This is a genomic window from Micrococcus sp. HOU01 (genome assembly GCF_035609305.1).
In the GTDB taxonomy this organism is placed as follows: domain Bacteria; phylum Actinomycetota; class Actinomycetes; order Actinomycetales; family Micrococcaceae; genus Micrococcus; species Micrococcus luteus.
The window spans coordinates 1301306-1357868 of the sequence record NZ_CP141211.1 but is presented as its reverse complement, the minus strand read 5'-3'; the positions used below and the strand labels follow the sequence as shown (position 1 = coordinate 1357868).

Annotated in this window: 52 protein-coding genes (2 of these 52 cut by a window edge); 12 read left to right on the top strand and 40 right to left on the bottom strand. The window is 74.4% G+C overall.

The window, feature by feature from the left end; translation table 11 throughout:
• The 26 genes from SOY78_RS06210 to SOY78_RS06085 all read right to left on the bottom strand — a co-directional run.
• Nucleotides 1-146 carry the start of a primosomal protein N' gene (locus SOY78_RS06210; RefSeq protein ID WP_044659809.1) on the bottom strand. The gene continues 1906 nt to the left of window position 1, outside the view, so only the first 146 of its 2052 coding nucleotides appear in the window; the start codon lies at nt 144-146; its stop codon lies off the left edge, out of view.
• A gap of 124 nt (nt 147-270) precedes the next feature.
• Nucleotides 271-1533, bottom strand: a complete 1263-nt coding sequence (metK, locus tag SOY78_RS06205) for a methionine adenosyltransferase (protein ID WP_010078605.1) — start codon at nt 1531-1533, stop codon at nt 271-273.
• A gap of 15 nt (nt 1534-1548) precedes the next feature.
• Nucleotides 1549-2835 (bottom strand): bifunctional phosphopantothenoylcysteine decarboxylase/phosphopantothenate--cysteine ligase CoaBC, encoded by a 1287-nt coding sequence (gene coaBC / locus SOY78_RS06200; protein ID WP_061867306.1) that lies wholly within the window; start codon nt 2833-2835, stop codon nt 1549-1551.
• A 7-nt stretch (nt 2836-2842) separates the two neighbouring features.
• Complete coding sequence (gene rpoZ, locus SOY78_RS06195) at nt 2843-3283, bottom strand: DNA-directed RNA polymerase subunit omega (RefSeq protein WP_010078603.1); 441 nt, start codon at nt 3281-3283, stop codon at nt 2843-2845.
• A gap of 66 nt (nt 3284-3349) precedes the next feature.
• Nucleotides 3350-4000, bottom strand: coding sequence for a guanylate kinase (gmk, locus tag SOY78_RS06190; protein ID WP_010078602.1), 651 nt, complete (start codon nt 3998-4000; stop codon nt 3350-3352).
• 71 nt (nt 4001-4071) lie between these two features.
• A complete protein-coding gene (gene mihF / locus SOY78_RS06185) occupies nt 4072-4386 on the bottom strand; it encodes an integration host factor, actinobacterial type (protein ID WP_010078601.1) in 315 nt (104 codons plus the stop codon).
• Between the two features lie 138 nt (nt 4387-4524).
• A complete protein-coding gene (gene pyrF, locus SOY78_RS06180; RefSeq protein ID WP_036336596.1) occupies nt 4525-5412 on the bottom strand; it encodes an orotidine-5'-phosphate decarboxylase in 888 nt (295 codons plus the stop codon).
• Nucleotides 5409-8714, bottom strand: a complete 3306-nt coding sequence (carB, locus tag SOY78_RS06175) for a carbamoyl-phosphate synthase large subunit (RefSeq protein WP_324701290.1) — start codon at nt 8712-8714, stop codon at nt 5409-5411. The genes pyrF and carB overlap by 4 nt, the downstream gene beginning before the upstream one ends.
• 3 nt (nt 8715-8717) lie before the next feature.
• A complete protein-coding gene (carA, locus tag SOY78_RS06170) occupies nt 8718-9902 on the bottom strand; it encodes a glutamine-hydrolyzing carbamoyl-phosphate synthase small subunit (RefSeq protein WP_324701289.1) in 1185 nt (394 codons plus the stop codon).
• On the bottom strand, nt 9899-10525 hold the full coding sequence (locus SOY78_RS06165) for a hypothetical protein (protein WP_036380937.1): 627 nt from the start codon (nt 10523-10525) through the stop codon (nt 9899-9901). The genes carA and SOY78_RS06165 overlap by 4 nt, the downstream gene beginning before the upstream one ends.
• Entirely contained in the window at nt 10522-11901 is a 1380-nt protein-coding gene (locus SOY78_RS06160) for a dihydroorotase (RefSeq protein ID WP_061867309.1), read from the bottom strand. The genes SOY78_RS06165 and SOY78_RS06160 overlap by 4 nt, the downstream gene beginning before the upstream one ends.
• The gene (locus SOY78_RS06155; protein WP_036313715.1) at nt 11898-12881 is read right to left on the bottom strand and encodes an aspartate carbamoyltransferase catalytic subunit; all 984 of its coding nucleotides are present in this window, start codon (nt 12879-12881) and stop codon (nt 11898-11900) included. Before SOY78_RS06155 ends, SOY78_RS06160 begins: the two co-directional genes overlap by 4 nt.
• 3 nt (nt 12882-12884) lie before the next feature.
• A complete protein-coding gene (gene pyrR / locus SOY78_RS06150) occupies nt 12885-13493 on the bottom strand; it encodes a bifunctional pyr operon transcriptional regulator/uracil phosphoribosyltransferase PyrR (RefSeq protein WP_036380946.1) in 609 nt (202 codons plus the stop codon).
• 169 nt (nt 13494-13662) lie between these two features.
• A complete protein-coding gene (gene nusB, locus SOY78_RS06145) occupies nt 13663-14115 on the bottom strand; it encodes a transcription antitermination factor NusB (protein WP_324701288.1) in 453 nt (150 codons plus the stop codon).
• Nucleotides 14108-14671 (bottom strand): elongation factor P, encoded by a 564-nt coding sequence (gene efp / locus SOY78_RS06140; RefSeq protein ID WP_324701287.1) that lies wholly within the window; start codon nt 14669-14671, stop codon nt 14108-14110. The genes nusB and efp overlap by 8 nt, the downstream gene beginning before the upstream one ends.
• Nucleotides 14672-14791: 120 nt before the next feature.
• On the bottom strand, nt 14792-15961 hold the full coding sequence (gene aroB / locus SOY78_RS06135) for a 3-dehydroquinate synthase (RefSeq protein ID WP_081097731.1): 1170 nt from the start codon (nt 15959-15961) through the stop codon (nt 14792-14794).
• Entirely contained in the window at nt 15958-16662 is a 705-nt protein-coding gene (locus tag SOY78_RS06130; protein ID WP_141842941.1) for a shikimate kinase, read from the bottom strand. The genes aroB and SOY78_RS06130 overlap by 4 nt, the downstream gene beginning before the upstream one ends.
• Entirely contained in the window at nt 16659-17894 is a 1236-nt protein-coding gene (aroC, locus tag SOY78_RS06125) for a chorismate synthase (RefSeq protein ID WP_036313697.1), read from the bottom strand. The genes SOY78_RS06130 and aroC overlap by 4 nt, the downstream gene beginning before the upstream one ends.
• Nucleotides 17895-17973: 79 nt before the next feature.
• A complete protein-coding gene (locus tag SOY78_RS06120) occupies nt 17974-18897 on the bottom strand; it encodes a shikimate dehydrogenase family protein (protein WP_324701286.1) in 924 nt (307 codons plus the stop codon).
• On the bottom strand, nt 18897-20165 hold the full coding sequence (locus tag SOY78_RS06115) for an endolytic transglycosylase MltG (protein WP_141842937.1): 1269 nt from the start codon (nt 20163-20165) through the stop codon (nt 18897-18899). The genes SOY78_RS06120 and SOY78_RS06115 overlap by 1 nt, the downstream gene beginning before the upstream one ends.
• The gene (ruvX, locus tag SOY78_RS06110; protein WP_145951331.1) at nt 20162-20683 is read right to left on the bottom strand and encodes a Holliday junction resolvase RuvX; all 522 of its coding nucleotides are present in this window, start codon (nt 20681-20683) and stop codon (nt 20162-20164) included. The genes SOY78_RS06115 and ruvX overlap by 4 nt, the downstream gene beginning before the upstream one ends.
• A gap of 7 nt (nt 20684-20690) precedes the next feature.
• The gene (gene alaS, locus SOY78_RS06105; protein ID WP_324701285.1) at nt 20691-23402 is read right to left on the bottom strand and encodes an alanine--tRNA ligase; all 2712 of its coding nucleotides are present in this window, start codon (nt 23400-23402) and stop codon (nt 20691-20693) included.
• Entirely contained in the window at nt 23399-23788 is a 390-nt protein-coding gene (locus SOY78_RS06100) for a hypothetical protein (protein WP_141842930.1), read from the bottom strand. Before SOY78_RS06100 ends, alaS begins: the two co-directional genes overlap by 4 nt.
• A 169-nt stretch (nt 23789-23957) precedes the next feature.
• Nucleotides 23958-24584, bottom strand: a complete 627-nt coding sequence (gene rpsD / locus SOY78_RS06095; RefSeq protein WP_036313685.1) for a 30S ribosomal protein S4 — start codon at nt 24582-24584, stop codon at nt 23958-23960.
• Nucleotides 24585-24868: 284 nt separating this feature from the next.
• On the bottom strand, nt 24869-25432 hold the full coding sequence (locus SOY78_RS06090) for a general stress protein (RefSeq protein WP_020621560.1): 564 nt from the start codon (nt 25430-25432) through the stop codon (nt 24869-24871).
• 172 nt (nt 25433-25604) lie between these two features.
• Nucleotides 25605-27002 carry a replication-associated recombination protein A gene (locus SOY78_RS06085; RefSeq protein WP_041103678.1) on the bottom strand — a complete coding sequence of 466 codons (1398 nt, stop codon included), beginning with the start codon at nt 27000-27002 and terminating at the stop codon, nt 25605-25607.
• 52 nt (nt 27003-27054) lie between these two features.
• Between SOY78_RS06085 and SOY78_RS06080 the strand changes: the two genes are divergently transcribed.
• The 3 genes from SOY78_RS06080 to dtd all read left to right on the top strand — a co-directional run bounded on the left by SOY78_RS06080 (nt 27055) and on the right by dtd (nt 30021).
• A complete protein-coding gene (locus tag SOY78_RS06080; protein WP_044659816.1) occupies nt 27055-27645 on the top strand; it encodes a DUF1697 domain-containing protein in 591 nt (196 codons plus the stop codon).
• Between the two features lie 139 nt (nt 27646-27784).
• Nucleotides 27785-29524, top strand: a complete 1740-nt coding sequence (locus SOY78_RS06075) for a choice-of-anchor I family protein (RefSeq protein ID WP_324701284.1) — start codon at nt 27785-27787, stop codon at nt 29522-29524.
• A 44-nt stretch (nt 29525-29568) separates the two neighbouring features.
• Nucleotides 29569-30021 (top strand): D-aminoacyl-tRNA deacylase, encoded by a 453-nt coding sequence (dtd, locus tag SOY78_RS06070; RefSeq protein WP_317676442.1) that lies wholly within the window; start codon nt 29569-29571, stop codon nt 30019-30021.
• A 45-nt stretch (nt 30022-30066) separates the two neighbouring features.
• Here dtd and aspS read toward each other — a convergent pair whose 3' ends face one another.
• Nucleotides 30067-31881 (bottom strand): aspartate--tRNA ligase, encoded by a 1815-nt coding sequence (gene aspS, locus SOY78_RS06065; protein WP_044659819.1) that lies wholly within the window; start codon nt 31879-31881, stop codon nt 30067-30069.
• A 145-nt stretch (nt 31882-32026) separates the two neighbouring features.
• Between aspS and SOY78_RS06060 the strand changes: the two genes are divergently transcribed.
• The gene (locus SOY78_RS06060; protein WP_044659820.1) at nt 32027-33319 is read left to right on the top strand and encodes an APC family permease; all 1293 of its coding nucleotides are present in this window, start codon (nt 32027-32029) and stop codon (nt 33317-33319) included.
• Nucleotides 33320-33379: 60 nt separating this feature from the next.
• Here SOY78_RS06060 and hisS read toward each other — a convergent pair whose 3' ends face one another.
• On the bottom strand, nt 33380-34756 hold the full coding sequence (gene hisS, locus SOY78_RS06055) for a histidine--tRNA ligase (protein ID WP_141842926.1): 1377 nt from the start codon (nt 34754-34756) through the stop codon (nt 33380-33382).
• 174 nt (nt 34757-34930) lie between these two features.
• Between hisS and SOY78_RS06050 the strand changes: the two genes are divergently transcribed.
• Entirely contained in the window at nt 34931-36469 is a 1539-nt protein-coding gene (locus SOY78_RS06050) for a DUF349 domain-containing protein (RefSeq protein WP_182488406.1), read from the top strand.
• A gap of 85 nt (nt 36470-36554) precedes the next feature.
• Nucleotides 36555-37172: a hypothetical protein gene (locus SOY78_RS06045; protein WP_141844004.1), complete on the top strand. Its 618-nt coding sequence runs from the start codon at nt 36555-36557 to the stop codon at nt 37170-37172.
• Nucleotides 37173-37183: 11 nt separating this feature from the next.
• On the opposite strand, the gene SOY78_RS06040 is transcribed toward SOY78_RS06045, so the two are convergent.
• The 8 genes from SOY78_RS06040 to SOY78_RS06005 all read right to left on the bottom strand — a co-directional run bounded on the left by SOY78_RS06040 (nt 37184) and on the right by SOY78_RS06005 (nt 46223).
• Nucleotides 37184-39463 (bottom strand): RelA/SpoT family protein, encoded by a 2280-nt coding sequence (locus SOY78_RS06040; protein WP_182488405.1) that lies wholly within the window; start codon nt 39461-39463, stop codon nt 37184-37186.
• A 115-nt stretch (nt 39464-39578) separates the two neighbouring features.
• On the bottom strand, nt 39579-40619 hold the full coding sequence (gene secF, locus SOY78_RS06035; RefSeq protein WP_141844006.1) for a protein translocase subunit SecF: 1041 nt from the start codon (nt 40617-40619) through the stop codon (nt 39579-39581).
• Complete coding sequence (gene secD, locus SOY78_RS06030) at nt 40616-42436, bottom strand: protein translocase subunit SecD (RefSeq protein WP_141844008.1); 1821 nt, start codon at nt 42434-42436, stop codon at nt 40616-40618. The genes secF and secD overlap by 4 nt, the downstream gene beginning before the upstream one ends.
• A gap of 70 nt (nt 42437-42506) precedes the next feature.
• A complete protein-coding gene (gene yajC, locus SOY78_RS06025; RefSeq protein ID WP_324701281.1) occupies nt 42507-42974 on the bottom strand; it encodes a preprotein translocase subunit YajC in 468 nt (155 codons plus the stop codon).
• 60 nt (nt 42975-43034) lie between these two features.
• Nucleotides 43035-44057, bottom strand: a complete 1023-nt coding sequence (gene ruvB, locus SOY78_RS06020) for a Holliday junction branch migration DNA helicase RuvB (protein WP_317676439.1) — start codon at nt 44055-44057, stop codon at nt 43035-43037.
• The gene (gene ruvA, locus SOY78_RS06015; RefSeq protein ID WP_049147639.1) at nt 44054-44698 is read right to left on the bottom strand and encodes a Holliday junction branch migration protein RuvA; all 645 of its coding nucleotides are present in this window, start codon (nt 44696-44698) and stop codon (nt 44054-44056) included. The genes ruvB and ruvA overlap by 4 nt, the downstream gene beginning before the upstream one ends.
• An 80-nt stretch (nt 44699-44778) precedes the next feature.
• Nucleotides 44779-45414, bottom strand: a complete 636-nt coding sequence (gene ruvC, locus SOY78_RS06010) for a crossover junction endodeoxyribonuclease RuvC (protein ID WP_036317938.1) — start codon at nt 45412-45414, stop codon at nt 44779-44781.
• A gap of 47 nt (nt 45415-45461) precedes the next feature.
• On the bottom strand, nt 45462-46223 hold the full coding sequence (locus SOY78_RS06005) for a YebC/PmpR family DNA-binding transcriptional regulator (RefSeq protein ID WP_036317934.1): 762 nt from the start codon (nt 46221-46223) through the stop codon (nt 45462-45464).
• Nucleotides 46224-46322: 99 nt separating this feature from the next.
• On the opposite strand from SOY78_RS06005, the gene SOY78_RS06000 reads away from it, so the two are divergent.
• Entirely contained in the window at nt 46323-48416 is a 2094-nt protein-coding gene (locus SOY78_RS06000) for a M3 family metallopeptidase (protein WP_324701280.1), read from the top strand.
• A gap of 6 nt (nt 48417-48422) precedes the next feature.
• Here SOY78_RS06000 and SOY78_RS05995 read toward each other — a convergent pair whose 3' ends face one another.
• Nucleotides 48423-49823 (bottom strand): alpha/beta hydrolase family protein, encoded by a 1401-nt coding sequence (locus SOY78_RS05995; RefSeq protein ID WP_324701279.1) that lies wholly within the window; start codon nt 49821-49823, stop codon nt 48423-48425.
• An 87-nt stretch (nt 49824-49910) separates the two neighbouring features.
• Between SOY78_RS05995 and msrB the strand changes: the two genes are divergently transcribed.
• The 4 genes from msrB to SOY78_RS05975 all read left to right on the top strand — a co-directional run bounded on the left by msrB (nt 49911) and on the right by SOY78_RS05975 (nt 54686).
• Nucleotides 49911-50426, top strand: coding sequence for a peptide-methionine (R)-S-oxide reductase MsrB (msrB, locus tag SOY78_RS05990; protein WP_098092617.1), 516 nt, complete (start codon nt 49911-49913; stop codon nt 50424-50426).
• 75 nt (nt 50427-50501) lie between these two features.
• Nucleotides 50502-51116 carry a DUF3000 domain-containing protein gene (locus SOY78_RS05985; RefSeq protein ID WP_020627849.1) on the top strand — a complete coding sequence of 205 codons (615 nt, stop codon included), beginning with the start codon at nt 50502-50504 and terminating at the stop codon, nt 51114-51116.
• Between the two features lie 71 nt (nt 51117-51187).
• On the top strand, nt 51188-52438 hold the full coding sequence (locus tag SOY78_RS05980) for a ribonuclease D (RefSeq protein WP_158184419.1): 1251 nt from the start codon (nt 51188-51190) through the stop codon (nt 52436-52438).
• 76 nt (nt 52439-52514) lie between these two features.
• Nucleotides 52515-54686, top strand: a complete 2172-nt coding sequence (locus tag SOY78_RS05975) for a 3-hydroxyacyl-CoA dehydrogenase NAD-binding domain-containing protein (protein WP_324701278.1) — start codon at nt 52515-52517, stop codon at nt 54684-54686.
• A gap of 41 nt (nt 54687-54727) precedes the next feature.
• Here the strand turns inward: SOY78_RS05975 and SOY78_RS05970 are convergent, their stop codons facing one another.
• Nucleotides 54728-55384 (bottom strand): hypothetical protein, encoded by a 657-nt coding sequence (locus SOY78_RS05970; RefSeq protein ID WP_036382836.1) that lies wholly within the window; start codon nt 55382-55384, stop codon nt 54728-54730.
• A gap of 94 nt (nt 55385-55478) precedes the next feature.
• Here SOY78_RS05970 and SOY78_RS05965 point away from each other — a divergent pair, with 94 nt between their 5' ends.
• Nucleotides 55479-55991 carry a Rieske (2Fe-2S) protein gene (locus tag SOY78_RS05965; protein ID WP_036382834.1) on the top strand — a complete coding sequence of 171 codons (513 nt, stop codon included), beginning with the start codon at nt 55479-55481 and terminating at the stop codon, nt 55989-55991.
• 7 nt (nt 55992-55998) lie between these two features.
• On the opposite strand, the gene SOY78_RS05960 is transcribed toward SOY78_RS05965, so the two are convergent.
• Nucleotides 55999-56328 (bottom strand): PLD nuclease N-terminal domain-containing protein, encoded by a 330-nt coding sequence (locus SOY78_RS05960; RefSeq protein WP_020627854.1) that lies wholly within the window; start codon nt 56326-56328, stop codon nt 55999-56001.
• Nucleotides 56328-56563, bottom strand: the 3' portion of a protein-coding gene (locus SOY78_RS05955; protein ID WP_036317666.1) for an aldo/keto reductase. It continues 739 nt past the right edge of the window; 236 of the gene's 975 nt are visible here — the last part of the coding sequence; its start codon lies beyond the right edge, outside the window; it ends in the stop codon at nt 56328-56330. Before SOY78_RS05955 ends, SOY78_RS05960 begins: the two co-directional genes overlap by 1 nt.

Here is a 56563-nt window from a genome sequence, read left to right as displayed (position 1 = left end):
CCGGTGGCCGGCTCCTGCTCCCGCGAGACGAGCCAGCCCGTCATGGCCCGTCCGCCGAAGCGGACGGACACGCGGGAGCCGGGGACCGCCCGGTCGTCCAGGGCCACGGGCACGAGATAGTCGAACTCGCGGTCCAGGTGCGGCACGGGCGAGTCCAGCAGGACGCGGGCGATCGGCCGCTCCGGCCACCCCTCGGCCCGCTCCGGCAGTCGGGGCGCGTCCTCCGGCTCCGGGAGGGCGAACAGCGTGTCCGTGATGCCCGCCTCCGGATCAGAGGCCGGCGGCAGCGCGCAGCTGCTCGACGCGGTCCGTGCGCTCCCACGTGAAGTCGGCGTCGTCCCGGCCGAAGTGGCCGTTCGCGGCGGTCCGTCGGTAGATGGGCCGCAGGAGGTTCAGCTCCTTCACGATGGCGGCCGGACGCAGGTCGAACACCGCGTTCACGGCCTCGATGATCTTCTCCTCCGGCACCGTGGCCGTCCCGAAGGTGTCCACGTACAGGCCCACGGGCCGGGCCGAGCCGATCGCGTAGGCCACCTGGAACTCGGCGCGCGAGGCGAGGCCGGCGGCCACCACGTTCTTCGCGACCCAGCGGAGCATGTAGGCGGCGGAGCGGTCCACCTTGGACGGGTCCTTGCCGGAGAAGGCGCCGCCGCCGTGCCGGGCCATGCCACCGTAGGTGTCCACGATGATCTTGCGACCGGTGAGGCCGGCGTCGCCCACGGGGCCGCCGATGACGAACTTGCCGCCCGGGTTGATGATGATCCGCATGCCGGAGGTGTCGAGGCCGGAGCGCTCGATGACGGGCCGGATCACGTGCTCCTCCACGTCCGCCCGCAGCTGCTCCTGCGTGACCCACTCGTGATGCTGCGTGGAGACCACCACGGCCTCGACCGTGGTGGGCACGTGGCCGGGCGCGTAGCCGATGGTGACCTGCGTCTTGCCGTCCGGCAGCAGGTACGGCATGGGCGTGTTCTCCGCCCGGCGCACCGCGGTGAGCCGCTCGGAGAGCCGGTGCGCGAGGTAGATGGGCATGGGCATGTACGCCGGGGTCTCGTCCGTGGCGTAGCCGAACATGATGCCCTGGTCCCCCGCGCCCTGCTCGTCCACCTCGTCCGCCGAGCCGTACTCGCGGGCCTCGAGGGACCGGGAGACGCCGGCGAAGATGTCCGAGGACTGCTGGCCGATGGAGATGTTCACGCCGCACTGGGCGCCGTCGAAGCCGTTGGCCGAGGAGTCGTAGCCGATGTCCAGGATGGTCTCGCGCACGATCTTGGGGATCTCCACGTACGCCGAGGTGTTCACCTCGCCGGCCACCTGCACCAGGCCGGTGGTGGTCAGGGTCTCCACGGCCACCTTCGCCGACGGGTCGGCGGCGAGGATCGCGTCCAGGATGGCGTCGGAGATCTGGTCGCAGATCTTGTCGGGGTGGCCCGCCGTGACGGACTCGGAGGTGAAGAGACGGAGCTCTCCGCCGCCCACCCCCGAATACGGGTCGGCGTGGCGGGCGGGGCTCAGCGAGGCGGCATCGGTCATGCCGCACAGTCTAGGTCAGCGGCCCGACGCGCCGGCGGGGTCGCGACCGGCGAGGTCATCCACGATCGCCTGCACGACGGCGGCCGCCGCCTGGTCCTTGGAGCCCACGGTCTCCACGGCGGGGCGGCCGTCGGCGAACAGGATGGTCACGGCGGTCTCGTCCCGGCCGAACACCTTGTCCGTGCCGACCTCGTTGACCACGAGCATCTCGCAGCCCTTGCGCGCCAGTTTGGCCCGGCCGTACTCGAGCACGGAGGACGTCGCGTCGCCGGTCTCCGCGGCGAAGCCGACGATGAGCGGGGCCATGGGCCCGCCCTCGGAGCGGGTCCGCACGGCCGTGGCGAGCACGTCCGGGGTGCGCTCGAGCACGATGACGGGCGCGCCGCCGTCGTCGCCCTTCTTCATCTTGGCGTCGGAGACCTCGGCCGGTCGGAAGTCCGCAACGGCCGCCGCCATCACGAGGACGTCGGCGTCGGCGGCCTCCGCCAGCACGGCCTCGAGCAGGTCCTGCGTGGACTCCACGGGCACGACGCGCTCGACGCCCTCGGGCGTCGGGACGGACATGGACCCGGCGACGAACCGCACGGTGGCGCCGGCCTCGAGGGCGGCGCGCGCCAGGGCGGCCCCCTGCTTGCCGGAGGAGCGGTTCCCCAGGTAGCGGACCGGGTCCAGCGCCTCGCGGGTGCCCCCGGCCGTGATCACCACGGTGCGACCGGCCAGCGGGCCGGGTGTCGGCTCGGCGTCGGACCCGGAGGCCCGGGGACGGCGCGGGGCGCCCGCGGCCGCGGCGGCCTGCACACGCTCCCAGATCTCGGCGGGCTCGGGCAGCCGCCCGGCGCCGGAGTCGGCCCCGGTGAGCCGGCCCACGGCGGGGTCCACGACCGTGACGCCGCGCTCGCGCAGGAGGGCGACGTTGGCGACCGTGGCGGGGTGGTGCCACATCTCGGTGTGCATGGCGGGGGCCAGGACGACGGGGCACGTGGCGGTGAGCAGCACGTTGCCCAGCAGGTCGGGCGCCATCCCCGCGGCGGTGCGCGCGAGCAGATCGGCGGTGGCCGGCGCGACCACCACGAGGTCCGCACGCCGGCCGAGCCGGACGTGGTTCACCTCGTCGACCGCCTCGAACGTGTCCGTGCGGACCGGGCGACCGGAGAGGGCCTCCCACGTCGCCGCGCCCACGAACTCGAGGGCGTTGGCGGTGGGCACCACGGTCACGCCGTGGCCGGCCTCGGTCATCAGGCGCAGCAGCAGCGCCGCCTTGTAGGCCGCGATGCCGCCGCCGACCCCGAGGACGATCTCCATGACGGGCTCAGGCCTCCGGGGCGTCCTCGGAGGTGCCCTCCTCGGCGCGCACCGTCTCGGCGGCCTCCTCGATGGCGGCGGGATCGCCCATCGGCTGGTGGGCGTCGGCCGACTCGAGGGTGGCGAACGGGTCGTCCTCGCCCGGCAGGGAGAAGTCGCCGAAGTCCTCGGCGGCCAGGTCGGCCTCCGGGGTGGCCTCGACGGCCTCGCGGGACACGAGCAGGTCGGCCTCGATCTCGCGCAGGGCGATGGACAGCGGCTTCTCGTTCAGCTGGGTGTCCACGAGCGGGCCGACGTACTCGAACAGCCCCTCGTGCAGCTGCGAGTAGTAGGCGTTGATCTGCCGGGCCCGCTTGGCGGCGAAGAGCACCAGGGCGTACTTCGAGTCGACCCGCTCCAGCAGGGAGTCGATGGGCGGGTTGACGATGCCTTCGTACTGTTCGGTCACGGGGTCTCCAAAGTCTTCATCTCACTGTCACGTCGGCGCCGGGTGCGGCGTCGGTGCGGCCGGTCCTCAGGCCTCGGTCGGACGGCGCTCGGGGTCCAGCCCCATGAGTCTCACCAGTTCCTCGGCGGCCCGCTCCACGCGGTCGTTCACGACGACGGCGTCGAACTCGGGTTCCGCGGCGAGTTCCAGTCTAGCCGTTTCGAGCCGGCGGCGCTGTTCCTCCGGGCTCTCGGTGCCGCGGCCGAGCAGCCGGGACACGAGTTCCTCCCAGCTCGGCGGCGCCAGGAACACGAAGGTGGCCTCCGGCAGCGCACGGCGGACCTGGCGCGCTCCCTGCAGGTCGATCTCCAGCAGGACGTGGCGGCCCTGCGCCACGGCCTCCATCACGCGGTCGCGCCGCGTGCCGTAGCGGTGGACGCCGTGCACGACGGCCCATTCCAGCATCTCGTCCGCCTCGACGAGGGAGTCGAACTCCTCCGGCGTCGTGAAGTAGTAGTGCACCCCGTCCTCCTCGCCCGGGCGCGCCGGGCGGGTGGTGGCGGAGACGGACAGCCAGGCCTCGGGGTAGTGCTCGCGGACATAGGCCGACACGGTGCCCTTGCCGACGGCGGTGGGGCCGGCCAGGACGGTGACGCCCGGGCCCGGGGGGCGTTCCTGGACGGCGGTGCGGGCCACCGGGACGGCGGGGGCGGGTCCGGGGTCGAACGTGTCGGTCACGCATCCTCCTGGTGGGACGGGCCTCGCAGACCCGTCACCCGGGCCGGCGCCGACCCGCCGGGATGTGGGGGTCACCGGCCAATATAGGCGATCAGCGCCTCGCGCTGACGACGGCCCAGGCCGCCCAGCCGACGCCGCGGCGAGATGCCGCACCCCGCCATCGCCTCCCGGGCCCGGACCTCGCCCACGCCCGGCAGGGCCAGCAGCAGGTCCACGGTCCGCAGACGGGCGACGGCGTCGTCGGCGTCCGCGCGCGCGAAAATGTCGGCCAGGCCGACCTCACCGGCGGCGAAGGCCGCCTTGAGCTCCGCCCGCGCCTGGCGGGCCTGGAGGGCCTTCCTCCGGGCCTCCGCCCTCTCCTGCACACTGAGCTGCCGCAACGCCATGGGTCTGACCTCGATGCCTCTCGTTCCCCACCGGCCCCGTCGTGACCCTTCCATGGTCAAGGACGACGAGCACAGCCGATCGAAAGGGAAGATACCATCCCGTCCACACGGCACGGGCGCGCCGGGAGGACGCGGGCGTCACCGCAGGGCGGCGCGATTCTCCTCGATCGTGTCCACCAGCGAGGCCACCGACGGGCCCGCGCTCAGGATGCCGCGGGACGAGGTCGCCAAGACCTGCGGCCAGGCCGTCCCGAAGTCGGCCCGCATGCCCCGGGCCGTGGCGCCCTGGGCACCGAACCCGGGCGCCAGCAGGGGCCCGCCGAGGGCCGGCAGGTCCAGGCCGAGGCGGTCCGCCTCGGCGGCCACCGTGGCGCCCAAGACGAGTCCCACCGGCCCCCACGCGTCGTCGCCGCGCAGGGCCGCGTTCTCGGCGGCCGCCGCCGCGGCGATGCGCCGGGCGACCGATCCCTCGGCCGACCCCTCGCCCACGTGCTGGACCTCGCGGCCCTCCGGATTGGAGGTCAGCGCGAGGACGAACACGCCGCGGCCGGCCTCGTGGGCGGCGCGGATGGTCGGCACGAGGGTGCCGAAACCCAGGTACGGGCTGAGCGTCACCGCATCCGCGGCCAGGGGCGAGGCGTCGGCGATCCACGCGGCGGCGTAGCCGTCCATGGTGGAGCCGATGTCACCGCGCTTGGCGTCCGCGATCGTGAGCACCCCGGCGTCCCGGGCGGCCGCGAGCAGCCGCTCCAGGGCCGCCAGGCCGGCCGATCCGTGGCGCTCGTACAGCGCCACCTGGGGCTTGATCGCCGCCACGCGGGGCCCCTCGGGACCCACCGCCGCCTCGAGGGCGGTTAGGGAGAACGCCTCGAGGCCCGCCGGGGTGTCGCTCAGGCCCCACTGCCGCAGCAGGCCCGGATGGGGGTCCACGCCGAGGCACAGCGGACCGGCCGTCTCCATGGCGTGGGCCAGCCGCCGCCCGAAGGGGGCGCGGGGCCCCGCGCCGCCCGTCGCCGTCGTGGTCACGCCGCGGCCTCCGGACCGGCGACAGCCTGCTGCAGGCGCGCGTCGTGCTCCTGCAGTGAGGTGACGGACCACTCGTAGGACCGCATGGCCTCGATGGCCTGCAGGCACGCCCCGAACTCGGCCGTGGTCGTGATCACCGGCACGCCGAGCGACGTCGCGGCCGCGCGGATCTCGTAGCCGTCCGTGCGGGCGTCGCCGCCGGAGGGCGTGTTCAGCACGAGATCGACGGTGCCGGCGTGCAGCTGCTCCAGCACGGTGCCCGCGCCGTCCTCGTGCCCGGCGTCGGCGATCTTCGCCACGACCTCCGCGGGGATGCCGTTGCGCCGCAGCACCTCGGCGGTGCCGCCGGTGGAGACCACCTGGAAGCCGAGGTCGACGAGGCGCTTGGCCTGGCCCACGAGGGTGCGCTTGTCCCGGTTCGCGACCGACACGAACACGCGCCCCGAGGTGGGCAGCGGGCCGCCGGCGGCGGACTGGGACTTGGCGAACGCGGTGTCGAAGTGCTTGTCGATGCCCATGACCTCGCCCGTCGAGCGCATCTCCGGGCCCAGCAGCGAGTCGACCACGCGGCCCTCCGCGGTGCGGAAGCGGGTGAACGGCAGCACCGCCTCCTTGACCGCCACGGGCGCGCCGATCGGCAGGGTGCCGCCGTCGTACGCCGTGGGCAGCATGCCGGCCGCGCGCAGGTCGGCGATGCTCTCGCCGACGCCGATCCGCGCGGCCGCCTTGGCCAGCTGGACGCCCGTGGCCTTCGAGACGAACGGCACGGTCCGCGAGGCGCGCGGGTTCGCCTCGATCACGTACAGCACGTCCGAGGCGAGCGCGAACTGGATGTTGATCAGGCCGCGCACGCCGACGCCGGCCGCGATCCGCTCGGTGGCGCGGTGCACGCGCTCGAGCACGTCCGGGCCCAGGGTGACGGGGGGCAGCACGCACGCGGAGTCGCCCGAGTGGATGCCCGCCTCCTCGATGTGCTCCATGACGCCGCCGAGGTACAGCTCGGTGCCGTCGTAGAGGGCGTCGACGTCGATCTCGATCGCGTCCTCGAGGAAGCGGTCCACGAGCATCGGCTGGTCGGGGGTGATCTCCGTCGCGTGCTCCACGTAGTGGGCCAGCGCCTCCTCGGAGTACACGATCTCCATGCCGCGGCCGCCGAGCACGTAGGAGGGGCGCACGAGCACGGGGTAGCCGATCTCGTCCGCCACGCGCTTGGCGTCGTCGAAGGAGACGGCCGTGCCGTTCTTCGGCGCCACCAGGCCCGCGCGCTCGAGCACGAGCGCGAACTCACCGCGGTGCTCGGCCAGGTCGATGGCCGCGGGCGAGGTGCCCAGGATCGGCACGCCGGCGTCGGCGAGCTGCTGGGCCAGCTTGAGCGGGGTCTGGCCGCCGAGCTGCACGAAGACGCCGCGCACGCCGCCGGAGGCCTCCTCTGCCGCGATGACCTCCAGGACGTCCTCGAGCGTGAGCGGCTCGAAGTAGAGGCGATCGGAGATGTCGTAGTCCGTGGATACCGTCTCCGGGTTGCAGTTGACCATCACGGTCTCGTAGCCGGCCTCGCGCAGCGCCATGGTGGCGTGCACGCACGAGTAGTCGAACTCGATGCCCTGGCCGATCCGGTTCGGGCCCGAGCCGAGGATGATCACCGACTCGCCCTCGTGCGGGGCGACCTCGGTCTCGAGGTTGTAGCTGGAGTACCGGTACGGGGTGAAGGCCTCGAACTCGGCGGCACAGGTGTCCACGGTCTTGTAGACGGGGCGCACGCCCAGGGCGTGACGCACGCCGCGCACGACCGCGGCGTCCATGTGCCGCAGCGAGCCGATCTGGGCGTCGGAGAACCCGTGCCGCTTGGCGCGGCGCAGCAGGGCCTCGTCGAGGACCTCGGCGTCGCGGATCTCGTCCGCGACCTCGTTGATGAGCACGAACTGGTCCAGGAACCACGGGTCGATCGCGGTGGCCTCGAAGGCCTCCTCGATCGTGGCGCCGGCGTAGAGCGCCTGCTGGGTCTGGGAGAGCCGGTCGGCGGTGGCCGTGCTCGCCGCCGCGAGCAGGGCCTGCGGGTCGGCGTCCTGCGGGAACGCGAGCTCCGAGCCCTTCTGCTCGAGCGAGCGCAGGGCCTTCTGCAGGGCCTCCGTGAAGTTGCGGCCGATGGCCATGGCCTCGCCGACCGACTTCATGGTGGTGGTCAGCGTGGGATCCGCCGCCGGGAACTTCTCGAACGCGAAGCGCGGGACCTTCACGACCACGTAGTCCAGGACCGGCTCGAAGGACGCCGGGGTCTTCTGGGTGATGTCGTTGGGGATCTCGTCCATCGTGTAGCCCAGGGCCAGCTTGGTGGCGATCTTGGCGATCGCGAAGCCGGTGGCCTTCGAGGCCAGCGCCGAGGAGCGGGAGACGCGCGGGTTCATCTCGATGACGACGACGCGCCCGTCCACGGGGTTCACCGCGAACTGGATGTTGCAGCCGCCGGTGTCCACGCCGACCTCGCGGATGACGTTGATCGAGATGTCCCGCAGCTTCTGGTACTCGCGGTCCGTCAGCGTCATGGCCGGGGCCACGGTGATGGAGTCGCCGGTGTGCACGCCCACGGGGTCCACGTTCTCGATGGAGCAGACGACGACGACGTTGTCGTTCTTGTCCCGCATCATCTCCAGCTCGTACTCCTTCCAGCCGAGGATGGACTCCTCGAGCAGGACCTCGGAGGTCGGGCTGTACTGCAGGCCGGCGCCGCAGATGCGGTACAGGTCGGCCTCGTCGTAGGCCATGCCGGAGCCGAGGCCGCCCATCGTGAACGAGGGGCGCACCACCACGGGGTACTTCAGGTCCTCGACGGCGGCCAGGGCCTCCTCCATCGTGTGCACGATGTGGGACCGGGCGGATTCGCCGCCGGCACGCTCCACGACGCCCTTGAACAGCTCGCGGTTCTCGCCGAGCTCGATGGCCTCGATGTTCGCGCCGATCAGCTCGACGCCGAAGCGCTCGAGCACCCCGTCCTTGTCGAGGGCGATGGCGGTGTTCAGCGCCGTCTGGCCGCCCAGGGTGGGCAGCAGGGCGTCCGGGCGCTCCTTCTCGATGATCTTGGCGACCACGGCCGGGGTGATGGGCTCGACGTAGGTGGCGTCGGCCAGCTCCGGATCGGTCATGATCGTGGCCGGGTTGGAGTTGACGAGGACGACGCGGACGCCCTCCTCCTTGAGGACGCGGATGGCCTGGGTGCCGGAGTAGTCGAACTCGGCGGCCTGGCCGATCACGATGGGGCCGGAGCCGATGACCAGGACGGACTTCAGGTCGGTGCGCTTGGGCATGGATCAGGCTCCTTCGGTGGCGGGGGTGGTGGCGGTGCGGTGCTCGGTGAGCAGCTGCACGAAGCGGTCGAACAGGTCGAGGGTGTCGTTGGGGCCGGCCGCGGACTCCGGGTGGAACTGCACGGAGAAGGCGGGCCGGTCGAGCAGGCGCAGGCCCTCGACGACCTGGTCGTTCAGGGACCAGTGGGAGACCTCGACGCGGCCGAAGCGCGACTCCGGCGCCTCGATCGGCTCGCCGAGGGGGGCGTCCACGGCGAAGCCGTGGTTCTGGGAGGTGATGGCCACGCGGCCCGTGGCCTTGACCAGCACCGGCTGGTTCGGGCCGCGGTGGCCGAACTTCAGCTTGTAGGTGTCGAAGCCGAGCGCGCGGCCGAAGATCTGGTTGCCGAAGCAGATGCCGAAGAACGGCAGGCCGGCGTCGAGGACCTCGCGCAGCAGCTCCACCTGGGCGTCTGCCGTGGCCGGGTCGCCGGGGCCGTTGGACAGGAAGACGCCGTCCGGGTCCACGGCGCGGATGCCGGCCAGGTCCGTGGCCGCGGGCAGCACGTGCACGCGGATGCCGCGGGAGGCCAGGTGCCGCGGCGTGGCGGCCTTGATGCCGAGGTCGAGGGCGGCGATCTCGGCGATCGGCTCGCCCTCCCAGCCGTGCTCGGCCGGCTCGATGACGTACGGCTCCTCCGTGGTGACGGACTCCGCGAGGCGGGCGCCGGCCATCGACGGCTGGGCGCGCACCTCCGCCAGCAGCTCGGCCTCGGGGCGGGCGGCGTGCTCACCGGAGAACACGCCGGCGCGCATCGAGCCCTCGGTGCGCAGGCGGCGGGTGATGGCCCGGGTGTCGACCTCGCGGATCCCGACGACGCCGAACGCCTCGAGCTCCTCGTCGAGGCTGCGCTCGGCGCGCCAGTTGGACGGACGCCGGGCGGCGTCGCGGACCACGTAGCCGGCGGCGAAGATCGCCCGCGACTCGCGGTCGGCGTCGTTGACCCCGGTGTTGCCGATGTGCGGGGAGGTCTGCACGATGATCTGCCCCGCGTAGGACGGGTCGGTGAGGGTCTCCTGGTAGCCGGTCATGCCCGTGGTGAACACGGCCTCGCCCAGGGTGCGGCCGCGGGCGCCGTAGGCCCGGCCGCGGTGGACGGTGCCGTCCTCGAGGACGAGCAGGGCCAGGTTGTCGGTGGGGGTGCTCATCGGGGGTCTCCTTCTCCTGCGCGGCCGGCCGGGTCGGCCGGGGCGGGGTCGATGATGGTCTGCAGGGCGGCGAGGAGCCGGTCGCGGTCCTCGGGGCGGTCGGGGCGGAAGGCGGAGGTGAGTTCGACGTCGCCGAGGCGCCAGCCCCAGGCGACGAGCCCGCCCGGCTCGACGAACTTGCCGGCGATCCCCGCGGACAGGCCGGCCTCGACGAGGTCGTCCGCGGGGATGAACAGGTTGGCGGCCCCGGGGCGGAGCACGAGCAGGCCGCGGTGGGCGCCGGCGTCGTGGACCTCGAGGACGGCGCGCGAGCGCAGGCCCAGGCCGTGCACCGCCACGCGGTCCAGTCGGTCCTCGCCGCGCACCGTGCCCACGTGCATGCCCTCCGCGGACAGCGTCGGCTCTGCGTCGTAGAGGGCCGTCGGCACGGGGGCCGGGGCCGGGATCCCGGCCTGCGCCCGGCGGCGGGCCCGCCACCCGAGGGCCAGCAGGCCGAGCAGCACGAGGACGACGGCCAGGGTGCCCAGGGTCACCGGCAGCCACACGTCCGCGTAGTCCTTCGTCGGGGTCCGCGGGGGGACGGGTCGGGCCGCCAGGGCGGCGGCCAGGGGGGTGATGCTCACGCGCGCTCCCCCGTCTCCGTCAGGGCCGGGTGGCGGTACGGCCGGGCGGGGGCGCCGTCGGCGACGACGCGGGCACCGCGATAGACCGTGTGGCGCACCGCGCCCGGCAGCTCCATGCCCCGGTACGGGCTGTTGCGGGACTTCGTCAGGTGCTGCTCGGGGTCCACGGTGCGGCGGGCCTGCGGGTCCACGAGCACGAGGTTGGCCACCGCGCCGACGCGCGGGACGCCGCGCTCGTCGGCCTGGCCCTGGTCGGTCAGGCCGGCGATCCGGGCCGGCGCCGTGGACATCACGCGGGCGACGCCGGCCCAGTCCATCAGGCCGGTGTCCACCATCGCCCGCTGCACCACGGACAGGGCGGTCTCGAGGCCCGTCATGCCCATCGCCGCGACCGTCCACTCGCACTGCTTGGTCTCGGCGGTGTGTGGGGCGTGGTCGGTGCCCACGGTGTCGATGGTGCCGTCGGCCAGCCCGGCGCGCAGGGCCATCACGTCGGACTCGCGGCGCAGCGGCGGGTTGACCTTGAACACGGGGTCGTAGGAGCGGACGAGCTCCTCGGTGAGCAGCAGGTGGTGCGGGGTGACCTCGGCGGTCACGGCCACGCCCTGGGCCTTGGCCCAGCGGATCAGCTCGACGGAGCCGGCCGTGGAGACGTGGCACACGTGCAGGCGGGAGTCCACGTGCTGGGCCAGCAGCACGTCACGGGCGATGATGGCCTCCTCCGCCACGGCGGGCCAGCCGGCCAGGCCGAGGACGCCGGAGAGCTCGGACTCGTTCATCTGGGCGCCGGCGGTGAGGTTCGGCTCCTGCGCGTGCTGGGCCACGAAGCCGCCGAAGGACTTCACGTACTCGAGGGCCCGGCGCATCAGCACGGCGTCGTGGACGCACATGCCGTCGTCGGAGAACATGCGCACGCGGGCCTGCGAGTCGGCCATCGCGCCGAGGTCGGCCAGGGCCTCGCCTGCCAGGCCCACGGTCACCGCGCCCACGGGGTGCACATCGCACCAGCCCGCGTCCCGGCCCAGCCGCCACACCTGCTCCACCACGCCGGCGGTGTCGGCCGTCGGCGTCGAGTTGGCCATCGCGTGGACCGAGGTGAAACCGCCCATCGCGGCGGCGCGGGTGCCGGTCTCGACCGTCTCCGCGTCCTCCTTGCCGGGCTGGCGCAGATGGGTGTGCAGGTCGACGAGCCCGGGCAGCAGCACCAGGCCGGCGCAGTCGACCTCCTCGGGGGCCGGGTCGAGGCCGGCGGCGTGGGCCGCGGCGTCCGGGCCGAGGGCGGCGATCCGGCCCTCGGCGACGAGCACGTCGGCGGTCTCGCCCGTGGTCAGGCGCGCGCTGCGCAGCAGCAGGGGGGCGGGGCTGGGGGCGCTCACGGGCGGACCTCCTGGTCGTGGTTGAGGACGAGGTGCAGGACCGCCATGCGGACGGACACGCCGTTGGCGACCTGTTCGAGGGCGGTGTTGCGGGGCGAGTCCGCCGCCGCCGGGCTGATCTCCAGGCCGCGGTTCATCGGGCCGGGGTGCATGACCACGGGCTCGTCGAGCAGGGCGCCGCGGCCGGCGGTGAGGCGGGCGAAGCGGTCGTCGGTCAGGCCCCAGGTCCGGGTGTACTCCCCCGCGGACGGGAAGAAGGCGCCGCCCATCCGCTCGGCCTGGACGCGGAGCATCATGACGGCGTCGGGGCCGGCGTCGAGGGCCTCGTCCAGCGAGTAGGTGACCTGGCACGGCCACGCGGCCACGCCCACGGGCAGCAGGGTGGGCGGGGCGGCCAGGGTGACCTGTGCGCCCAGCGTGCTGAGCAGCCACACGTTGGACCGGGCCACGCGCGAGTGCAGGATGTCCCCCACGATCACCACGCGCATGCCGGTCAGGTCCCGGCCGACCAGGTCCTCTCCCGTCGCCGCGGCGAGGCGCCGGCGCAGGGTGAAGGCGTCCAGAAGGGCCTGGGTGGGGTGCTCGTGGGTGCCGTCGCCGGCGTTCACGACGGCGGAGCGCACCCAGCCGGAGTCGGCCAGCTGGCGGGCCGCGCCCGAGGACCAGTGGCGCATCACGATGGCGTCCGCGCCGATGGCCTCGAGCGTCTGGACGGTGTCCTTGAGCGACTCCCCCTTGGAGACGGACGATCCCTTCGCGGAGAAGTTGATCACGTCCGCGGAGAGCCGCTTGGCGGCGGCCTCGAAGGAGATGCGGGTGCGGGTGGAGTCCTCGAGGAAGAGGTTCACCACGGTGCGGCCGCGCAGGGCGGGCAGCTTCTTGACCTCGCGCTGGTTGACGGCGGCCATCTCCTCGGCGGTGTCGAGGACGGCGAGGGCGTCGGCGCGGGAGAGGTCGGCGGTGGACAGCAGGTGGCGCACGGCTCAGCCCTCCCGGGTCGCGACACGGTCGACGATGCTCACGGCGTCCTCGGTGACCTCGCCGGTGCCCTCGGGGCCGTCGACCTCCATGAGCCGGACCTGGACGCGTTCGGCGGTGGAGGTCGGCAGGTTCTTGCCCACGAAGTCGGCCCGGACGGGCAGCTCGCGGTGCCCGCGGTCCACGAGGACGGCCAGGCGCACGGCGGCGGGGCGGCCCAGGTCGGCGATCGCGTCGAGGGCGGCCCGCACGGTGCGGCCGGAGAAGAGGACGTCGTCCACGAGCACGACGACGGCGCCGTCGAGGGGGACCTCGGGCAGGCGGGTGGGCATCGGGGTGCGGGCCGTGCCGCGGCGGAGGTCGTCCCGGTAGAGCGTCACGTCCACCTCGCCGACGGCGGCGATGGGGTCGAAGGCCGGCTCGATGCGGGCCAGCAGGGCGCCCAGCCGCCGGGCCAGGGGCGCCCCGCGGCGCGGGATCCCCATCAGGACGAGACCCTCGGCACCCTTGTTGGACTCGAGGATCTCGTGGGCGATCCGGGTCAGCGCCCGGTCGATCTCGGACGCGGACAGCACGGTCCGGGCAGCACGAGGTGCGGCGGGATCAGTTCCCATGCCGGCGCCTCCTTCCCCGCCTCACAGGACGGCTCTTAAAGGATGCGTGGTCCGTCCCCGGGCGCCGGTGGGCCCCCGCGTGGGACGTCGTCGACTCTACCAGCGAGGCCCGGCCCACGGCGCGGATGACGCGGTGCGGGACGGGCCTCGTGACGGAGCTCTCGGCGGCTCAGGCGAGCAGTGTCGGCTTGACCTGCTGCAGGCGGCCGAGCAGACCGTTGACGAACTCGGGCGAGTTGTCCGTGGACAGCTGGGCGGCCAGGGCGACGGCCTCGGAGATGGCGACGGCGTCCGGCACGTCGTCCTGGAACAGCAGCTCCCAGGCCCCCACGCGCAGGATCGCCCGGTCGACGGCGGGCATGCGGTCCAGGGACCAGCCGCGGGAGTAGGAGCTCAGGGCCTCGTCGAGCCGCTCCTGGTCCGCGATGACGCCTTCCACGAGCCGCTGGGTGTAGGCGTTCACCTGCAGGTCGGTGCTCTCGCGGCGGGTACGGATGCCCTCCAGCACGGTGGAGCCGCGCTGCTCGGCCTCGAACAGGATCTCCACCGCACGCTGCCGGGAGCGGCTGCGCGCCGTGGTCCCCCGCTTGGCAGCGGAGCCGGCGGAGGCCCGCTCAGTCATTGACGCGGCCGAGGTAGTCGCCGGTCCGGGTGTCGACCTTGACGCGGGTGCCCTGCTCCACGAAGAGCGGCACCTGGATCTCGGCGCCGGTCTCCACGGTGGCGGGCTTGGTGCCGGCGGACGAGCGGTCCCCCTGCAGGCCCGGCTCGGTGTAGGTGATCTCCAGGACCACGGACGCCGGCATCTCGAGGTACAGCGGCGTTCCCTCGTGCAGGGCGATGACCACCTGGGTGTTCTCGAGCATGTACTTCGCGGCGTCGCCGACCACGGCCCCGGGCACGGTGATCTGGTCGTAGTCCTTGACGTCCATGAACACGTAGTCCGCGCCGTCCTGGTAGAGGTACTGGTAGTCGGAGCGGTCCACGGTGGCGAACTCGACCTTGGCGCCGGCGTTGAAGGTCTTGTCCACGACCTTGCCCGTGGTGATGTTCTTCATCTTGGTGCGGACGAACGCGCCGCCCTTGCCCGGCTTGACGTGCTGGAACTCGGTGACGTTCCAGAGCTGGCCCTCCAGCTTCAGGACGACGCCGTTCTTGATGTCGTTGCTCGTTGCCACGTGTGTGTGCTCCCGATCGGTCTCGCGGACCGTCACGGGTCCGCCTGCAGTGGGTGGGGTCTTGGATGTGCGCGGGCCAGTCTACGGGAGGCCCCGCGCGGGGCCGGGGTCAGCGGCGGCTCACTCCGCGATCTCCTGGTACGCCGCGAAGAGCAGGGACGCGTCCGGGATGTCCACGGTGGTGGGCTGCGCGAGCCCGTCCAGCAGGACGAAGCGCAGCTGGTCGCCGCGGTTCTTCTTGTCCCGGCGGATGCCCTCGAGCAGGGTCTGCCACCGGTCCCCGCGGTAGGAGACGGGCAGGCCCAGGGCCGTCAGCACCGACCAGTGGCGGTCCGCGGTGGCGTCGTCGAGCCGGCCGAGGGAGCGGGCCAGCTCCGCCGCGAAGACCAGGCCCACGGACACCGCGGCGCCGTGGCGCCACTGGTAGCGCTCGGCGAGCTCGATCGCGTGCCCCATCGTGTGGCCGTAGTTCAGTGCCTCGCGGGCCCCCGACTCGCGGGGGTCGCGGGAGACGACGTCCGCCTTCACCCGGATCGAGCGCTCGATCAGCTCGCGCAGCCGCGCGGAGTGCGGGTTCTGGGCCTGGGCCGGGTCCTCCTCGATGAGGTCGAGGATCGCGGGGTCGGCGATGAAGCCGCACTTCACGACCTCGGCCAGGCCGGAGATCAGCTCGTTGGCCGGCAGGGTGAGCAGCGTGTCCAGGTCGGCCAGCACGCCGGCCGGATTGTGGAACGCCCCCACCAGGTTCTTGCCCTCGGCGGTGTTGATGCCGGTCTTGCCGCCCACCGCCGCGTCCACCATGCCCAGCAGGGTGGTGGGCATGTGCACGACGCGGACGCCGCGCAGCCACGTGGCCGCCACGAAGCCGGCCAGGTCGGACACGGCGCCGCCGCCCACGGAGACGATCGCGTCCGACCGGGTGAAGTCGTTCTGGCCGAGCACCTGCCAGCAGAACCCGGCCACCTGCAGGTGCTTGCCCTCCTCGGCGTCCGGGATCTCGGCGGTCAGTGCGGTCAGGCCCACGGCCTCGAGGTCGTTCTTGACGACGTCGCCGGTGGCCCGGAGGGCGCGCGGATGGATGACCAGCACGCGTCGGACGGTCGGGCCGAGCATGTCCGGCAGGCGCGCGAGCAGGCCCCGGCCCACCACCACGTCGTAGCCGCCGTGCACGGCCGCCTCGTGGCCGCCGGCCACGGGGATGACCGTCACGTCCTCGGGTGCGGCCGGAGCGGCCGCGGGCGCCGCCCCCGGGGTCTCCTGCTCGGTGATGTCCGGCTCACGGTCGGTCATGGGTGTGACTCACTCCTTCGGGGGCGGTGGGCGTCCCCCACGATACGCCAGGCCGCCTCGGCGGCCGTCAGGCCTGTGGTGTCGAGCACGAGGTCGGCGACCTCGCGGTACAGCCCCTCGCGTTCGGCGAGGATGCGCCGCCAGGTCCCGGCGGGGTCTCCGGCCAGGACGGGGCGGCCCGCGCCGCCGCCCACGCGGCGCAGCGCCTCCTCCTCTCCGACAGCGAGGTAGACGACGTCGGAGTCCGGCCCGGCCAGCGCGCGGCGGGTGCCCGGATGCAGGACGGCGCCGCCGCCGCACGAGAGGACGCACGGGGCGGGTCGGCCGAGCACATGGCCGATGACGCGCGCCTCCTCCGCCCGGAACGCGGCCTCGCCGTGCTCGGCGAAGAACTCCGGGATCGGGCCGTGCACCTGGGCGAACAGCTCGTCGGAGTCCACGAAGGGCAGCCCGGTCACGGCGGCCACGGCCCGGCCGACCGTCGTCTTCCCGGCCCCCATCGGGCCGACGAGGACGATCCGGCGGGCCGGGCGCGTGTCCGGGTCCTCGTCGGCCGCGGCGGCCACCGTGGCCGCGGCCGTCAGGCGCGCCTCGAGGGCACCGGTCATGCCCTCCCACGGGCACACGGTGACGGGCCCGGGGACGGGACGCGTGCTCGAGTCCGGTCCCGGGGCCGGCGCGGTCCCGGGGGTGTCGGTCACGGCAGGGGGTCGCCCATCGGGCCGTCCGCCACGACGTCGGCGCCCGGCTCCGGCAGGGCGGGGACCGCGGCCTGGAACGCCTCGAGGTTGCGGCGCGTCTCGGCCACGGAGTCGCCGCCGAACTTCTCGAGCATCGCGTCAGCCAGGACGAGGGCGACCATGGCCTCGGCGACGATGCCCGCGGCGGGCACGGCCGCCACGTCGGAGCGCTGATGGTGGGCCGTGGTCTCCGCGCCCGTGGCGACGTCGACCGTGGGCAGCGCGCGCGGCACCGTGGCGATCGGCTTCATCGCGGCGCTCACGCGCAGCAGCTCGCCCGTCGACATGCCGGCCTCGATGCCGCCGGCCCGGTCACTCGTGCGCCGGGGGCGGCCGTCCGCGCCGCGGGCGATCCCGTCGTGGGCGGCGGAGCCGCGTCGGGCGGCCGTGGCGAACCCGTCGCCGACCTGCACGCCCTTGATCGCCTGGATGCCCATGAGCGCGCCGGCCAGCCGCGCGTCGAGACGGCGGTCCCAGTGCACGTGGGAGCCCAGGCCGATCGGCACGCCGTACGCCAGCACCTCCACGACGCCGCCGAGGGTCTCCCCGGCGCGGTGGGCGTCGTCGACCTCGGCGACCATCGCCGCGGAGGTCTGCGGGTCGAGGCAGCGGACCGGGTCGGCGTCGAGGCGGGCCTCGTCCTCGGGGACGGGGAACGGGTGGCCCTCCGGCAGGGCGGCCTCCCCGAAGGCCACGGTGTGGGAGACGATCCGCACGCCGAGCTCGCCGAGGAAGGCGCGGGCGACGGTGCCCAGGGCCACACGGGCGGCGGTCTCCCGGGCCGAGGCGCGCTCGAGGAGGGGGCGGGCCTCGTCGAAGCCGTACTTCTGCATGCCGGTCAGGTCGGCGTGGCCGGGCCGCGGGCGGGTGAGCGCCGCGTTGCGGGCCAGACCGTCGAGCTCCTCCGCGGGGACGGGATCGGCGGCCATCACCTTCTCCCACTTGGGCCATTCCGTGTTGCCCACCTGGATCGCCACGGGCGAGCCGAGGGTGCGGCCGTGGCGGACGCCGCCGAGGATCGTCACCGCGTCCTGCTCGAACTTCATGCGCGCGCCGCGCCCGTACCCCAGGCGGCGGCGCGCGAGCGCGTCCTGCACGTCCTGCGTCGTGACCGGGATCCCGGCCGGCAGTCCCTCTACGATTCCTGTGAGCGCGGGGCCGTGAGACTCCCCCGCTGTCAACCAGCGCACCATGGCGTGCAGTCTCTCACGCACGGGGCGCCGCGCCGCCACGTGTGACCGGACGGGACGCGCCGGATGCAACGTCCGGCACTCAGCCGGCGGCCGGTCCCAGGGCGTCCGCCGCGGCGCGCGTCACCGCCGCCCAGTCCGGCTCGGGCATCCCGGCCGCGGCGCGGGGCCGGGCCGTGAACAGCCGCACCTGCTCGACGCCCTGGTGCAGCAGCATGAACAGCCCGGACGCCACCGGTCCGCCCTCCCGGGACCAGGCGGCCGCCAGCACGGAAGGCCACGGGTCGTAGGCAGCGTCCAGCAGGGGCGGCAGGGCGGCGTCGGCCGGCACGTGTGCGGCCAGGGCGTCCGCGGCGCGCGGCGGCAGGGTGGCGACGACGGCACGCAGCCCCGGCGCCCGCCGGAGCAGATCCGCCTGGGTCAGGGTCGCCCAGCGCAGCCCGAGCGCGTCGGCCAGGGCCGTCACCTCGGCGGCGCGCGCTGCGTCGCGGACGCCGAAGAGCACCGCGTCCGCCCCGAGCGTGGCGGCGGCGAGGACGGCCGCCGTCGCGGTCCCCCCGTTCCCGAGGACGCCGACGGTCCCGCCCCGGGCGGCACGGTCGAGGCCGGCCGCGGCGAGGGCGCCGAGGATGCCGTCCACGTCCGTGTTCTCGGCGTGGACGACCCCGGGGGCGGAGGGGTGGTCGCGCACGAGGGTGTTCGCGGTGCCCAGGAGGCGGACGCGGTCGCTGACGTGCCCGGCGGCGGCGACGACCGCCCGCTTCAGCGGCATGGTGACGGAGCAGCCGAGCCAGTCCTGCCCGCGGGCCGCGGCCGCGCCGCCGTCGGCCGTGCCCGGGGCGCCGAGGTGTTCGGCCGCGAAGGCGAGCACCTCGTCCTCGCCCAGGTCACGGCGGCCGTAGTCGACGTCGAGGCCGAGGACCCGGTAGGCGGCCGCGTGCAGCACCGGGGAGAGCGAGTGGGCGATCGGCCGGCCCAGGACCGCCGCGCGCAGCACGGGGCGCATCAGCACACCCCCGGGTTGGACGCGCAGTAGCGCTGCAGGGTGCGCACGTGCTGCTGGTGCTCCTCATAGGTGCGGGAGAACTCGGTGTGGCCGGTGCCGATGTCCGTGGTCACCCAGTAGTAGGCGTCCGTCTCGGCCGGGTCGAGGGCGGCCTCGACGGCCGCGTCGGAGGGCATGCCGATCGGACCCGGCGGCAGGCCCGGGTGCACGTACGTGTTGTAGGGGTTCGAGGCGTCCTGCCGCTGGCCCGAGGTGAAGCTGAGGCTGCGCACTCCGAGGCCGTACGTGACGGTGGCGTCGATCTGCAGGAGCCCGTGCGTCTCGGTGTTGTCCGGGGCGAGGCGGTTCTCGATGGCGCCGGCGACCTGCCGGTAGTCCTGGGGCAGGGCCTCCGCCTCGAGGATGGAGGCGATCGTGAGCACGCGCTGCTGCTCGGCCGGGTCGCGGACGTCGAGGGCCTCGAGCTCGGTGAGGGTGGGCCGGACCAGGGCGTCGAGCACCTGCCCGGCGGTGGCGTCGACGGGGAGGCGGTACTCCCCGGCGTCGAGCCAGCCCTCGAGCGTGCCCGCCTCCCCGGGGACGCCGTAGCGGGTCGGGTCCTGGGCGGCGGCCTCGAGCTCCTCGCGGGGCAGCCCCGTGGCCTCGGCGACGGCGTCCAGCACCTCGGTGAGTCGCCGCCCGCGCTCCACGAGCACGTAGTGCACGGCCCCGTCCGTGGCACCCTGGAGCACCGCGAGGGCCTCGGCCGCGGGCATCCGCTCGCGCAGCACGAAGTCCCCCGAACGGACGAGACCGCTGCCCGTGTCCCGGGCAGCGCGCTCGAAAGCACGGGCTGAGCCCACGATGCCGGCCCGGTCCAGGCGGGCCGCCACGGAGCCCAGGTCCTCGCCCGGCTCCACCGAGAACGTCACCTCGTCGCCCTCGACGGCCGTGTGGTCGGGGCCGCTCAGGAAGCCGCGCACGATCAGCCCGACCACGACGGCGAACGCCACCAGCACCGTGCCCAGCACCAGCGCGGTCCGCCGCCGGCCGGCGCCGCGGTCGACCCGCGAGGCCGGGTGGGACCCGGTGCCCCGGCGGCGCAGGAGCATGCGAGGCCGGCGTGGGCCGGCCGCGCCGGCCGGCTGGGACGGGGCGCCGACGTCGGCCTCGTCCGCCTCGTCGTGGGCGAAGCCGAACACGTCGAGGTCGTCGTGGACGTCGGCCTCGTCGTCGAGCAGATCGTCCCAGTGGTCCTCACGCCGAGCGTGCTGGTGGTCGCCGGTCACCGGATCGGCTCCCGGTCCTGGCCGGCCCAGCGCCCGGTGCGGCGCTGCTCGTCCACGGCGGCCTGCAGGATCGCGACGGCGGCCGCCTGGTCGATCACGCCGCGGCTGTCCTTGACGGACCGGCCCGCGGCCCGCAGTCCGGCCTGCGCGGAGACCGTGCTGAGCCGCTCGTCGACGAGCCGGACCGGCACGGGGTGGCCCGCCTCGACCAGGGCGGCGGCGACGGCGTCCGCGTAGTCGAGGGCGTCCTGCGTGGACGGCGTGTGCTCGCCCCGCAGATTCACCGGCAGACCGACGTACACGGCGACGACGTCGAGCTCGCGTGCGTGGGCGACGAGCTCGTCCACGTCACGACGTCGACGCGCATCCCGCCGCAGGGTGGCCACGGGGGTGGCGATCAGGCCGTCGGGGTCGGCCGACGCGACGCCCACGCGGGCACGGCCGACGTCGACGCCGAGGGTGCGCCCCCGACGCACGGCGTCGCTCACCACGGCGGCCCCGTCCTGACCTGCGCTCACGTCCGCCTCAGGCCGCGCGCACCGCAGCGACGACGGCGTCGAGCGCGTCCCCGACGCGCGTGACGTCCTGGCCGCCGCCCTGGGCGACGTCGTCCTTGCCTCCGCCCCCGCCGCCGAGCACGCCGGTGGCGGTCTTGACCATGGCGCCCGCCTTGAGGCCGGCCGCGCGGGCGGCCTCGTTGGTCGCCACGACCACGAGGGGCCGGCCCTTGGCCTCGGCCGTGAGGGCCACGAGCACGGGCGTGCCCGCCGCGTTGCCGCCGGCCGACTCGATCCGGGCGCGCAGGTCCAGCACGAGGGAACGCAGCTGGTCCCCGGCCACGTCGCCGGCGTGGTGCGCCAGCACCCGCACCGACGTCCCGGCGGACGTCGTGACGTCCTGGGCCTGCCCGGCGAGCTGCCCGGCCTGGGCCTGCAGCGCCTGGGCCCGCAGCTCCGCGACCTGCTTCTCGGCCGCCTTGAGCCGGTCCAGGGTGGCGCCGATGCGGTCCTTGAGCTCCTCGGCCGGGGCCTTGAACATCTCCGAGAGCTCGGAGACGAGGGTGCGCTCCGCGGCGAGGTGGCGGAACGAGTCCAGGCCGACGAGCGCCTCGACGCGGCGGTTGCCCGAGCCCACGGACTGCTCGCCGAGCAGGGTCAGCGAGCCGATCTGCGCGGTGCGGCCCACGTGGGTGCCGCCGCACAGCTCGCGGGACCAGGCGCCGTCGATCTCCACGACGCGCACCCGGTCGCCGTACTTCTCGCCGAACAGGCTCATCGCGCCGAGTGCGCGCGCCTCCTCGAGGCTCATCTCCTGGGTGAGCACGGCGTGGTCGTCGCGGATGGCGATGTTCACCACGTCCTCGACCTCGGAGCGGGCCCCGGCCGAGAGCGCCTCGGCCCAGCGGAAGTCGAAGCGCAGGTAGCCCTCCTTGTTGAAGGAGCCGGACTGGGTGGCCTCGGGGCCGAGGATCTGGTGCAGTGCGGCGTGCACCAGGTGGGTGCCGGAGTGGGCCTTCTCGCCGTCGAGGCGGCGCTGCAGGTCGATCGCGCCGAGGGCCTGCGCGCCGGCGGCGACCTCGCCGTCGAGGACCTTGACCCTGTGCACGGACAGCCCCTTCACGGGGGCCTGCACGTCGAGCACCTCGAGGCGGAAGCCGTCGCCGGTGATCAGGCCGGTGTCCGCGGCCTGGCCGCCGGACTCCGCGTAGAACGGCGTGGCGTCCAGGACGAGCTCGAGCTCCGTGCCGGCGCTGGCGGACGCGACCTCCTCGCCGTTCTGCAGCAGGCCGCGCACCACGGACTCGGTGGTGTGCTCGGTGTAGCCGGTGAAGTGGGTCTGGCCCTCGGCGCGCAGGCGCTGGTACACGGCGGTGTCCGTGTGGCCGGCCTTCTTGGCCTTGGCGTCCGCGCGGGCGCGGTCGCGCTGCTCGGCCATGAGGGCGCGGAACCCGGCCTCGTCCACGGCGACGCCGGCCTCCTCCGCGATCTCCAGCGTCAGCTCGATCGGGAAGCCGTAGGTGTCGTGCAGCTCGAACGCGTCCGGGCCCGCGATGCCGCCGCCCGCCGAGCGGGCCTGGCCCACCGCGGCGTCGAGGCGGGCCGTGCCCGCGGCGATGGTCCGCAGGAACGCCTTCTCCTCGGCGTAGGCGATCCGGGAGATGCGCTCGAACTCGTCCGCGACCACCGGGTAGGTGCCCTTCATCGCGTCCCGGGAGACCGGCAGCAGCTCGGGGAACACGGGCTCGGTGACGCCCATCAGGCGCAGGGCGCGGACCACGCGGCGGATGAGGCGGCGCAGCACGTAGCCGCGGCCCTCGTTGCCGGGGCGCACGCCGTCGCTGATCAGCATCAGGGCCGAGCGCACGTGGTCGGCCACCATGCGCAGGCGGACGTCGTCGTCGTAGTGCGGGTCGGCCGGGTCCTCGGTGGAGGTGTAGGCGCGGCCGGCCAGCTGCGCGGCACGGTCGAGCACGGGGCGGACCTGGTCCGTCTCGTACATGTTCTCCACACCCTGGAGGATCATGGCGAGCCGCTCGAGGCCGAGACCGGTGTCGATGTTCTTGTGCTCGAGCTCGCCGGAGATGTCGAAGTCGTCCTTCGAGCGCACCGCGGAGAGGCGGTACTGCATGAACACGAGGTTCCAGATCTCGATGTAGCGGGTGTCGTCCGCGGCCGGGCCGCCGTCGACGCCGTACGCGGGGCCGCGGTTGTAGAAGATCTCCGAGCAGGGGCCCCCCGGGCCGGGCTGGCCGGTGTTCCAGTAGTTGTCGTCCTTGCCCATGCGCTGGATGCGCTCGGGACGGACGCCCACGTCCTCGCGCCAGATGCGCTCGGCCTCGTCGTCCTCGCGGTACACGGTGACCCAGAGGCGCTCGGGGTCCAGGCCGAAGCCGCCGTCCTCGACCGACGACGTCAGCAGCTCCCAGGCCATCGGGATGGCCGTCTCCTTGAAGTAGTCGCCGAAGGAGAAGTTGCCGCACATCTGGAAGAAGGTGCCGTGGCGGACGGTCTTGCCGACCTCCTCGATGTCCGCGGTGCGGATGCACTTCTGCACCGAGACGGCGCGCGGGCTCGGCGGGGTCTGCTCCCCCAGGAAGTACGGGATGAACGGGACCATGCCGGCCACCGTGAACAGCAGCGACGGATCCGGCGAGATAAGCGACGCCGACGGCACCACGCGGTGCCCCCTGGACTCGAAGAAGGCGGTCCAGCGGCGGGCGATCTCCTGGGACTTCATGCGGGGGTGTCCTTCTGCGTGGTGGTGGTCTGGGGGCGGGCGGCGCCGTGCGACGGCGGCTCCACGGTCTCCCCGGAGATGATCGGCCCCGTGGGGGGCAGGTAGGGGGCGGCCCAGGGGGCCTGGGAGCGCACGCGGTCTGCCAGGCGCCGCGCGCCGTCCTGCAGAGCGGCCGCCGCGGCGTCGGCGGCGGCCTCGCCGGCCTGGCGGGCCAGATGCTCCGGGTCCAGGCGGGCGGAGAACCCCGCGCGCCCCCCAGCGGAGCCGGGGCCCGACGTCCGCGCGTCGGTCCCGTCCGTGGCCGGGTGGGCACGGTCGCCGAGGGCACGGTGTGCGAACCAGCCGGACGCGGCGCCGGCGCCGACGAGCAGCAGCGAGCGGAGCATAGCGGGGCCTCCTTCGGACGGCAGGGATTCCGGCCCCACCTTACCGGGCGCGGCGCCGATCCCCGGCGGCGGGCCCGGGGACGCCGCAGGCCCGGCCACCTCCGAGAGGTGACCGGGCCTGCGGGACGCGCGGGGCGCCGTCGTCCGGGACGGGCCCGGACGGGGCGGATCAGCGCGCGTAGTACTCGACCACGAGCTGCTCCTCGCAGGTCACGGGGACCTCGGAGCGCTTCGGGCGACGGGTGAGGGTGGCGCGCAGCTTGTCGATCTCCACGGTCAGGTAGCCCGGGGTGGCGGGCAGGACCTGCTGGTGGGCGCCGGCGGCGGCCAGCTGGAAGGGGACCATCTTCTCCGAGCGCTCGTGCACGTGGATCATCTGGCCCTCCTTCACGCGGAACGAGGGGACGTCCACGCGCTTGCCGTCCACCATGATGTGGCGGTGCACGACGAGCTGACGGGCCTGCTGGATGGTGCGGGCGAAGCCGGCACGCAGCACGAGGGCGTCGAGGCGCTGCTCGAGGAGCTCGACCAGGTTCTCACCGGTCAGGCCGGCGGTGCGCTTGGCCTCCTCGAAGTAGCGGCGCATCTGGGCCTCGCGGATGTTGTACTGGGCGCGCAGACGCTGCTTCTCCTTGAGGCGCACCGCGTAGTCCGAGTCCTGCTTGCGGCGGGCACGGCCGTGCTGGCCGGGGCCGTACGGACGACGCTCCATGTACTTCTCGGCCTTGGGGGTCAGCGCGATGCCCAGGGCGCGGGAGTGCCGCACGGTGCGGCGGGTGCGAAGGTTGCCACTCATGGTGGACCTGCCTTTCCTTGACGTGCGGCACGGTTCGGGTTTGTCTCGAGGTCTCGTCCGGGCGCCGGGGCGCACGGGTCAAGGGGCCTCGAACCTGGCCTCCCCGCGATCCTGAGGAGAGCTGAGGGGCGTGCCGCCGCCCGTCATCCACTGATGCGCTGCGCGTCCCTCGCCCGGGCACGCGGGCGTCCGCGGGGATCCGAGCGAGGGGGATGCGTCCGGGGCGCAGCGCCTGCCAGACCGGTCCACCTTACCAGAGCGACGACGACGGGGCGGTCCGGGGCTCAGGCGCGCGGCGTGGCCGCGGTGCCGGGGTCCGCGCCGAGGAGCTGACCGGCCTGGTCCAGGTGGGAGGCCTCGACCAGCACGTCGTACGACTCGGCCTCCATGGTCTGCAGGGACGTGAAGTCGCGCCTGCCGCCGGTGGCCGCGTGGCCGATCGCCCCGAAGACCGCCCCCCACAGGGCGCCCAGGCCCAGGGAGATCAGCAGGATCCAGAGGAACCCGAAGCCGGGGGCGAAGATCGAGAAGAGCAGGCCGAGCAGGAGGCCGAACCACAGGCCCTGCAGCCCGCCGCGGACGGCGGCCTTGCCGGTGGTCATCCGGCCCAGGACCTGCTCCACGGAGCGCAGCCCGGTGCCCACGATGCGCACGCGCTCCACGGGGAACCCGGCGTCGGAGAGCTGGTCCACGAGGGCCTGGGCCTCGGCGTAGGCCGGGACGGAGCGCAGGATGCGGTAGTCGGCCTGCGGGAGGGCGGGGCCGCCGGCGCCGGGGCGGCCGTACGGGGCCGGCTGCTGCGCGGCGGTGTGCTGGGGGGTGGACTGCTGCGGAGTGGACTGGGTCATGGGGGCGGCTCCTTCTGTTCCTTCTGTGCGTCGGTGGTGCATGGGGGCGCGAGCGGGCGAGGAGTCGGCGGGCCGACGTCGACCGCCCCGCTCATCCCTGGACAACCGGTGATCCGGGCGTCTTTATTCCGCGCGGCCGCCCGAGGCGTCCGCCCTCGGGCCCGGCGCGCGCTCAGTCGCCGCGGATGATCCGGCGCAGCGCGGCCACCTGCTCGGTGAGCCGCTTCTCGTGTCCGATGGGCTTGGGCCGGTAATAGTCCCTCCCGACCAGGGGGTCCGGCGCGTACTGCTGACGGGCGACGGCGTGCGGCTCGTCGTGGCTGTAGACGTAGCCCTGGCCGTGGCCGAGGGCCGCCGCGCCGGGGTAGTGCGCGTCCCGCAGGTGCGCCGGCACCGCGCCCGTGTGGCCGGCCCGCACGTCCGCGATCGCCTCGTTCACGGCGGTGTAGCTCGCGTTGGACTTCGGCGCGGTGGCCAGATGCGTCACGGCCTGCGCCAGGATGATGCGTCCCTCCGGCATGCCGATCAGCTGCACGGCCTGGGCGGCGGCCACGGCGGTCTGCAGCGCGGTCGGGTCGGCCATGCCCACGTCCTCGGACGCGGAGATGATCAGCCGCCGGGCGATGAACCGGGGGTCCTCCCCCGCCTCCAGCATCCGGGCGAGGTAGTGCATCGACGCGTCCACGTCCGAGCCGCGGATGGACTTGATGAAGGCACTGATCACGTCGTAGTGCTGGTCGCCGTCCTTGTCGTAGCGCTGGACGTGGTGGTCCATCGCCTGCGCGGCGTCCTCCTCCGTGACCGCGACGGCGCCCTCCCCCGCCCGGCCGGCCTCGCGCGCCTTGTCCAGGGCGACGCCGGCCGCGGCCTCCAGCACCGTGAGCGCCCGCCTCGCGTCGCCGCCGGCCATCCGCACCAGGTAGTCCCGCGCGTCGTCCTGGAGCACCACGGCGCCGTTGAGCCCGCGCTCCTGGGTCACCGCACGGTCCAGCAGCCCGACGATGTCGTCGTCCGTGAGGGGACGCAGCGTGAGCAGCAGCGACCGGGAGAGCAGGGGTGCGATCACGGAGAAGGACGGGTTCTCCGTGGTCGCGGCCACCAGCACGACCCAGCGGTTCTCGACGCCCGGCAGCAGCGCGTCCTGCTGCGCCTTGGAGAAGCGGTGGATCTCATCGAGGAACAGGACGGTGGTGCGCCCGTAGAGGTCCCGTTCGCGCTGGGCCTGCTCCATCACCTGCCGCACGTCCTTCACACCGGCCGTGATCGCGGACAGCTCCGTGAACGTGCGCCCGGGGGCGCGGGCGATCACGTGGGCCAGCGTCGTCTTGCCGATGCCCGGAGGCCCGTAGAGGATGACCGAGCTCGGTCCCGCGGCGGAGTCCGGATCGGGCTCGGCGAGCTTGCGCAGCGGGGAGCCCGGCCGCATGAGGTGCCGCTGGCCCAGCACGTCATCCAGCGTGCGCGGGCGCATGCGCACGGCCAGCGGTGCGCCGGGGTGCGGGGCGGCCACGGTGCCGGCCGGGCCGTCGTCGTCGGCCCCGTTGTGGGCGGCGCTGAAGAGGTCGTCCATCGGGTCCAGGGTAGTCCTCGGCCCGCGGGGGCGTGGGTGGCATCATGGCCGCATGAGCCCCGCCGCCCCGCGCACCGACCACACCCACGTCCTGCTGCTGCGCGGGATCAACGTGGGGCGGAGCAACCGTGTCGGCAAGGACACGCTGATCCGCTGGGCCCAGGCCGCCGGCGGGGAGGCGGTCACCACCCACCTGGCCAGCGGCAACGTCCTGTTCCGGGCGTCCTCCGACGCGGCCGCGGAGGGCGTGCGGCAGGGGTTCGCGCGACGGGCGCGTGAGGAGGGCGGCCTCGACGTCCCCGTGGTCCTCGTGGACGTGGGCACGCTCCGGCGCGCCCTGGAGCTGCACGACGCGCTCCCCTGGGCCGGCGGCGAGCCGAAACGCACGCAGCTCACCGTGCTCGAGGACGACCCCGCACCCGAGGCGGCCGCCGCCCTGGCCGCGCTCGACCACGGGGACGACCGACCCGCGGGGCCGGATCGCACGGCCCTGGAGGGACGGCTGCTGTGGATGCGCTGCGCCGCGGGGGTCGCCGACTCCCCGCTCACTCCGGCCCGCCTCGACCGGGCGCTCGGGGTGCGCGGCACGGCCCGGAACCTCACGACGGTGCGGGTGCTCGCGGGGCTGCCGAGCGAGGACTGACCTCGGCGGACGGCACGCGGGGCGTCCGGGGCGTCGACACCCGCGGGACACCGCGCGCTGGCCGGGACGTCACGGACCGTTCACATCCGTGCGATGGGGTGACCCCGTCCTCCGCCTCCCTGCCCTGACTGGAGCATCCATGCCTCGCCTCGCACGCCTCGCCACGGCCGTCACCGCCGCGACCCTGTCCACGGCCTTCCTCGCCCCGGCCTCCCTCAGCGCGCCCGCCCCGCACTCGGCCACGGCCCAGCGCGCCGCCATCGCCGCCAACCCGTCCGGCAAGAGCATCGAGCTCACCCGCGCCGGCACCCACGAGACCGGCGTGTTCGGCGAGTCCGCCGCCGAGATCCCGGCCTTCGACGCGGTCTCCGGCCGCCTGTTCGTGGTGAATGCGCAGCGCGGCGCCGTCGACGTCATGCGCCTGGGCGCCGACGCCGCCCCCGTGGCCGAGCGGACCCTCTCCGCCGAGGGCCTGCGCACCGCGGACGGCTCCGTCACGGACAAGGGCGCCACGGTGAACTCCGTGGCCGTCTCCGGCGGCGTGTTGGCCGTCGCCGTGGAGGCCGCTGAGAAGACCGACCACGGCTGGGTCGTGTTCTTCGAGACCGCCTCCCTGCGCTACCTGGGCGGCGTCCGGGTGGGCGCCCTGCCGGACTCGCTGGCCTTCTCCCCGAACGGCGCCCACGTGGTGGTCGCCAACGAGGGCGAGCCCGCCGACAACTTCTCCGTCGACCCGGAGGGCACGATCTCCGTGGTCTCCGTGCCGAAGAACGCCCAGCAGTTCTCCCGCCTGACCCAAGACGCGGTGCGCACCGTGGACTTCCGCGCCTACGACGCCGGCACCGCCCTGCCCGCCGGCGTGCGCGTCTCCGGCCCCGATGTGGCCGTGCCCGCCGGTCACGAGCCCGCCGGTCGGGTGGCCCGCAACCTCGAGCCGGAGTACGTCACCATCGACCCGACCGGCCGCACCGCCTACGTGTCCGTGCAGGAGGCCAACGCGGTCGCCGTCGTGGACCTGAAGTCCGCCACGCTGGAGGACCTCTGGGCGCTGACGCCCACCGACTGGTCCACCGAGGGCGTGCTGGACGTCTCGGACAAGGACGGCGGCATCGAGCTGGGCCACTGGCCGGTCGACGGCCTGCCCATGCCCGACGGCATCGACACGTACCGCTGGCGCGGCCAGAACCTGGTCGTCACCGCCAACGAGGGTGACGGGCGGGAGTGGGGCGACTTCAACAACTCCGAGCGCGTCAGCGACCTGGACCTGTGCGCCGCCGAGTTCCCGGGGGCCAAGGCCCTGCAGAAGAAGGATGCCCTGGGCCGCCTGAAGGTGCTCACCGACCTCGGCTACAACTCTGAGCGCGAGTGCCACTCCTCCCTGACCACACTGGGCGGCCGGTCCTTCTCCATCTACACCGCGGACGGCACCCGCCTGTTCGACTCCGCCGGCATGATCGAAGAGCAGATCGCCCGGCTCGTGGCCGCCGGCGAGCTGCCGGAGCACGCGTTCAACGCGAACAACGACGAGACCCCGTCCGGGGACTCCCGTTCGGATGACAAGGGCCCCGAGCCCGAGTCCGTGGTGGTGGGCACGATCCAGGGCCGCACCTACGCGTTCGTGGGCCTCGAGCGCATCGGCGGCGTGATGGTCTTCGACATCACCGACCCGCGGAACGCCACCTACGTGGACTACGTCAACGACCGTGACTGGGATGCCGCGGGCGACGACGCCGCGGCCGGCCTGGGTGACATGGGCGCCGAGGGCCTGACCTTCGTGCCGGCCGACGAGTCCCCCTCCGGCACCGCCCTGCTGATCGTCGCCAACGAGGTCTCCGGCTCGACCACCGTGTACGAGGTGAATCCGACCCGTCGTCAGTGATCCGCTGACGCGGACCGGTTCCGGGCGCGTTGCAGAATGGCTGCATGAGAGCCGTTCTGCAACGCGCCCGTTCCGCTTCCGTCGCCGTGGATGGCGAGGTCGTCGGCTCCTTCGAGAGCGAGGGGCTGGTGATCCTGCTCGGAGTGTCAGTCACGGACACGGAGGCCGAGGCCGTCCAGGTGGCCCGCAAGGTGGCCGGGCTCCGCATGCTCGACGGCGAGCGGTCCCTCACCGACGCCGGTGCCCCGGCGCTCGTCGTCAGCCAGTTCACGCTGTACGGCGACGTGCGGAAGGGCCGGCGGCCGTCCTGGACGCGCGCGGCGAAGGGCGACCAGGCCGAGCCGCTCTACGAGCGGTTCACGGCCGAGCTCGAGGCCGCCGGCGTGCGCGTGGAGCGTGGGGTGTTCGGCGCGATGATGGACGTCTCCCTCACCAACTCCGGGCCGTTCACGCTGATCGTGGACTCGGACGAGCTGGCCGGGCCGCAGCGCGGCTGAGGCGGGCCCGATGCGGACCCGCCCCGGGCCCGCCGCGGGCCCGGATCAGGCTCCCGGCTCGGCCTCGGCCTGCTTCGGCTCCGGCTGCGCGTCGACGCCGGCCTCCTTGCGCTGCTGGGCGGTGATGGGCGCCGGTGCGGCCGTCAGCGGGTCGAAGCCGCCGCCGGTCTTCGGGAACGCGATGACCTCGCGGATCGAGTCGGTGCCGGCCAGCAGGGCGACCACGCGGTCCCAGCCGAACGCGATGCCGCCGTGCGGCGGGGCGCCGTACTTGAAGCCCTCGAGCAGGAAGCCGAACTTCTCGTTCGCCTCCTCCGGGGACAGGCCCATGACCTCGAACACGCGCTCCTGCACATCCTGACGGTGGATGCGGATGGAACCGCCGCCGATCTCGTTGCCGTTGCACACGATGTCGTAGGCGTAGGCCAGGGCCGAGCCCGGGTCGGTGTCGAAGGTGTCCGCGAACTCCGGCTTGGGCGAGGTGAACGCGTGGTGCACTGCGGTCCAGGCGCCCGCGCCCACGGCGACGTCGCCCGAGGCCACGGCGTCGGCCGCCGGCTCGAACATCGGCGCGTCCACGACCCACACGAACGCCCAGTCGGCGTCCTTCGCGGCCACGCCGTCACCGGCGTCGGTGAACAGCCCGCAGCGACGGCCGATCTCCACGCGGGCCGCACCCAGCAGCGCGCGGGACTCCTTCGGCTTGCCGGCGGCGAAGAACACGCAGTCGCCCGGGTTCGCGCCCACGGCGGCGGCCAGCCCGGCCTTCTCCTCCTCGGAGATGTTCTTGGACACCGGGCCGGTCAGTTCGCCGTCCTCCTGGATGAGCACGTAGGCCAGGCCCTTGGCGCCGCGCTGCTTGGCCCACTCCTGCCACGCGTCGAGGGTGCGGCGGGCCTGGGAGGCGCCGCCCGGCATCACGACGGCGCCCACGTACTCGTTCTGGAACACGCGGAACGGGGTGTCCTTGAAGTACTCGGTCAGGTCCGTCAGCTCGAGGCCGAAGCGCAGGTCCGGCTTGTCCGAGCCGTACTTCTCCATCGCCTCGGCGTAGGTCATGCGGCGGATCGGCGTCGGCACGTCCACGCCCACGAGGGCCCACAGGGCCTTGACGATCTTCTCGCCGAGGGCGATCACGTCATCCTGCTCCACGAAGGAGGCCTCGATGTCCAGCTGGGTGAACTCGGGCTGACGGTCCGCGCGGAAGTCCTCGTCGCGGTAGCAGCGGGCGATCTGGTAGTACTTCTCGATCCCGCCCACCTGCAGCAGCTGCTTGAACAGCTGCGGCGACTGCGGCAGGGCGTACCAGGAGCCGGGAGCCAGGCGGGCCGGGACGAGGAAGTCGCGGGCGCCCTCCGGCGTCGAGCGCGTGAGGGTCGGGGTCTCGACCTCCACGAAGCCCTCGCCGTGCAGCAGCTCGCGCGCCGTCCGGTTGACCTCGGAGCGCAGGCGCATGATGCGCGAGGGCTGCGGGCGGCGCAGGTCGAGGTAGCGGTGGCGCAGCCGGGCCTCCTCGCCGACCTCCACGTGCTCGTCCACCTGGAACGGCAGCGCGGCGGCGGTGTTGAGCACCGTCACGGTCTCCGCGATCAGCTCGATCTCACCGGAGGGAAGGTTCGGGTTCTCATTGCCCTCGGGGCGGCGCTCGACCGTGCCGGTGACCTGCAGAACCCACTCGTTGCGCAGCGGGTCGAAGTCCGCCTCGTCCCGCACCACGACCTGGGCGAAGCCCGAGGCGTCGCGCAGGTCCACGAAGGCCACGCCGCCGTGGTCTCGCCGCCGCGCCACCCAGCCGGTGACGGTGACGGTCTGGCCGATGAGCGAGGCGTTGAGCTCGCCGAGGGAGTGGGTGCGCAGCACGAGGATCCTCTCCGTCCGGTCGCCGGACGATGTGCGGGGTTCATGTGATGGTCGACGCCGTGTGATACGCCTGCGGGGCGGGCGCGCGCCGTTCCCGTCAGTCTAGTGCCCCGTCCACACTGCCCCAGCCCAGGAGGACCCCGTCATGACCGCCGCCCTGCAGCGCCGCCTGACCCTGCTCCACGCCGTCGCGATCGGCCTCGGCTCGATGATCGGCGCGGGCGTGTTCACCGCGATCGGCCTGGCGGCCGCGCTCACCGGCGGCCACCCCGGCCTGCTGTACGGGGCCCTGGCGGTCGCGGCCGTCGCGGCCCTGTGCAACGCCCTGTCCACGGCGCAGCTGGCCACCGTCCACCCCGAGTCCGGCGGCGCCTACGTCTACGGCCGGCGGCAGCTGCACCCGTGGGCCGGCTTCGTCGCCGGCTGGGGCTTCGTCACGGGCAAGACCGCGTCGGTGGCCGCGATGGCGGCCACCCTCGGCCTGTACCTCTTCCCCGACGACGCCGCCGCGGCCCGGTGGACGGGCGTGGCCGCCGTCGTCGTGCTCACCGGGGTGGCGATGGCGGGCGTGACGCGGACCGCGCAGGCGACGTTGGCGATCCTCGTGCCCGTGCTCGCCGTGCTCGTGTTGGCCATCGGCGCAGGCCTGGCGCGCGAGGCCCCCGGGGGCTCGGCGGCGGCGCTCGGCGTCGACTCCCCCGTGCAGGGCGTGCTCATGGGCGCGGGCGTCCTGTTCTTCGCGTTCGCCGGCTACGCGCGCGTGGCCACCATGGGTGAGGAGGTCATCGACCCCGCACGCACGATCCCGCGCGCCATCCTGATCGCCCTCGCCGTGACCGTGGCGCTGTACCTGCTGCTCGCCACGGCGCTGATCTCGGGCCTCGGGACCTCCGGGCTGGCCCGGTCCCCCGCGCCCGTGCGCGACCTGCTCGAGACCGCCCTGGGCTCCGGCTGGGGCTGGGTGGCCGTGGCCGGCGCCGCCCTCGCCGCGGCCGGGGCCATGCTCAACCTGCTGACGGGCATCTCCCGCACCGCCCTGGCCATGGCCCGCGAGTCCGACCTGCCCCGCCCCCTGGCACGGGTCCATGCGGGGACCGGCACGCCGTGGACGGCTCAGCTGACGGTGGCCGCGGCCGTGATCCTGCTCCTGCTCACCACGGACATCCTCACCGTGGTGGGCTTCAGCTCGTTCGGCGTGCTCGTCTACTACGCGGTGGCGAACCTGTCCGCCCTGACCCTGCGCGGGGACGACGACGGCCGCCGCCCGGCCCGGCCGCGCCCGCTGCGCGTGCCCCGCGCCGTCAACGTCCTCGGCCTGGCCCTGTGCCTGCTGCTCGCCCTCAGCCTGCCGCCGATGTCCGTGGCCGCGATGGCGGGCGTGTTCCTGATCGGGGTGGGCGGGCGCGCGTTCGTGCGGGCCGGGCGCCGGGGCCGGTGACCCGACGCGCAGACACCCACCGCCGCCGCACACCGGGGCCGGCACAGCGGCCGCGTCCGCTCAGTCCTGCGCGCGGGCGACCTGCGGCAGCAGGTCCTCGGCCGGCGGGGTCCAGTCGGCCGGGTCCGCGCCGTGCTGCTCGCCGGAGCGGATGTCCTTGACCTCGTGGACCCGCGCGCCGGCGTCGTCCCGGCCCATGAACCAGACGAACGGGATGCCGCGGCGATCCGCGTACTTGATCTGCTTGCCGAACTTCTCCGCGGACACCGCGACCTCCGCGGGGATGCCGCGCTCCCGCAGCAGGGCCGCGACGTCCTGGGCCTCGGACCAGTCCTCGTCCGCCGTCAGCGCCACGTACACCGCGGTCGGCACGGAGCGGGAGGCCACGGCCATCTGCTGGGACAGCATGCGCATCACCAGCCGCGTCACGCCGATGGACAGCCCGACACCGGGGAACACGCGGTTCCCCTTGGACGCGAGCGCGTCGTAGCGGCCGCCCGAGCAGATCGAGCCGAGCTGCTCGTGGCCCACCAGGACGGTCTCGTAGACGGTGCCCGTGTAGTAGTCCAGGCCGCGCGCGATGGACAGGTCCGCCACGGCGCGCCCGGGGGCGCGGCGGTGCAGGGTGGCGACGACGTCGGCCAGCTCGGTCAGCCCCTCCTCGAGCAGCTCGTGGGTCACCCCCAGGGCGCGGACCCGCTCCACGAACGAGGTGTCCGACGTGCGGATGTCCGCCAGGGTCAGCGCCTGCGCAGCCTGCTCGGGGCTCGCGCCGACCTCCTCCTGGAGCAGCCGCGCGACCTCCTCCGGGCCGACCTTCTCCAGCTTGTCGATGCTGCGCAGCACGCCGGCGGTGTCCTCCAGGCCGATGCCCCGGTAGAAGCCCTCGGCGAGCTTGCGGTTGTTCACGCGGATGAGGAAGTCGCCGATCGGCAGGGCGCCGAGCGCCTCGGCCATCACCAGTGCGACGTCGGCGTCGTACCGGGGCGAGAGGGCGCCGTCACCGACGACGTCGATGTCCGCCTGAGTGAACTCGCGGGCGCGGCCCTCCTGGGGGCGCTCCCCGCGCCAGACCTTCTGCATCTGGTAGCGACGGAAGGGGAAGGCGAGGTGGCCGGCGTTCTCCACGACGTAGCGGGCGAACGGCACGGTGAGGTCGAAGTGCAGGGCCAGGCGCTTGGGGTCGGCCGGGTCCTTGGGATCGCGCAGGCCCGCGGCGACCTCCTCGTCCTCGGCCAGGCGCGAGACCGCGTAGACCTCCTTGTCCACCTCACCCTTGCGCAGCAGCTGGCCCAGGGTCTCCACGGCCCGGGTCTCGATGCCGGCGAACCCGTGCAGCTCGAAGGTCCGCCGCAGCGTGTCGAGCACGTGCTGCTCCACGAGCCGCTCGGCGGGCAGCCACTCGTGGAAACCGGACAGGGAGGCCTTGCGGGACATGGCGATCCTTCGAGACGACGACGGCGGGGACGCACGACGGTCCCCCGCCGGCGCACCGGCCCATTCTAGGCGCGGGCGCTGTCCGGCCCGGTACGCTGGCCCTGTTCGTGTCCATCCCGACCGGCCGCATCCCTCGACGACTGCGTGCCGGCGCAGTCAGGGAGAGTTCCAGCGGTGACCAATCACATGCAGCCCGACGACCAGCAGTCCCCCGCCACCGAGGCCACCCCCGCGTCGGCCGAGGCCGCCGAGACGACCGTGCCCGCCGAGGCCCGTCCCGTCCCCGAGATCGTCCCCGACGCCCCGGCGCACGGTGATTCCTCCCAGCCCGCCGAGGCGCCCGCCGTGCCGTCCCCGGCCGCGATGAAGAAGGCCAGCCCGGCCGCCGTGCGCCCCGCGACGCCCGCCGCCGCGTCCGCCGCCCCGGCCCCCGTCGTGGCCCCGACCGTGCCGCCCACCCCGGTGGAGGAGGCCGCCAGGTTCGCCCGGGTGAGCGAGGACGGCCACGTCACGCTGCTGGACGGGCAGGAGGAGCACGCGGTCGGCCAGGTGCCGGACGCGAGCACCGAGGACGCGCTGGCGTACTTCGTGCGCAAGTACGACGACGTGCGCGCCCAGATGGCCCTGTTCGAGCAGCGCATCGCCGCCGGCGCCCCCTCGAGTGAGCTGGGCCGGGCGCTGGGTCAGATGACGACCGCGGTGAACGAGCGCCACATGGTCGGCGACATGGACGCCCTCCGCACCCGCCTGGCGGCCCTGGAGACCCTCCTGGGCGACTACCGCGCCGCGGAACAGGAGGCCCGGCAGGCCGCCCAGGCCGAGCAGCTGGCCACCCGCGAGGCCATCGTCGCCGAGGCCGAGACCTTCGCCCAGACCCCGGCCGAGCGGATGCCCTGGAAGACCGCGTCCAAGCGCATGACGGAGCTGTTCGAGGAGTGGAAGGCCGCCCAGAAGGCCGGTCCGCGTCTGGCCAAGTCGGTCGAGGACGACCTGTGGAAGCGCTTCCGCGGCGCCCGCACCACGTTCGACAAGACCCGCCGCGCCCACTTCTCCCGGCTGGACGCCGCCTCGGCCGAGGCCAAGCAGGTCAAGGAGCGCCTCATCGCCCGCGCCGAGGAGCTGTCCACGTCCACCGACTGGGGCGTGACCGCCGGCAAGTACCGCGACCTGATGGACGAGTGGAAGCGCGCCCCCCGGGCCTCCCGCAAGGAGGACGACGCCCTCTGGGCCCGCTTCCGCGCCGCCCAGGACGTCTTCTTCGCCGCCCGCAAGGCCGCGAACCAGGAGATCGACCGCGAGTACGGGGCCAACCTGAAGGTGAAGGAGCAGATCCTCGCCGACGGCCAGAAGCTGCTCCCCTTCACGGACGTCAAGGCCGGGCGGCGCGCGCTCAACGAGCTGCGCGGGCGGTGGGAGGATGCCGGCCGCGTGCCCCGCGGGGACGTCCGTCGCATGGAGGAGGGCTTCCGCAAGCTCGAGGACGCCCTCAAGCAGGCGGAGAAGGAGCACTGGCGCCGCACCGACCCGGAGACCAAGGCCCGCACGAACTCCGCCCTCACGCAGCTCGAGGAGACCATCGCCGGGCTGGAGGCGGATCTCGCCCGGGCCCAGGCCCAGGGCGACCAGCGCGCCGTCAAGAAGGCCCAGGAGGCGCTCGACGCGCGCCTGCAGTGGAAGCAGGCCCTCGAGGCCTCGGCCTCCGAGCTCCGCTGAGTCCCACCCGTCTCGAGCACGCCCCCGCGGCCCGTCTGTCCACAGGCGGCCGCGGGGGCGTCCCCGTCTCTGGCAGGATCCGGGCATGACGACCGTGACGATCGAGGAGACCGCCCCGACCGGGGCGCTCGTGCTGGCGGGCGACCCCTTCACGGAGCCGGAGCTGCAGGCGCTCGGCGCGCGGGGCGCCGTGCGGCCGCTGCTGCCCGGGGTGTGGGCGCGGCCGGACGCCGCGGACGATCCCGCGGTCCGGGCCGCTGCCCTGTGGACCCTCGGCGGCCCGCTCCTGGCCGCCGGCTGGACCGCGATCGGCCCGTCGGCGGCCTGGATCCTGGCCGGCGGCGCGGCGCCCGGGCGGCTGCACGCGGCCGTGCCGCACTTCCACCGGCGCCCCGCCGGCGGGGGCCTGCTGCCCTGGACGCTCACGCAGTCGGACGTCGCGGCCGATGCCACGGGCGTCGCCCCCGCCGAGCACGACGTGCTCCGGTTCGGCCCCGTGCGGGTCACGACGCCCGCCCGGACGGTCGAAGACCTGCTGCTCAGCGCCGATCCGGATGCGGCGCGGCGCGCCGCGGCCGTGATCGGCGCCCACGGCGCGGCCGGGCTGCGGGAGCGGCTGGCCCGCCGGACCCGCCGTGCCGGCGTCGTGGCGGCCCGGCGCCGGCTGGGCGCGCTGCTGGCGGCGCTGGACGTCCCCGGCTGAGGCCGGGTGGCTCAGGTGCGGTGCACGTCGAAGACGCCGTCGATGCGGCGCACCGCGTCGATCACGTGGCCGAGGAACCGGGGGTCGCCCATCTCGAAGACGAACCGGCTCATCGCGACGCGGTCGCGGGTGGTGTTCACGGAGGCCGAGAGGATGTTCACGTGGTTCTCGGAGAGGACCCGGGTGACGTCGGAGAGCAGCGACTTGCGGTCCAGCGCCTCGATCTGGATCTCCACCAGGTAGACGGTGTCCCGCGACGGCGCCCAGCTGACCGGGGTGCGGCGCTCCGGCTCCTGCGCGAGCAGGGTCGCCAGGTTGGGACAGTCGACCCGGTGCACGGAGACCCCGGAGCCGCGGGTGACGAACCCGTCGATGGCGTCCGGCGGCACCGGGTTGCAGCACCGGGCCAGCTTGGCCATGACACCGCCGTCGCCGTCCACGAGCACGCCGGCGTCGTTGGTGGCCCGCGCGGGGGCGCGCCGCGCCTGAGCCGGGACCAGCTCCTGCAGGTCCACCTCGCCGACGGTCAGTTCGCCCTCCGGCTCGGCCTGCGTCGGCGTCGGCGGAGCGAGGCGCTCCGCGACGCGTTCCTGCACGGACTGCGCGGACACGTGACCGTCGCCGAGGGCCACGAACAGCCCGTCGAGGTCCGCGTAGCCGAGATCCGTGGCCACCTGCACCAGCTCCTCGCCGCCGAGCACGTGCTGCACGGTCATGCCGGCCTTGCGCAGCTGACGGGTCAGCGACTCGCGTCCCCGGTCGGCCTGCTCGCCGCGGCGCTGCGTGGCGAAGTGGTGACGGATCTTGGACCGGGCCCGTGGCGAGACCACGAAGCCCAGCCAGTCCCGGCTCGGGCCCGCGTCCTCGGCCCGCGAGGTGAAGACCTCCACGGTGTCGCCGTGGCTCAGCGGCGTGGACAGTGGGACGAGCTTGCCGTTGACCCGGGCACCGATGGTGCGGTGGCCGACGTCGGTGTGGATGGCGTAGGCGAAGTCCACGGGCGTGGAGCCGGCCGGCAGGGTGCGGATCTCCCCCTTCGGCGTGAAGACGTACACCTCGTCCGCCCCGATCTGGGTGCGCAGCGAGGCGAGGAACTCGTCCGGGTCCCGGGTGTCCGCCTGCCAGTCCATCACCGAGCGCAGCCAGGCCGGCGTGGCCTGCACCGGCGCCTGGCCGGCGGCCTGGGCCTTGTACCGCCAGTGCGCGGCGACGCCGTACTCGGCCTGGCGGTGCATCTCCTGCGTGCGGATCTGGATCTCCACCGGCTTGCCGCCCGGCACCATCACCGTGGTGTGCAGGGAGCGGTACATGTTCAGCTTCGGGACCGCGATGTAGTCCTTGAACCGACCCGGGACCGGGTTCCAGCGGGCGTGGATCGCGCCGAGCACGGCGTAGCAGTCACGCACGGAGTCCACGAGCACCCGGATGCCCGTCAGGTCGTGGATGTCGTCGAAGTCCTTCCCGCGCGTCACCATCTTCTGGTAGATCGAGTAGTAGTGCTTCGGCCGTCCGGTGACGGTCGCCCGGATCCGGTGCTCGCGCAGATGATCCTCGATCACGGTGCGCAGCGCCGCGATGTGCTTCTCCCGCTCCGGGTTCCGCTCCCCCACGAGGCGCACGATCTCCGCGTACATCTTGGGCTTGAGGGCGGCGAAGGAGAGGTCCTCGAGCTCCCACTTGACGGTGTTCATGCCGAGCCGGTGGGCCAGCGGGGCGTAGATGTCCAAGGTCTCCTGGGCCTTGCGCGCGCTGGACTCCGGGGAGACGTACCGCCACGTCCGCGCGTTGTGCAGCCGGTCGGCGAGCTTGATGAGCAGGACGTTCACGTCCTGGGCCATCGCGATGACCATCTTGCGCACGGTCTCGGCCTGCGCCGCGGCGCCGTAGGTCACCTTGTCCAGCTTGGTCACGCCGTCCACGAGGAGGGCGACCTCGGAGCCGAAGTCGGCGCGCAGGCGCTCCAGGGAGTAGTCCGTGTCCTCGACGGTGTCGTGCAGCAGGGCCGCCAGGAGCGTCGGGCCCGTCACGCCGATCTCGGCGAGGATCGTGGCGACCGCGACGGGGTGGGTGATGTACGGGTCCCCGGAGCGCCGCATCTGCCCCTCGTGTGCCGCGCGGGCGACCTCGAAGGCGCGGACGATGTCGGCCAGCTCGGTCTTGGTGGCTCGCTGCCGCACCGTGCGCATCAGCGGCTCGAGCAGGGGCGAGTACTCGGTGGCGTGCCGGCCGGTCAGGCGTGCGATCCGGCCGCGGGGCCGGACCGGGACGGGAGTGGGGTCCTGCTCGCTCATGGGCCACGCCTCCTGACTCGTGCGGCCCCGACCGCTCCGGCCGGGATGATCGGCGAGTCTACCCGCGCCCGTCCCACCCCGCCCCAGGAAGACCACCGGGGCCGCAGCGGCTCCGTCAGAGCCGTGCGCCGTCGTCCCAGGGGGCGACGTCGGGATCGGTGACCGCGTCTGAGCCACGCTCCCGGGTGGCCCGGGCCGCGGCCCGGGCGTCGTGGTCGCGCACGTCCGCGTCGTTGCGGCGCAGCAGGGCGTACAGCGGCGCCTGGAGGAACAGGGTGGACAGGGTGCCCACGATGATGCCCACGAACAGCGCGAGCGCGATGTCCCGCAGCGTGCCGGCACCGAGCAGCCCCGCGCCGATGAACAGGATCGAGCCCACCGGCAGGATGCCGACGACAGAGGTCGTGATGGACCGGACGAGCGTCTGGTTCACCGCGAGGTTCACGTTCTCGACGAAGGAGCGCTCCGGGTCCTCCTCGGCCCCGATCGTGTTCTCGCGGATCTTGTCGAAGACCACCACGGTGTCGTAGAGCGCGTAGGACAGGATCGTGAGGAAGCCGATGATGGCCGACGGCGTGATCTCGAAGCCGGTGGCGCCGTAGATGCCGGCGGTCAGCGCGACCACGTAGAGCATGCCGAGCACGGCGGCCAGGGACATCTTCCAGGTGCGGAAGTACACGGCCATGAACAGGGTCACGAGCACCACGAAGATCACCAGGCCGATCAGGGCCTGCTGCGACACCGCGGCGCCCCACGTCGGCCCCACGAAGGTCGAGGTCACCTGGTCCTGGCCGACGCCGTAGGCCTCCTGCAGGTTCGCGGCCACGGCTCGGGTCTGGGCGTCGTCGAGCTGCTCGGTCTGGACGCGCACGGTGCCCGGGGCGACGTTCGTGACGGTGGCGTGGCCGTCGGCCAGCACGTCGGTCACGGCGCGCTCGCCCGCGGCCACGTCGGTGGAGGCCGTCTGCGAGACGGTGAACTCGGAGCCGCCCCGGAACTCGATGCCGAGGTTGAAGCCACCGCGGAGGGCGGTCAGGCCGCCGGCGAGGACGAGCAGCAGGGCGGCGAGGGCGAACCACCGCCGCCAGCGCTGGATGAACGGGTAGGAGATGCGGCCCGAGTAGAGGGCGTTGCCCCAGTCGGCGAAGCGGTTCACTGGTCCTCCTCCTGGCGGCGGCGCTCGGCGCGGCGTCGCTCGGCGATCGTCATGGGCGGCTCGGTGCGCGAGCGTCGGCCGCCCCGGGCGGACGAGCCCGCGCGGGGGGCGCCCGTCGCGACGAGCGGCCGCGGGGCGTCGTCGGCCGCCGCGTCATCGGCCGGCTCGTCGGAGGCCTCCGCCGGGAGCCCGGTGCGGGGGGCGGTGGCGGGCTCGCGGAAGCGGCCGGCGCCCTGATACAGGGACGGCCCGCCCAGCAGCGACGGGTCCAGTCCGGACATCGGGTGTCCCTCGCCCACGAAGCGGGTCTGGGCCAGCAGCACCATGAGCGGGTGGGTGAACATGAACACCACGATCAGGTCGGCGATCGCGGTGAGGCCGAGGGTGAACGCGAAGCCGCGCACGTTGCCGACGGCCACGAAGTACAGCACGACGGCGGCCAGCAGGTTCACGGCCTTGGACGCGGTGATCGTCCGCCGGGCGCGCTTCCAGCCCTCGTGCACGGCGACGGGCACGGTGTGGCCCGCGCGCAGCTCGTCCTTGATGCGTTCGAAGTAGACGATGAACGAGTCCGCCGTCAGACCGATCGCCACGATGAGCCCGGCGATGCCCGCGAGGGACAGGCGGTAGTTGTCCGTCCAGCCCAGGATCGCGATGGCCAGCCACGTCAGCACGCCCGCCACGATGATCGAGGCGAAGGTCAGCAGGCCCAGGGCCCGGTACTGGAAGAACTGGTACACGGCCACAAGGCCGAGGCCGATCAGGCCGGCGATCAGGCCCCAGAAGAGCTGGTCCCGGCCGAGCGTGGCGGAGATCTGCTGCTCGGACTCGATCGAGAAGGAGATCGGCAGGGAGCCGTAGTCGAGCTGCTCAGCCAACTGCTTCGTCGTCTGCTCGTTCAGGGTGGGGCCGCTGATCTGCGCGCTGCCGTTGGTGATGACCACGTTGGACTGCGGCGCGGAGATCACGTCCCCGTCCAGCAGGATCGCGAACTGCTTGCGCGGGTCGCCCTCGGGGTACGGGGTGAGCTTCTGGGTGACCTCTGTGAAGGTCTTGGCGCCCTCCTCGTCGAACTCGATGTTGACGACCCACTGGTTGGTGGAGACGCCGCCCTGGGCCTGGGCCATGCCGTTGGACGCGCCCTTGATCTGGGTGCCCGGGATGACCACGGGGCCCAGGATGTACTTCTGGGCCGGCGTGACGGCGCCGTCCGCGAGCTCCGCGGAGGGCTGGCAGGCGACGATCGCCCGGTCGGACGGCGGCGGGGGCGCGGCCGGGTCCCGCGGGGCGGTGCAGTCCGTGGCCTGGAACTCGGCCAGCAGGGCCGGGGTGACCCAGTTCGGGTCGTAGGCGTCCGCCGGCTCCCCGTCGGGCTTCGGCAGCTGGTCTTCGGGCAGGCGCTGGTCCTCGGGGGTGGCCTCCCCCGGGCCGGACTGCAGCACGGGGCGGAACTGCATGTCCGCGGACGCCTGGATCAGGCGGCGGGTCTCCTCGTCCGGGACCCCGGGCAGGGAGACGACCACGTTCTGGGAGCCCTGCGTGGCGACCTCCGCCTCGGCCACGCCGGAGCCGTCCACACGCTGGCGGATGATCTCCACGGCCTGGTCCAGCTGCTCGGGGGTGACGGACTCGCCCGTCGAGGTCTCGGGAGCCAGCACCATCTGCGTGCCGCCCTCGAGGTCGAGGGCGAGCTTGGGAGCCCAGGAGGCCGCGCCGGAGGCCACGCCCCCACCGAGGATCGCGGCCAGGACCACGAGGAGGGCGGCCAGCCAGGCCAGGGTGCGCCCGGCGGAGCCGGTGGGTGTTCTCTTCGCCATTGCTCAGGTGCTTCCGTCACATTCGAGCGGCCCCGCCAGGCGGGGCCGCGTGTGCAGGGGTGGGTGGGCCTCAGGCCAGGTCGTCGCGGCGCGGACGCGGGTCGGCGGCGTCGTCGACGCGGTACTCGGTGCCGGGGGCGTCATCCAGACGGGACGGGTCCGTGGTGGGCGCGGCGGCGGGGTCGACACCGGCCGGGGCCTCGGACGCGGCGGCCGTCTCGGGCTCCACGACGGTGGTGACGCCCTGCAGGTGCACGTCCATGCGGGTGCCCGGGGCGGTCTCCAGCGTCACCCGCTGGCCCGCGGTGTCCACGGCCACGACGGTGCCGAAGATGCCGGCGCCCGTCATGACCTCGTCGCCCGGGGGGAGGCTGCTGCGCATCTGCGCCTGCTGCTGCTGCACCTTCTTGCCCTTGCGGAAGGAGAGGAAGAGCATCACCGCGAGCACGGCGAAGGCGACGAGCATGAGCAGGCTGCCGCCACCCCCCTGGGCCTGCTGGGCGATCACGGGCAGGGTCGCGGCGGTGGCGACGGGCATGGGGGACTCCTGATGCTCGGGGTGGGCGGGCCTGTCCAGTGTAGGGGCCCGCCCTGGGCGTCACGGTCCCGGCGTGGCCTCCGGGACGGCGAGGCCCAGGTGCTCCCAGGCCCCCGGCAGCGCGACGCGGCCACGGGGGGTGCGCGCCACCATGCCCTCGCGGATGAGGAAGGGCTCGGCCACGGTCTCCACGGTCTCGGACTCCTCCCCCACGGCGGTGGCCAGCGTGCTGAGCCCCACGGGCCCGCCGCCGAACGTGGTGCACAGGGCGGTGAGCACGGACCGGTCGAGCCGGTCCAGGCCACGCCCGTCGACGTCGTACATGTCCAGGGCGGCGGCGGCGTCGTGCGCGCCGACCTCGGCCAGCCCCTTCACGAGCGCCCAGTCCCGCACGCGGCGCAGCAGCCGGTTGGCGATGCGCGGGGTGCCGCGCGAGCGCCGGGCGATCTGCCGGTACCCCTCCGTGGCCAGCCGCATGTCCAGCAGCAGGGCGGAGCGGCGCAGGACGCGCTCGAGCTCCTCCTCGGTGTAGAAGTCCAGGTGACCCGTGAAGCCGAAGCGGTCGCGCAGCGGCCCCGGCAGGAGGCCGGCCCGCGTGGTGGCGCCGACGAGCGTGAAGGGCGGCAGCTCGAGCGGGATCGAGGTGGCGCCGGCGCCCTTGCCCACCACGATGTCCACGCGGAAGTCCTCCATGGCCATGTAGAGCATCTCCTCGGCCGGGCGGGACATCCGGTGGATCTCGTCGAGGAAGAGCACCTCACCCTCGGTGAGCGAGGACAGGATGGCCGCGAGGTCGCCCGCATGCTGGATCGCGGGGCCGGAGGACAGCCGCAGGGGGGCGTTCATCTCCGCGGCCACGATCATCGCCAGCGTGGTCTTGCCGAGCCCGGGCGGACCGGACAGCAGGACGTGGTCCGCGGCGCGGTCCCGCAGCCGGGCGGAGGCGAGCATGAGGTCCAGCTGCTCGCGCACCCGCATCTGGCCCACGAACTCGTCCAGGTGCTTGGGGCGCAGCGCGGCCTCGAGCCGGCGCTCCTCCGGGTCGACGGCCGCCGCGGACAGCGGTGAGGACTCCGCGCTCATCGCCCGCCTCGCACCGCGCCGGCCATGCCGACGTCGCGCAGGGTGGCGCGCAGCAGCGCGGCGACGTCGCGGCCCTCGTCCAGCTCCGGGCGGGCCGCCACGGTGGCCTCGACGGCCTTGAGCGCCTCCTTCTCGGACCAGCCCAGGCCGGCCATCGCCTGCACGACGTCGGCGTGCCAGAGCGCCTCGACGGTCGGCTCGGCGCTCGCCTCGGCCTCCGCCTCGGGCACCGGCTCCCCGGTGGGCGCGAGGCGGCCGGAGAGCTCGACGATGATCTTGCGCGCCATCTTCGGCCCGATGCCGGGCACGCGGGTGAGGGTCTTCTCGTCCTCCTCGGTGACCGCCCGGCGCACGGTCTCGGGGTGGTGGACGGAGAGGATCGCCAGGGCGAGGCGGGGACCCACGCCGTTGGCCGTGATGAGCACCTCGAACACCTCGCGCTCGTCGCGGTCCGCGAAGCCGTAGAGGGTCAGGGCGTCCTCCTTGACCACGAGGTGGGTCTGCACCGCCCCCGGCCGGCCCTCGTGCAGGGTGGACAGCGTCTGCGGGGTGGCGGAGAACTGCACACCCAGGCCGCCGACGGCGATGACCGCCCGGTCGAGGGCCACGTGCTCGACGGTGCCGCTGAGCGAGGCGATCATGAGGGGCCCTCCTGTCGGGACGGACGGACGCCGGTCGGCGCGGATTCGAACATATCATCGAACGCCGGCCCGGCAGCGGCCTACCGGCGACGCCCGCCGCCCGCCGAGCGCTCGGCGTCGAGCCAGGCCCGCTGCGCGGCGGTGAGCTGGCCCCGCGGGCGGGCGCGCGCGGGCGCCTTGGCGGCGAACTGCGAGCGCCCCGCCCGGGAGGCGAGGTCTGCGGTGTCGAGGCCGGTCTGGCCGGCGGCCGCGCCGAGGGCGGTGCCGCGCCAGCCGTGGGCGATGGCCAAGGCGAGGGCGTCGGCCGCGTCGGCCGGGCGCGGCGGGGCGTCGAGGCGGAGGATCCGGGTGACCATCGTGGTGACCTGCTCCTTGCCCGCATCGCCGTGTCCGGTGACGGCGGCCTTGACCTCGGAGGGGGTGTGCAGGCCCACGGGGACGCCGGCGCGCGCGGCCGCGGCGATCGCCACGCCCGCGGCCTGGGCCGTGCCCAGCACGGTCGGCGTGTTCGTGTTCGCGAACATGCGCTCGACGGCGGCGCGATCGGGCCGGTGCGCGGCGAGGACCGCGGAGACGGCCTCGTCGATGCGCAGGAGGCGCTGGTCCAGGGGGGCGGTGGGCGGGGTGCCCGTGACCTCGACGTGGACGAGCGCGGCCCGCCGTCGCGCGTCCACGTCCACCACGGCGATCCCGCAGCGGGTGAGCCCCGGGTCCACCCCGAGGATCCGGACGACGTCGGCGGGCCGGCGCGCGCTCAGCGCGATCAGTCCTCGTCGAGCTCGGCGAGGACCTCGGGGGCGATGTCCACGTTCGAGAAGACGTTCTGGACGTCGTCGAGGTCCTCGAGCGCATCGGCCAGCTTGAGGAAGGTGCGGGCGCCCGACGCGTCCAGGTCCACCTTCATGGTGGGGACGAACTCGAGCTCGTCGGACTCGTACTCCACGCCCGCCTCGTCGAGGGCCTTGGCCACGGACTGCAGGTCGGAGGGGTCCGAGAGGATCTCGAAGGAGTCGCCGGAGACGACGACCTCCTCGGCGTCCGCGCCGCCCTCGAGCACGGCCTCGAGCAGGCCGTCCTCGGTGTTGCCCTCGGCGGGCAGGCGCACGAGGCCCTTGCGCTCGAAGAGGAAGGAGACGGAGCCGGAGTCCGCCATGGTGCCGCCGTTGCGGGTGACGGCCGCGCGCACGTCCGCGGCGGCGCGGTTCTTGTTGTCGGTCAGGCACTCGACCAGCAGCGCCGAGCCCTGGGGGCCGCGGACCTCGTACATGATCTCGGCGTAGTCGATGACCTCGCCGGTCAGGCCGGCGCCGCGCTTGACGGCGCGGTCGATGTTGTCGTTGGGCACCGAGGCCTTCTTGGCCTTGGACACGGCCAGGTCGAGGGCGGGATTGCCGGCGACGTCGGGTCCGCCGGCACGTGCCGCGACCTCGATGTTCTTGATGTACTTCGCGAACGCCTTGGCGCGCCGCGCGTCGATGACGGCCTTCTTGTGCTTGGTGGTCGCCCATTTGGAATGTCCTGCCATCACGCCTCCTCAGGTCTGGATCTCGTCTGCTGGCTCGACCGCCCAGTCTAGCGACGCCCGGTGGGGTGGCGCGGATCACGGCTGACTACACTCGCGCCCATGACCCACACCTCCGCGCCCTCCGTCCTGCCCGCCGACCACCCGCTGGCGACCCCCTCCGACCTGCCCTACGGGCTGCCCGACTTCTCCGCCGTCTCCGACGCGCAGCTGGCCGAGGCCGTGCGCGCGGGGATGGCGGCCCAGCGCGCCGAGGTCGACCAGATCCTCGGGGCGGCCACGGCGCCGACCTTCGAGAACACCGTCCGCGCGCTCGAGCTGTCCGGCCAGCTGCTGCGCCGCTCCGCCGCCATGTTCTTCACGCTCGTCGGCTCGGACGGCACGGACGCGCGGCAGGCCCTGGCCGAGGAGCTCTCCCCCGAGCTCGCGGCCCACGAGGACGCGATCCTGCTGGACCCGCGGCTGGCGGCGCGCGCCGCTTCGATCGACGACGGCGGCCTCACGGGCGAGGACGCCCGCCTGCTGGAGACGCTGCGCCTGCGCCTCTCCCTGGCGGGGGCGGACCTAGACGAGGCCGCGCGCGAGGAGCTGCGCGGGATCAACACGGAGCTGGCGTCCCTCTCGGCCGCCTACACGCGCCGCCTCGTCGCGGACACCGCCGCCCGCGCCGTGCTCGTCACGGACCGCGAGCGCCTGGCCGGTCTGAGCGAGGACGACCTGGCCTCGGCGGCGGGGGCGGCCGCCGAGGCGGGGCACGGGGACGGGGACGCGGCGGCGGGCCCGTGGCTGCTGACGCTGTCCCTGTTCACGTCGCAGCCGTGGCTGGCGTCCCTGCAGGACGAGGGGATGCGGCGCGAGGTGTTCGAGGCGTCGACGGGCCGGGGCGGGTCCGGGGAGCACGAGACGCTGACGACGGCGATGGCGATGGTGCGGCTGCGGCTGCGCAAGGCGCGGCTGCTGGGGGCGCAGAGCTGGGCCGAGCAGGCGCTGAAGGACCGGGCGGCGCCGTCGACGGCGGCCGTGGAGGAGCTGCTGGCCGCGATGGCGCCGCGGGCGATGGCCAATGCGCGGGCGGACGCGGCGACGGCGGCGGCGCACGCGGGCCGGACGGACGCCGAGGTGGCCCCGTGGGACTGGCCGGCGCTGTCCGCGGCGTACGCGCGGGAGGAGTTCGCGGTGGACGCGGACGCCCTGCGCCCGTACTTCGAGCTGGACCGGGTGCTGACCGAGGGCGTGTTCGCGGCGGCGACGGCGCTGTACGGGCTCACATTCGCCGAGCGCCCGGAGCTGGCGCGGCACCTGTACCGCCCCGGGATCCGGGTGTTCGAGGTGACGGGTGAGGACGGTGCCGGGGTGGGTCTGTTCGTCGCGGACCTGTTCGCGCGGCCGACCAAGTCCGGCGGTGCCTGGATGCACACGGTGCGGGACATGGCGGACGCCCTGGGCGAGCGCCCGGTGGTGTTCACCACGATGAACGTGCCGGCCCCGGCGGCGGGGCGTCCGGCCCTGCTGTCGTTGGATGAGGCCACGACGCTGTTCCACGAGTTCGGCCACGCCCTGCATGGGCTGCTGGCCCGGGGCGAGTACGCCTCGCTCACCGGGACGAACGTGCCGCGCGACGTCGTCGAGTTCCCGTCGCAGGTCAACGAGGTGTGGCTGCGCGAGCCGTCCCTGCTGGCCGCGTACGCGCGGCACGTGGAGTCGGGCGAGCCGCTGCCGGCGGGGACGCTGGAGCGGCTCGAGGCTGCGGACCTGTGGGGCGAGGGGCACCGCACGGTCGAGTACCTGGGCGCAGCGCTCGTGGACTGGGCCTGGCACTCGCTGACGGAGGAGACGGTGCACGCCGCCACGGCCGACCCGGCCGCGTTCGAGCGCCGGGTGCTGACCGAGGCGGGCATCGACCCGGACCTGGTGCCGCCGCGCTACGGCACCGGCTACTTCAAGCACATCTTCGGCGGCGGCTACGCGGCCGGGTACTACTCCTACGTGTGGGCCGAGGTGCTGGACGCGGACGCCGTGGAGTGGTTCCGCGAGCACGGCGGGATGACGCGGGAGAACGGCCGCCGGTTCGCGGACGAGCTGCTCTCGCGGGGCGACACGCGTGACCTGCTGGAGTCCTACCGCGCGTTCCGTGGCCGGGACGCCGAGCTCGAGCCGCTGCTGCGCCGTCGGGGGCTGGCGGACGCCGCGGCCTGAGCGCGGTCAGCGCCCCCGGCCGCCGGGGCGGGGGGCGCTGAGCACGGCGCGCAGCCAGCCGCGCACGGTGGTGTCCCACTTGCGCGGGTCCACGTTCTGCTCGCGGGTGTGGCGGGCCTGGTGGAAGCGGACGAACCGCACGAGGTCCGGGTTGCGCTCGGCCAGGTCCTGCGAGGGGCCGACGGGCACGTACTCATCGTCCTCGGAGTGCAGGATCAGCGTGGGCACGCGCACGTGGTCGGCGCGGGTCACCCAGTCCAGGGCCTTGAGGTCCACGGGGGCGGCCAGGCCCGTGATGAACCGGCCGGCCCGGTTGGCCAGCAGCCACTGGCCGAGCAGGCCCACGGCTTCGGGGATCCGGTTGAGCCGGGCCTGGTGGCGCAGCACGTCCACCCAGTCCACGACGGGGCCCGTCAGGACCACGCCGCGCACGTGCGTGGCCAGCGGGGAGCGGTCCACGGTCTGCAGCACCACGGCCCCGCCCATGGACCAGCCGAAGAGGACGACGTCCCGGGCGCCGTGGTCGAGGGCGTAGCGGATGGCGGCCTCGACGTCCTCCCACTCGGTGGTGCCGAGCCCGTAGCGGGCGTCGGCCGCGTCCGGGGCGTCCCCGTCGTTGCGGTAGGAGATCAGCAGCGACGTCATGCCCAGGCGGCGGGCGGTCGGCACGGCGCGGATGCCCTCGTTGCGGCGCGCGCCGCGGCCGTGGACCATCACCGCCCACAGCCCCTCCGCGGGACGGGGTTCGCCGTCCTCGCTGGGGCCCGGCGCGATGCGCCATGCGCGGGCGTGGCCGCCGGGCACCGGCACCTGCACGTCCTCGGCGTCGAGCCCGGCGTCGGCGGGGGTCGGGTAGACGAAGCCGGTGAACCGGCCCCGGGTCGCCGTCGTCAGATCGCCGGAAAAGACCTCCTCGACCGCGCGCTGCACCGTGCCGTCCCGGGGGTCGAAGGAGGTGATCTCCCCGATCCGGGCGCATCCGGCGCCGTCGTCGAACGTGAGGGAGTACTGGCCGGGCACGGTGGTGTACTCGTCGGCCTGCAGGATCACGTCCTGCCCGGCGGGCGTGTCGACGACGGCGAGGATCGGCGTGGACTCGGCGTGGCGGCGCACGGGGGTCACCACGGTGCGGGCGAACACGCCCGCGAGCGCCGAGCTCGCCCCGGCCAGCACGAAGGCGGAGGCCGCGGCGACGCTGAGCACGGGCGGGGCCCAGCGGGCCACCGGGGAGGCCACGGCCACGCCGCCGCGCACCGATCCGGTGACTCCGCGGCGGACCAGGCGGCCCGCTCGGCGGACGCGGGACTCGCGACCCCCGGCCCGCCGGGATGCCACGGTGACGGCGGCGGCCAGGGCGGGCGGCAGGTCGGCGGGGCGGGGACGGGGACGGCGGGGTCGTGCGGCCATGCGCGCCATTGTCCTCCACGGGCGGGCGCGCCCGCCAATGCGGCGCCGGTCGGGAACACGACGGCGCTCCGGACCGTTGCACCGGGCATGACCGAGACTCCCCACACCCCCCATGACGGCCCCACCCCCGACCCCGCGCGGGACGCCCCCGCACCCGAGCAGACCCTGGCCGCCCCGGGCGGCACCCGCCTGACGGACGAGGAGTGGGCCCGACGGCTCACGCCCGAGGAGTTCCAGGTGCTGCGCCGGGCCGGCACGGAGCGGCCCTTCACGGGCGAGTACTGGGACTCGCACGTGAAGGGCGTGTACGCGTGCCGGGCGTGCGGGTCCGAGCTGTTCCGCTCGGACGAGAAGTTCGACGCGCACTGCGGCTGGCCCTCGTTCTTCGCGCCGCTCGCGGAGGACCGGGTGGAGTACCTGAAGGACACCACCCTGGGCATGGAGCGGATCGAGGTGCGGTGCGCGGCGTGCGGCTCCCACATGGGTCACGTCTTCGCGGGCGAGGGCTATGACACCCCCACGGACCTGCGCTACTGCATCAACTCGATCTCGCTGCGCCTGGCCCCCGCCGACGACGCGGCGGCCCCGGACGGGGCGCGCTGATCCGGTGCGGGAGCGCCGTGGCGTCCACGGCGCGCCCCCGCGGCCCGCTGGGCCCCGCAGCCTAGGCTGACGGGCATGAGCGTGATCGGGCCCCGTCGCCTCTCCGCCGCCCCCGGAGCGGTCGAGGCGCCCGTGCCGCCGGGGGTGTTCCGGCGTGCCCTGGCGGACCTGCGCGATGCGCGGCCACGGACCGAGGTGCGGCTGCGGGAGATCCCGGCACCCGAGGGGCAGGCGCCCTTCGCCGTCGCCCTCGCCGCCGACGTGTGCGACGGGCCGGGCGCGACCGGCGGCGTGCTGGCCACGGGGCGGTTCGTCCTCCTGCACGACCCGGCCCCGGACGCCCGGTGGCCGGGAGGCTTCCGGGCGGTGACCTGGATCCGTGCGAGCCTGGAACCGGACGTCGCACTCGACCAGCTGGCCGGCGCCGTCGCGTGGACGTGGCTCGTGGAGGCGCTCGAGCGCCGCCACGCCGAGCACTCCCACGCCGGCGGCACCGCGACGCGCAGCATCGCGGAGGGCTTCGGGACGCTCAGTGCGGCCCCGGACACCACCGACATCGAGCTGCGCGCCTCGTGGACCCCAGCCCCGCGGGACCTCGGCTCGCATCTCGAGGCGTGGTCGGACATGATCTGCGCGTTCGCCGGTCTGCCGCCCGAGCACGCCGCGGACGTCCACACGGCCGGCCCCTGACCGCGCGCCCGCGCCTCCGTCACACCGGGCCCCGGCCCGTCCCCGCCCCGACCTCCCCGAACAGGAGCAGCATGACCGACGCCCCCGAGACGGCCGCCCCGGACGCGCCCCCGCGGCTGATCGCCACACCGGCCGGTGGAGTCCCCCGGCTCACCGACACCCGCGCGGGTCTGGAGGCCTGCGCCGCGGCGCTCGCCGCGGGGACCGGGCCGGTCGCCGTCGACGCGGAGCGCGCCTCCGGGATCCGGTACGGCCAGCGGGCCATGCTCGTCCAGCTCAAGCGCGAGGGCGCCGGCATCTGGCTCGTCGATCCCGAAGCCCTCGACGGGCTGGCCCCGCTGCAGGAGGCCCTCGCGGGCGTCGAGTGGATCCTGCACGCGGCCAGCCAGGACCTGCCCTGCCTGGCCGAGCAGGGGCTGCGCCCCGATCGGCTGTTCGACACCGAGCTCGCGGCCCGGGTGGCCGGCCTGCCGCGCGTCGGCCTGGCCGCGGTCCTGGAGGAGCTGCTGGGGGTCACCCTCGCCAAGGAGCATTCGGCCGCCGACTGGTCGGTGCGTCCGCTGCCCGAGGCGATGCTCGCCTACGCGGCGCTCGACGTCGAGCTGCTCGTCCCGCTGCGCGAGGCCCTGATCGCGCGCCTCGAGGCCGACGGCAAGCTCGCGTGGGCCGAGCAGGAGTTCGAGCACGTGCGCACGGCCCCGCCGCCCACGCCGAAGAAGGACCCCTGGCGCGGCACCTCGGGCTCCCAGACACTGCGCCGCCCCGTGCAGCGCGCGGTCCTCAAGCGCCTGTGGGAGGCCCGCGAGGACCTCGCCCGCCACCGCGACGTCGCCCCCGGCCGGCTCATCCCGGACCGGTCGATCGTCGCCGCCGCGGCCGCCCAGCCGCGCACCGTCCCCGCCCTGCGCCAGACCTCCGGCTTCCACGGCCGCGCCGCGAGCCGCGAGGCTCCGCGCTGGATCGCCGCGATCCGGGCCGGCGTCGAGGACGCCGAGCGGGGCGACGCCCCCGCGGCGCAGGTCCGCACCGGGGACGGCCCGCCCCCACCCCGGGCCTGGAAGGACCGGGACCCGGTGGCGGACCGCCGCCTGCGCACGGCCAAGGCCCGCGTCGCCCGTCGGGCCGAGCAGCTGGGGATGCCCACCGAGAACCTCCTCACCCCGGACACCCTCCGGCGGATCTGCTGGACCCCGCCCGCCCCGATCACCCCCGAGACCGTGGACGCGTTCCTGACGGAGCGGGGCGCGCGCCCGTGGCAGGTGGAGAACGTCGGCGCGATCGTCACGGTCGCGCTGCTGGACCCCGATCCCGCCGACGCCTGACCCCCCGACGCGGCCGGCCGGATCGGTCCGTCGCGTCGCGTCGACGCGGAGGCTACTCGCCGGTAGTGTGACCCGCATGACATCCGTTTCTCTTGCTTCCTTCGACCACCTGCCCGCCCTGGCCCCGGATGAGGTCGTCACCACCGTCACCGTGACCGACCACGCCCTGCCCGAGGGTGCGGGCACGCTCGCGCTGCTCACGCTGGACAACGGGCAGGGACCCCGCCGGCCCGCGACCCTGGGCCCGGCCACGCTCCTCGGCCTCGGCCGGGTGCTCGACGAGCAGGCCGCCCGGGCCGCCGCGGGCGAGATCCAGGCCCTGGCCGTGACCGGTGTGGAGGGGACCTTCGCGGCCGGGGCGGACCTGTCCCTGATCGCGGGCCTCACCGACGACGTCGGCCGCGACCTGGCCCTGCTCGGCCACGCCGTCTACGACCGGCTCGCGGCCCTCGAGATCCCCACGGTCGCGCTCGTGAACGGCCTCGCCCTCGGCGGCGGCCTCGAGCTGGCCCTGGCCGCCGGACACCGCGTGGTGGCCGCCGACGCGAAGGGCTTCGGCCTGCCCGAGGTCCGGCTCGGCCTGATCCCCGGCTGGTCCGGCGTGTGGCGCGTGCCCCACCTGATCGGCCCGGAGGCCGCCGTCGACGTCGTGCTGAAGAACCCCCTCGACGACAACCGCATGCTCGACGCCCGCGCCGCGCACGGGCTCGGCCTCATGGACCGGATCGCCGAGGGGGACCTCCTCGACGCCGGCCTCGAGCTCGCCGGCGCCCTGGTCACGGGGGACGAGTCCGTGGCGGCCGAACTGGCCGCCCACCGCGACCGCGACGTGTCCGACGCCGCCTGGGACCGTGCCCTGGCGGCGCTGGAGCGGCTGCAGGCCGCTCGCCCCGGACGCCACCTGCCGGCACGCCGCCACCTGGAGGACCTGTTCACCGGCGCCCGCACGCGCACCCGCGCCGAGTCCGCCCAGGCCGAGGCGGACGCCCTCGGGACCCTGCTGCACTCCCCCGAGTTCCGCCGCACCGTGTACGCGTTCCTCGACCTCGTCCAGGGCCGCGCCAAGCGCCCCGCCGGCGACCCGGGCCGCGAGCTCGCCCGCGAGGTCCGCAAGGTCGGCATCGTCGGTGCAGGCCTGATGGCCGGCCAGCTCGCCCTCGTCTTCGCCCGGCACCTGCGGGTGCCCGTCGTGATGACGGACGTCGACGCCGAGCGTGTCGAGCGCGGCCTGGCGGGCGTGCGCGCGCAGGTCGAGAAGATGGTCTCCCGTGGACGGCTCTCCGCCGAGGACGGCCAGGCCCTGGCCGGGTTGATCACCGCGGACACGGACAAGGCGGTGTACGCGGACGCCGACATCGTCATCGAGGCCGTCTTCGAGGAGCTCGAGGTCAAGCGCACCGTCTTCCGCGAGCTCGAGGGCATCGTGCGTGAGGACGCCATCCTGATGACCAACACCTCGAGCCTGTCCGTGGCCGCCATGGCCGAGGTCCTCGAGCGTCCCGAGCGCCTCGTGGGCTTCCACTTCTTCAACCCGGTGGCGGTCATGCCGCTCGTGGAGATCGTGCGGACCGAGGCGACGACGGACGAGGTCGTGGCCACCGCGTTCGAACTGACCCGCCGGCTCCGCAAGACCGGCGTGCTCGTCCACGACGCCACCGCGTTCGTGGTCAACCGCGTCCTGCTGCGCATGATGGGCGAGGTGCAGAACTCCTTCGACGAGGGCACCGACGCGCACGAGGCCGACCACGCGCTGGACCCGCTGGCCCTGCCGATGACGCCGTTCACCCTCCTGGCCATGGTCGGCATCCCCGTGGCCCAGCACGTGTCCGAGTCCCTCTCCGCGTCCTTCGGCGCGGAGCGCTTCCCGGTCTCGGCGAACCTGCAGCGCCTGATCGACGCCGGCAAGACCGCGATCTGGGCCAAGGACGTCCGCCCCGACCGGCGCGACGAGGAGGCCGCCGGCGCGACCGGCGAGCAGATCCCGGAGGCGACCGCGGCCCTGCTGGAGCAGGGCTCGACCCCGCAGACCTCCGAGGAGCTGCTGCGCCGGGTCGAGGACGCGCTGGCCGAGGAGATCGGCCTGCTCCTGGACGAGCGCGTCGTCGCGGCCCCCGAGGACGTGGACCTGTGCATGATCCTCGGCGCCAACTGGCCCCTGCACCTGGGCGGCATCACGCCGTACCTGGACGACTGCGGGGCCGCCGAGCGGGTGAACGGGCGGCGCTTCCACCCGGCCGCGCAGGCCTGACCGGCCCCGGCCGGGCCGTCCGCGACGGCCCGGCCCACGGCTCAGGCGATCGGCAGCCCGGCGAACGTCACCACGTGCGCGTCGAGCCCGGCGGTCGCCGCGGCCTGGTCGGCCACGGGGGTCGAGGCGGTGCCCCCGCCCCAGTCGGAGGCGACCACGGCGCCCTCGCGCACGAGGTGCGCCCCCAGCTCCACGCCGTCCGCGACGACGGCCACCCGCACGTCCGACCCGCCCGCGTCCGCCGGGCGCAGCTCGGCGCGGGGCACGCGCAGCCCGCCCTGCAGGGGCGAGGCCTCCTCGAGCCGGTCCACGGCGAGCGGGCCCTCGGCGGCCACCCGCGCGAGGAGGAGGTACTCCGCGTACGAGGGCAGCACCGCGGCGTCGATGCCGGCCCGCTCACGGTCGATGCGCACCCGCTGGGCTCCGGCGGAGTCCTCGTGGGTCGTCCATGCCCAGCCGTCCCCGTCGGGCGTGAAGCCGACCTGCGTCTGGGCGAGGTAGCGCTCGGGCAGTCCACCGCGGGCGGCGCGCTGGGCGGGCGTGGGGGCGAAGCCCATGCGGGTGGTCAGCACGCCGTCCTCCAGCACCCGGTGCAGGAAGCCGACGTGCACGTCGTCGAGGGTCACGGCCTCCCACCGCTCGAAGGGAGTGAGGTCGAAACGGGCGGCGCCGGTGGGGCGCGGGGCGGGGTGGGTCACGGCGGTGCTCCTGGGGCTCGGGGGTCCGTCCCCCCGATCCTCGCACCCGTCGGGCCCGGTCGCATCCGCCCTCGCCACGGGCGATAATGGGTCGATGACCACGCAGGACTCCCCCCTCACCCCGAACTCCTCCCGGTCCGGCTGCTGCGACGACCACGCCCGCCCGGACACCTCCCGCCGCACCGTCCTGGGCCGCGGCGCCGCCGTCGCCGCCGCGGGTGCCGGCACACTCGCGCTGGCCGGCTGCACGGACCGGCTACGTGAGAAGGACACCGCGCAGGACCACTACACCGGCTCCGACGCCGTCGACGCGCTGCCCGCCGCCGAGCTGCCCGTGGGCGCCTCCCGGGAGGTGCAGGTGCAGGGTCGGACGCTGATGATGCATCGCGTGGACGAGACCACGGTGACCGCCTTCACCAACGTGTGCACGCATCAGGGCTGCCTGCTCCAGGTCGTGGACCGGCAGGAGGGCCCGGCCTACGCCTGCCCCTGCCACGGCTCGCACTTCGACGTCACCTCGGGGAAGCCGTTCGGCGGCCCGGCCCGCCAGGCCCTCATGGACTACGACGCGGCCGTCGTCGACGACCGCATCGTCGTCAAGCTCTGAGCCCGGCTCATTCCTCCGGCGCGCCGTAGCGCCGGCGCGGGGGCACCACGACGGCGGAGCGGTCGTTGGGGTCCCACGCCGGCTGCTCGCGCCGCCGCGCCGGGTAGTAGCGGTGCCGCCACCAGAACCAGATGAGCGCCCCCAGCACCGGCAGCAGCAGCATGAGGCCGACCCACGGCAGGCGCGCCCGGGCGTCCAGGGGGCTGCGGCCCAGCGAGACGAAGCCGGCCACCCACAGCGCACCGGCCACGACGGACACGGTCCAGCCCAGGGCGGCCTCCCCCGGCGTCGGCACGAGCGGGGTCGCGGCGGCCGCGCCGGTCAGCGCGCCGGCCATCAGAAGAGCGCGACCTTCTCCGGGCCCGGGAACAGGGCGTCCAGCTCGGCCAGGTCCTCCGCGGTGGCGAGCCAGTCGGCCGCCGCCGCGTTCTCCACGACCTGCGCGGCACGGGTGGCGCCGGCGATCACGGAGGACACCGGCCCCTGCGCCGCCAGCCACCCGATCGCGGCCTGGACCTCGGTGATCCCCCGCTCCCGGGCGAACCGGCCGAACGCGGCCAGCTGCTCCAGGT

Excerpts from the sequence above, each read along its gene's own strand:
- metK (WP_010078605.1), bottom strand. The coding sequence starts at position 1,533 with ATGACCGATGCCGCCTCGCTGAGCCCCGCCCGCCACGCCGACCCGTAT.
- mihF (WP_010078601.1), bottom strand. The coding sequence starts at position 4,386 with ATGGCGTTGCGGCAGCTCAGTGTGCAGGAGAGGGCGGAGGCCCGGAGG.
- ruvA (WP_049147639.1), bottom strand. The coding sequence starts at position 44,698 with ATGATCGCCTCGCTCAGCGGCACCGTCGAGCACGTGGCCCTCGACCGG.
- SOY78_RS06045 (WP_141844004.1), top strand. The coding sequence starts at position 36,555 with ATGACGACCGTGACGATCGAGGAGACCGCCCCGACCGGGGCGCTCGTG.
- carB (WP_324701290.1), bottom strand. The coding sequence starts at position 8,714 with ATGCCCAAGCGCACCGACCTGAAGTCCGTCCTGGTCATCGGCTCCGGC.
- alaS (WP_324701285.1), bottom strand. The coding sequence starts at position 23,402 with ATGAAGTCCCAGGAGATCGCCCGCCGCTGGACCGCCTTCTTCGAGTCC.
- SOY78_RS06090 (WP_020621560.1), bottom strand. The coding sequence starts at position 25,432 with ATGACCCAGTCCACTCCGCAGCAGTCCACCCCCCAGCACACCGCCGCG.
- rpsD (WP_036313685.1), bottom strand. The coding sequence starts at position 24,584 with ATGAGTGGCAACCTTCGCACCCGCCGCACCGTGCGGCACTCCCGCGCC.
- carA (WP_324701289.1), bottom strand. The coding sequence starts at position 9,902 with ATGAGCACCCCCACCGACAACCTGGCCCTGCTCGTCCTCGAGGACGGC.
- SOY78_RS06040 (WP_182488405.1), bottom strand. The coding sequence starts at position 39,463 with ATGAGCGAGCAGGACCCCACTCCCGTCCCGGTCCGGCCCCGCGGCCGG.
- SOY78_RS06060 (WP_044659820.1), top strand. The coding sequence starts at position 32,027 with ATGACCGCCGCCCTGCAGCGCCGCCTGACCCTGCTCCACGCCGTCGCG.
- msrB (WP_098092617.1), top strand. The coding sequence starts at position 49,911 with ATGACCGAGACTCCCCACACCCCCCATGACGGCCCCACCCCCGACCCC.
- SOY78_RS05995 (WP_324701279.1), bottom strand. The coding sequence starts at position 49,823 with ATGGCCGCACGACCCCGCCGTCCCCGTCCCCGCCCCGCCGACCTGCCG.
- aroC (WP_036313697.1), bottom strand. The coding sequence starts at position 17,894 with ATGGTGCGCTGGTTGACAGCGGGGGAGTCTCACGGCCCCGCGCTCACA.
- SOY78_RS06000 (WP_324701280.1), top strand. The coding sequence starts at position 46,323 with ATGACCCACACCTCCGCGCCCTCCGTCCTGCCCGCCGACCACCCGCTG.
- pyrR (WP_036380946.1), bottom strand. The coding sequence starts at position 13,493 with ATGGGAACTGATCCCGCCGCACCTCGTGCTGCCCGGACCGTGCTGTCC.
- yajC (WP_324701281.1), bottom strand. The coding sequence starts at position 42,974 with ATGCCCGTCGCCACCGCCGCGACCCTGCCCGTGATCGCCCAGCAGGCC.
- hisS (WP_141842926.1), bottom strand. The coding sequence starts at position 34,756 with ATGTCCCGCAAGGCCTCCCTGTCCGGTTTCCACGAGTGGCTGCCCGCC.
- SOY78_RS06100 (WP_141842930.1), bottom strand. The coding sequence starts at position 23,788 with ATGCTCCGCTCGCTGCTGCTCGTCGGCGCCGGCGCCGCGTCCGGCTGG.
- SOY78_RS06005 (WP_036317934.1), bottom strand. The coding sequence starts at position 46,223 with ATGGCAGGACATTCCAAATGGGCGACCACCAAGCACAAGAAGGCCGTC.
- SOY78_RS05960 (WP_020627854.1), bottom strand. The coding sequence starts at position 56,328 with ATGGCCGGCGCGCTGACCGGCGCGGCCGCCGCGACCCCGCTCGTGCCG.
- ruvB (WP_317676439.1), bottom strand. The coding sequence starts at position 44,057 with ATGAGCGCGGAGTCCTCACCGCTGTCCGCGGCGGCCGTCGACCCGGAG.
- SOY78_RS05980 (WP_158184419.1), top strand. The coding sequence starts at position 51,188 with ATGACCGACGCCCCCGAGACGGCCGCCCCGGACGCGCCCCCGCGGCTG.
- SOY78_RS05975 (WP_324701278.1), top strand. The coding sequence starts at position 52,515 with ATGACATCCGTTTCTCTTGCTTCCTTCGACCACCTGCCCGCCCTGGCC.
- SOY78_RS06080 (WP_044659816.1), top strand. The coding sequence starts at position 27,055 with ATGAGCCCCGCCGCCCCGCGCACCGACCACACCCACGTCCTGCTGCTG.
- coaBC (WP_061867306.1), bottom strand. The coding sequence starts at position 2,835 with ATGGAGATCGTCCTCGGGGTCGGCGGCGGCATCGCGGCCTACAAGGCG.
- SOY78_RS06075 (WP_324701284.1), top strand. The coding sequence starts at position 27,785 with ATGCCTCGCCTCGCACGCCTCGCCACGGCCGTCACCGCCGCGACCCTG.
- SOY78_RS06120 (WP_324701286.1), bottom strand. The coding sequence starts at position 18,897 with ATGCGCCCCGTGCTGCGCGCGGCGGTCCTGGGCCGGCCGATCGCCCAC.
- nusB (WP_324701288.1), bottom strand. The coding sequence starts at position 14,115 with ATGACTGAGCGGGCCTCCGCCGGCTCCGCTGCCAAGCGGGGGACCACG.
- dtd (WP_317676442.1), top strand. The coding sequence starts at position 29,569 with ATGAGAGCCGTTCTGCAACGCGCCCGTTCCGCTTCCGTCGCCGTGGAT.
- SOY78_RS05965 (WP_036382834.1), top strand. The coding sequence starts at position 55,479 with ATGACCACGCAGGACTCCCCCCTCACCCCGAACTCCTCCCGGTCCGGC.
- aroB (WP_081097731.1), bottom strand. The coding sequence starts at position 15,961 with ATGACCGACCGTGAGCCGGACATCACCGAGCAGGAGACCCCGGGGGCG.
- SOY78_RS06085 (WP_041103678.1), bottom strand. The coding sequence starts at position 27,002 with ATGGACGACCTCTTCAGCGCCGCCCACAACGGGGCCGACGACGACGGC.
- secD (WP_141844008.1), bottom strand. The coding sequence starts at position 42,436 with ATGGCGAAGAGAACACCCACCGGCTCCGCCGGGCGCACCCTGGCCTGG.
- SOY78_RS05985 (WP_020627849.1), top strand. The coding sequence starts at position 50,502 with ATGAGCGTGATCGGGCCCCGTCGCCTCTCCGCCGCCCCCGGAGCGGTC.